The 56474-nt window shown below is 64.0% G+C and carries 53 protein-coding genes and 1 pseudogene (2 of these 54 running past the window's edge); 33 read left to right on the top strand and 21 right to left on the bottom strand.

All coding sequences use genetic code 11. From position 1 onward, the window contains the following. Positions 1-1064: the 5' portion of an ABC transporter substrate-binding protein gene (locus B5V03_RS09665; protein ID WP_129269499.1), read on the bottom strand. Its footprint begins 196 nt before the window's first position; 1064 of the gene's 1260 nt are visible here — the first part of the coding sequence; its start codon is at positions 1062-1064; its stop codon lies beyond the left edge, outside the window. A gap of 169 nt (positions 1065-1233) precedes the next feature. Between B5V03_RS09665 and B5V03_RS09660 the strand changes: the two genes are divergently transcribed. The 4 genes from B5V03_RS09660 to B5V03_RS09645 are packed head-to-tail and all read left to right on the top strand — an operon-like array spanning position 1234 to position 5925. Beyond that, positions 1234-2727: an AMP-binding protein gene (locus B5V03_RS09660; protein WP_129269497.1), complete on the top strand. Its 1494-nt coding sequence runs from the start codon at positions 1234-1236 to the stop codon at positions 2725-2727. After that, positions 2724-3365, top strand: a complete 642-nt coding sequence (locus B5V03_RS09655) for a TetR/AcrR family transcriptional regulator (RefSeq protein WP_129269495.1) — start codon at positions 2724-2726, stop codon at positions 3363-3365. The genes B5V03_RS09660 and B5V03_RS09655 overlap by 4 nt, the downstream gene beginning before the upstream one ends. Then, a complete protein-coding gene (locus tag B5V03_RS09650; protein WP_129269493.1) occupies positions 3362-5278 on the top strand; it encodes a flavin-containing monooxygenase in 1917 nt (638 codons plus the stop codon). Before B5V03_RS09655 ends, B5V03_RS09650 begins: the two co-directional genes overlap by 4 nt. Before the next feature lie 11 nt (positions 5279-5289). Next, positions 5290-5925, top strand: a complete 636-nt coding sequence (locus tag B5V03_RS09645; protein WP_129269491.1) for a 2-hydroxychromene-2-carboxylate isomerase — start codon at positions 5290-5292, stop codon at positions 5923-5925. A gap of 3 nt (positions 5926-5928) precedes the next feature. Here B5V03_RS09645 and ald read toward each other — a convergent pair whose 3' ends face one another. After that, positions 5929-7044, bottom strand: a complete 1116-nt coding sequence (gene ald, locus B5V03_RS09640; RefSeq protein WP_129269716.1) for an alanine dehydrogenase — start codon at positions 7042-7044, stop codon at positions 5929-5931. A 143-nt stretch (positions 7045-7187) separates the two neighbouring features. Here ald and B5V03_RS09635 point away from each other — a divergent pair, with 143 nt between their 5' ends. The 6 genes from B5V03_RS09635 to B5V03_RS09610 all read left to right on the top strand — a co-directional run bounded on the left by B5V03_RS09635 (position 7188) and on the right by B5V03_RS09610 (position 14559). Then, positions 7188-7667, top strand: a complete 480-nt coding sequence (locus tag B5V03_RS09635; protein ID WP_164987897.1) for an Lrp/AsnC family transcriptional regulator — start codon at positions 7188-7190, stop codon at positions 7665-7667. A 138-nt stretch (positions 7668-7805) separates the two neighbouring features. Next, the gene (locus tag B5V03_RS09630) at positions 7806-8297 is read left to right on the top strand and encodes a (2Fe-2S)-binding protein (RefSeq protein ID WP_129269714.1); all 492 of its coding nucleotides are present in this window, start codon (positions 7806-7808) and stop codon (positions 8295-8297) included. After that, positions 8294-9310 carry an FAD binding domain-containing protein gene (locus B5V03_RS09625; protein WP_129269487.1) on the top strand — a complete coding sequence of 339 codons (1017 nt, stop codon included), beginning with the start codon at positions 8294-8296 and terminating at the stop codon, positions 9308-9310. The genes B5V03_RS09630 and B5V03_RS09625 overlap by 4 nt, the downstream gene beginning before the upstream one ends. Before the next feature lie 7 nt (positions 9311-9317). Next, positions 9318-11519: a xanthine dehydrogenase family protein molybdopterin-binding subunit gene (locus tag B5V03_RS09620; protein WP_129269485.1), complete on the top strand. Its 2202-nt coding sequence runs from the start codon at positions 9318-9320 to the stop codon at positions 11517-11519. Positions 11520-11616: 97 nt separating this feature from the next. Beyond that, a complete protein-coding gene (locus B5V03_RS09615; RefSeq protein ID WP_129269483.1) occupies positions 11617-13974 on the top strand; it encodes an Orn/Lys/Arg decarboxylase N-terminal domain-containing protein in 2358 nt (785 codons plus the stop codon). Between the two features lie 6 nt (positions 13975-13980). Continuing rightward, the gene (locus B5V03_RS09610; RefSeq protein WP_129269481.1) at positions 13981-14559 is read left to right on the top strand and encodes a GNAT family N-acetyltransferase; all 579 of its coding nucleotides are present in this window, start codon (positions 13981-13983) and stop codon (positions 14557-14559) included. A gap of 3 nt (positions 14560-14562) precedes the next feature. Here B5V03_RS09610 and B5V03_RS09605 read toward each other — a convergent pair whose 3' ends face one another. Then, on the bottom strand, positions 14563-14775 hold the full coding sequence (locus B5V03_RS09605; protein ID WP_129269479.1) for a hypothetical protein: 213 nt from the start codon (positions 14773-14775) through the stop codon (positions 14563-14565). Between the two features lie 163 nt (positions 14776-14938). On the opposite strand from B5V03_RS09605, the gene B5V03_RS09600 reads away from it, so the two are divergent. Continuing rightward, the gene (locus B5V03_RS09600; RefSeq protein ID WP_129269477.1) at positions 14939-15880 is read left to right on the top strand and encodes an ornithine cyclodeaminase family protein; all 942 of its coding nucleotides are present in this window, start codon (positions 14939-14941) and stop codon (positions 15878-15880) included. 33 nt (positions 15881-15913) lie between these two features. On the opposite strand, the gene B5V03_RS09595 is transcribed toward B5V03_RS09600, so the two are convergent. Together B5V03_RS09595 and B5V03_RS09590 are read right to left on the bottom strand one after the other, a co-directional pair. After that, positions 15914-16360: a flagellar basal body rod protein FlgC gene (locus B5V03_RS09595; RefSeq protein WP_129269475.1), complete on the bottom strand. Its 447-nt coding sequence runs from the start codon at positions 16358-16360 to the stop codon at positions 15914-15916. A 117-nt stretch (positions 16361-16477) separates the two neighbouring features. Then, complete coding sequence (locus B5V03_RS09590) at positions 16478-17527, bottom strand: hydroxyacid dehydrogenase (RefSeq protein WP_129269473.1); 1050 nt, start codon at positions 17525-17527, stop codon at positions 16478-16480. A gap of 245 nt (positions 17528-17772) precedes the next feature. On the opposite strand from B5V03_RS09590, the gene B5V03_RS09585 reads away from it, so the two are divergent. The 3 genes from B5V03_RS09585 to B5V03_RS09575 all read left to right on the top strand — a co-directional run bounded on the left by B5V03_RS09585 (position 17773) and on the right by B5V03_RS09575 (position 19393). After that, positions 17773-18333 (top strand): thiamine pyrophosphate-binding protein, encoded by a 561-nt coding sequence (locus B5V03_RS09585; protein ID WP_129269471.1) that lies wholly within the window; start codon positions 17773-17775, stop codon positions 18331-18333. A gap of 8 nt (positions 18334-18341) precedes the next feature. After that, positions 18342-18938, top strand: coding sequence for a thiamine pyrophosphate-dependent enzyme (locus B5V03_RS09580; protein ID WP_206736132.1), 597 nt, complete (start codon positions 18342-18344; stop codon positions 18936-18938). Positions 18939-19015: 77 nt separating this feature from the next. Further along, positions 19016-19393 carry a VanZ family protein gene (locus tag B5V03_RS09575; protein ID WP_129269467.1) on the top strand — a complete coding sequence of 126 codons (378 nt, stop codon included), beginning with the start codon at positions 19016-19018 and terminating at the stop codon, positions 19391-19393. 42 nt (positions 19394-19435) lie between these two features. Here B5V03_RS09575 and B5V03_RS09570 read toward each other — a convergent pair whose 3' ends face one another. From B5V03_RS09570 to B5V03_RS09520, 11 genes and pseudogenes are all read right to left on the bottom strand, one after another. After that, the gene (locus tag B5V03_RS09570) at positions 19436-19819 is read right to left on the bottom strand and encodes a DUF1236 domain-containing protein (RefSeq protein ID WP_129269465.1); all 384 of its coding nucleotides are present in this window, start codon (positions 19817-19819) and stop codon (positions 19436-19438) included. Between the two features lie 114 nt (positions 19820-19933). Continuing rightward, a complete protein-coding gene (locus B5V03_RS09565; RefSeq protein WP_129269463.1) occupies positions 19934-20821 on the bottom strand; it encodes a 2-hydroxy-3-oxopropionate reductase in 888 nt (295 codons plus the stop codon). Positions 20822-20832: 11 nt separating this feature from the next. Continuing rightward, entirely contained in the window at positions 20833-21618 is a 786-nt protein-coding gene (gene hyi, locus B5V03_RS09560) for a hydroxypyruvate isomerase (protein WP_129269461.1), read from the bottom strand. 11 nt (positions 21619-21629) lie between these two features. After that, positions 21630-23414: a glyoxylate carboligase gene (gene gcl / locus B5V03_RS09555; RefSeq protein ID WP_129269459.1), complete on the bottom strand. Its 1785-nt coding sequence runs from the start codon at positions 23412-23414 to the stop codon at positions 21630-21632. A gap of 151 nt (positions 23415-23565) precedes the next feature. After that, positions 23566-25368 carry an adenine deaminase C-terminal domain-containing protein gene (locus B5V03_RS09550; protein WP_129269457.1) on the bottom strand — a complete coding sequence of 601 codons (1803 nt, stop codon included), beginning with the start codon at positions 25366-25368 and terminating at the stop codon, positions 23566-23568. A gap of 85 nt (positions 25369-25453) precedes the next feature. Continuing rightward, positions 25454-26249, bottom strand: a pseudogene (locus tag B5V03_RS09545) (NYN domain-containing protein). Between the two features lie 44 nt (positions 26250-26293). After that, complete coding sequence (locus B5V03_RS09540) at positions 26294-27793, bottom strand: tripartite tricarboxylate transporter permease (RefSeq protein ID WP_129269455.1); 1500 nt, start codon at positions 27791-27793, stop codon at positions 26294-26296. After that, the gene (locus B5V03_RS09535) at positions 27793-28278 is read right to left on the bottom strand and encodes a tripartite tricarboxylate transporter TctB family protein (protein ID WP_129269453.1); all 486 of its coding nucleotides are present in this window, start codon (positions 28276-28278) and stop codon (positions 27793-27795) included. The genes B5V03_RS09540 and B5V03_RS09535 overlap by 1 nt, the downstream gene beginning before the upstream one ends. Then, complete coding sequence (locus tag B5V03_RS09530; RefSeq protein ID WP_164987896.1) at positions 28275-29243, bottom strand: Bug family tripartite tricarboxylate transporter substrate binding protein; 969 nt, start codon at positions 29241-29243, stop codon at positions 28275-28277. Before B5V03_RS09530 ends, B5V03_RS09535 begins: the two co-directional genes overlap by 4 nt. A 113-nt stretch (positions 29244-29356) precedes the next feature. Beyond that, the gene (locus tag B5V03_RS09525; RefSeq protein ID WP_129269712.1) at positions 29357-30199 is read right to left on the bottom strand and encodes an IclR family transcriptional regulator; all 843 of its coding nucleotides are present in this window, start codon (positions 30197-30199) and stop codon (positions 29357-29359) included. A 207-nt stretch (positions 30200-30406) separates the two neighbouring features. Beyond that, the gene (locus tag B5V03_RS09520; protein ID WP_129269449.1) at positions 30407-32536 is read right to left on the bottom strand and encodes an acetate--CoA ligase family protein; all 2130 of its coding nucleotides are present in this window, start codon (positions 32534-32536) and stop codon (positions 30407-30409) included. Between the two features lie 312 nt (positions 32537-32848). Between B5V03_RS09520 and B5V03_RS09515 the strand changes: the two genes are divergently transcribed. The 4 genes from B5V03_RS09515 to B5V03_RS09500 all read left to right on the top strand — a co-directional run bounded on the left by B5V03_RS09515 (position 32849) and on the right by B5V03_RS09500 (position 37351). Further along, on the top strand, positions 32849-33580 hold the full coding sequence (locus B5V03_RS09515; RefSeq protein ID WP_164987895.1) for a GntR family transcriptional regulator: 732 nt from the start codon (positions 32849-32851) through the stop codon (positions 33578-33580). A 62-nt stretch (positions 33581-33642) separates the two neighbouring features. After that, positions 33643-35376 (top strand): oxalyl-CoA decarboxylase, encoded by a 1734-nt coding sequence (oxc, locus tag B5V03_RS09510; protein WP_129269445.1) that lies wholly within the window; start codon positions 33643-33645, stop codon positions 35374-35376. Positions 35377-35439: 63 nt separating this feature from the next. Continuing rightward, on the top strand, positions 35440-36717 hold the full coding sequence (gene frc / locus B5V03_RS09505; RefSeq protein WP_129269443.1) for a formyl-CoA transferase: 1278 nt from the start codon (positions 35440-35442) through the stop codon (positions 36715-36717). Positions 36718-37168: 451 nt separating this feature from the next. Next, entirely contained in the window at positions 37169-37351 is a 183-nt protein-coding gene (locus tag B5V03_RS09500; RefSeq protein WP_129269441.1) for a hypothetical protein, read from the top strand. A gap of 14 nt (positions 37352-37365) precedes the next feature. On the opposite strand, the gene B5V03_RS09495 is transcribed toward B5V03_RS09500, so the two are convergent. The 4 genes from B5V03_RS09495 to B5V03_RS09480 all read right to left on the bottom strand — a co-directional run bounded on the left by B5V03_RS09495 (position 37366) and on the right by B5V03_RS09480 (position 39264). Further along, positions 37366-37590: a hypothetical protein gene (locus B5V03_RS09495; protein ID WP_129269439.1), complete on the bottom strand. Its 225-nt coding sequence runs from the start codon at positions 37588-37590 to the stop codon at positions 37366-37368. Positions 37591-37645: 55 nt separating this feature from the next. Further along, positions 37646-37888: a transcriptional regulator gene (locus tag B5V03_RS09490; protein ID WP_129269437.1), complete on the bottom strand. Its 243-nt coding sequence runs from the start codon at positions 37886-37888 to the stop codon at positions 37646-37648. Between the two features lie 98 nt (positions 37889-37986). Beyond that, on the bottom strand, positions 37987-38196 hold the full coding sequence (locus tag B5V03_RS09485; RefSeq protein ID WP_129269435.1) for a cold-shock protein: 210 nt from the start codon (positions 38194-38196) through the stop codon (positions 37987-37989). Between the two features lie 297 nt (positions 38197-38493). After that, complete coding sequence (locus tag B5V03_RS09480; protein ID WP_245502186.1) at positions 38494-39264, bottom strand: alpha/beta hydrolase family protein; 771 nt, start codon at positions 39262-39264, stop codon at positions 38494-38496. Between the two features lie 414 nt (positions 39265-39678). Here B5V03_RS09480 and B5V03_RS09475 point away from each other — a divergent pair, with 414 nt between their 5' ends. Beyond that, positions 39679-40122 carry an SRPBCC family protein gene (locus tag B5V03_RS09475; protein WP_129269433.1) on the top strand — a complete coding sequence of 148 codons (444 nt, stop codon included), beginning with the start codon at positions 39679-39681 and terminating at the stop codon, positions 40120-40122. Between the two features lie 275 nt (positions 40123-40397). Here B5V03_RS09475 and B5V03_RS09465 read toward each other — a convergent pair whose 3' ends face one another. Further along, a complete protein-coding gene (locus B5V03_RS09465) occupies positions 40398-41726 on the bottom strand; it encodes an Hsp70 family protein (RefSeq protein ID WP_129269431.1) in 1329 nt (442 codons plus the stop codon). Positions 41727-42006: 280 nt separating this feature from the next. Here B5V03_RS09465 and B5V03_RS41400 point away from each other — a divergent pair, with 280 nt between their 5' ends. From B5V03_RS41400 to B5V03_RS09395, 14 genes are all read left to right on the top strand, one after another. Beyond that, positions 42007-42144, top strand: a complete 138-nt coding sequence (locus B5V03_RS41400) for a hypothetical protein (protein ID WP_164987894.1) — start codon at positions 42007-42009, stop codon at positions 42142-42144. Between the two features lie 294 nt (positions 42145-42438). Further along, on the top strand, positions 42439-43725 hold the full coding sequence (oxlT, locus tag B5V03_RS09455) for an oxalate/formate MFS antiporter (protein WP_129269429.1): 1287 nt from the start codon (positions 42439-42441) through the stop codon (positions 43723-43725). A gap of 263 nt (positions 43726-43988) precedes the next feature. Then, positions 43989-45311 (top strand): oxalate/formate MFS antiporter, encoded by a 1323-nt coding sequence (gene oxlT / locus B5V03_RS09450; protein ID WP_129269427.1) that lies wholly within the window; start codon positions 43989-43991, stop codon positions 45309-45311. A 187-nt stretch (positions 45312-45498) separates the two neighbouring features. Then, entirely contained in the window at positions 45499-45927 is a 429-nt protein-coding gene (locus B5V03_RS09445; protein WP_129269425.1) for a CBS domain-containing protein, read from the top strand. 150 nt (positions 45928-46077) lie between these two features. Then, the gene (locus B5V03_RS09440) at positions 46078-47097 is read left to right on the top strand and encodes a 2-dehydropantoate 2-reductase (protein WP_129269422.1); all 1020 of its coding nucleotides are present in this window, start codon (positions 46078-46080) and stop codon (positions 47095-47097) included. An 11-nt stretch (positions 47098-47108) separates the two neighbouring features. Then, positions 47109-47882 carry a fumarylacetoacetate hydrolase family protein gene (locus B5V03_RS09435; protein ID WP_164987893.1) on the top strand — a complete coding sequence of 258 codons (774 nt, stop codon included), beginning with the start codon at positions 47109-47111 and terminating at the stop codon, positions 47880-47882. Positions 47883-48130: 248 nt separating this feature from the next. Continuing rightward, on the top strand, positions 48131-49537 hold the full coding sequence (locus B5V03_RS09430; RefSeq protein ID WP_164987892.1) for a hypothetical protein: 1407 nt from the start codon (positions 48131-48133) through the stop codon (positions 49535-49537). A gap of 133 nt (positions 49538-49670) precedes the next feature. Continuing rightward, positions 49671-50384, top strand: coding sequence for a hypothetical protein (locus B5V03_RS09425; protein ID WP_129269419.1), 714 nt, complete (start codon positions 49671-49673; stop codon positions 50382-50384). 171 nt (positions 50385-50555) lie between these two features. Next, positions 50556-50756, top strand: a complete 201-nt coding sequence (locus B5V03_RS09420) for a hypothetical protein (RefSeq protein WP_129269417.1) — start codon at positions 50556-50558, stop codon at positions 50754-50756. A 45-nt stretch (positions 50757-50801) separates the two neighbouring features. Next, a complete protein-coding gene (locus B5V03_RS09415) occupies positions 50802-51449 on the top strand; it encodes a hypothetical protein (protein ID WP_129269415.1) in 648 nt (215 codons plus the stop codon). 326 nt (positions 51450-51775) lie between these two features. Further along, on the top strand, positions 51776-52771 hold the full coding sequence (locus B5V03_RS09410) for an NAD(P)H-dependent flavin oxidoreductase (RefSeq protein ID WP_129269413.1): 996 nt from the start codon (positions 51776-51778) through the stop codon (positions 52769-52771). Between the two features lie 232 nt (positions 52772-53003). Next, on the top strand, positions 53004-53972 hold the full coding sequence (locus B5V03_RS09405) for a zinc-binding dehydrogenase (RefSeq protein WP_129269411.1): 969 nt from the start codon (positions 53004-53006) through the stop codon (positions 53970-53972). Positions 53973-54218: 246 nt separating this feature from the next. After that, entirely contained in the window at positions 54219-55592 is a 1374-nt protein-coding gene (locus B5V03_RS09400) for a cation-efflux pump (protein ID WP_129269409.1), read from the top strand. 224 nt (positions 55593-55816) lie between these two features. Continuing rightward, positions 55817-56474 carry the start of a PAS domain-containing sensor histidine kinase gene (locus B5V03_RS09395; RefSeq protein WP_129269407.1) on the top strand. It continues 1673 nt past the right edge of the window, so only the first 658 of its 2331 coding nucleotides appear in the window; it begins with the start codon at positions 55817-55819; its stop codon lies off the right edge, out of view.

The following is a 56474-nucleotide window of genomic DNA, read 5'->3' as shown; positions in this document are numbered from 1 at the left end:
CCCTTCAACACTTCCGCGAGCTTCTTGCCGTCGGTCGAGTTCGCCTTCTTGGCGGCTTCGGCCAGGAACATCACCGCGGTCGCGTTCTGCCACGACCAGTTGGTCGGGTATTCGTTGTACTTGGCCTTGTACGCATCGCCCCACGCTGCATTTTCTGGCGTCGTCGGGAAGCTCTTGATGTAGCGGTTGCCGGAGTGGATGCCCTTGGGCAGGTTCTTCACCACCGTGAGCGCGGTGTAGTCGGCCATGTTGACCGCGAACACCTCCATCTGGGTGAACATCGCGTAGATGTTGGCCTGGTCGATGTAGGAGGTGAGATCGCCGCCCCACAGGCAGGAGTACAGCGCCTGCGGCTTGGCCTGCAAAATCTTCGTCACGACTTCGGTGTAGTCGGGCTGGAACAGCTTTGGCCAGGACTCGCTGATCACCTCGACGTCGGGCGCAAAGCGCTTCAGGTACAGCGTGAACTCGCCGGTGGTGTCGCGGCCATAGGCGTAATCCGGCGAGCACGTCGCCCATTTCTTCAGGCCCTTGGCTTTCGCGATGCCGGCTGCGTAGCTGCCGCCGACGATGGAATCGTGGATACCCTGCCGGACGCAACGGAACGAGTTCGGGATGTGCTGCTTCGGATCGGCGGTGAGCGACGACGCTTCCGAGCAGGTGTGGATGCAGAGCACGCCGAGATCGCGCGCGACCTCGTGCACCGCGAACGATCCGGACGACGCCTCGCCGTCGAGCAGCAGTTCGCAGCCGTCGGTATTGACGAGCTCGCGCGCGACGCGGGCGGCTTCCTGCGGCTGGCCCTTGGAATCGCGGACCACCATTTCGATCTGTCGGCCCGCAAGCCCGCCGGCGGCGTTGACCTTGTCGACCTCGAGCATCACCGCATTACGTGAGGATGTACCGAGCTGCGCGACGCGGCCCGACAAAATCGTCGGCATGCCGATCTTGACGGTCTTGGCTTGGGCGCGCGCCACCCACGGCGCGGCAACACTCATCGCACCGGCGCCCATCAGCGCCAATGTTGAACGGCGGCTGATGCCCGGCGTGCGGGTTCTCGTCATTTTCCCCTCCCTCTGTCGGGTCGGCGTTCCAGTCCCTTGCCGGAGATCGTCGCGTCTCCGTGCGCTCAACAATTTCAGAGGGAGGGGGTGACGTCAAGACAATCATGAACTATGAGTCATTATTCACAACGGGAGGAAACGAGGCCCGCAACCGGCCCGTCATCGCACAATGATCAATCTTTCGAGCTTCATCGCCTTCCATGCCCGGCGGACGCCGGAGCGGCCCGCGCTGAAATACCGCGGCGAGCAGATCTCCTACGCGGCGTTCGATGCGCGCGTCCGGCACGTCGCAGGCTGGCTCGCCGCGCAGGACATCGGCGCCGGCGATGTCGTGGCCGTGCTGATGAAGAACAGCGCGGCCTTCCTGGAACTCGTCTTCGCCACCAGCCATCTCGGCGCGGTCTTCCTGCCGATCAATTTCCGCCTCTCCCGCGACGAGGTCGGCTACATCGCCAGCAATGCCGGCGCCCGACTGTTGATCGCCGATGAGGAACTGGCGGCGAACGCGGCAGGCGCGACGATCGTCGTTCTGAACGAAGCCGCGCAGCAAAGCGTCACGTGTCTCGCGGGCGGCGCTGGAGCGGCCCCGATGCACGTCCGCCAGCCATCCGACCTGATGCGGCTGATGTACACCTCGGGCACGACCGACCGTCCCAAGGGCGTGATGCTCACCTACGATAATTTCTACTGGAAGTCGGCTGACCAGACGATCGCACTCGGCCTCAGTGCCGACACGCGGCTGCTCGTCGTCGGCCCGCTCTACCACGTCGGCGCGCTCGATCTGCCCGGCATCGCCGTGCTCTGGCATGGCGGCTTCATTCGCGTCGAGCGCAATTTTGAGCCGGAGTCGACGCTTAGCGCCATCGCCGAGGACAGGCTCAACGCAGCCTGGTTCGCGCCTGTGATGACCACCGGGATGCTCACCTGCCCGACGCGTGACCGCTACGACGTGTCGAGCCTGACATGGGCGATCGGCGGCGGCGAGAAGACGCCGGAGCTGCGTATCCGCGCCTTCTCGGAATATTTTCGCAATGCGCGCTACATCGACGCCTATGGCCTCACCGAAACCGTCGGCGGCGACACGTTTATGGAGACAGGCCGCGAGACCGAGAAGATTGGCTCGACCGGCCGCGCCATCGCCCATGTCGAGATCGAGATCCGCGACGAGGACGGTAAGGCGCTGCCGCCGCACGTCAATGGCGAGATCTGCCTGCGTGGACCCAAAATCACGCGCGGCTATTGGAAGGATCCGGAGAAGACCAAAGCTGCCTTCTTCGGCGACTGGTTCCGCAGCGGCGACGTCGGCTATCTCGACGACGAGGGCTTTCTGTATCTGACCGACCGCAAGAAGGACATGATCATCTCCGGCGGCGAGAACATCGCCTCCTCCGAGGTCGAGCGCGTCATCTACGATCTGCCTGAGGTGCGCGAGGTCGCCGTGATCGGCCTGCGCGACGCGCGTTGGGGCGAGCGTCCCGTCGCCATCGTCGTGCTGGCTGAAGGCGCGACGCTGGATCTCCCTGCCCTCACCGACCATTGCCGCGCGCGGCTGGCGAGCTTCAAGGTACCGAAACAGCTTGTCATCCGTGACAGCCTGCCGCGCAACCCGAGCGGAAAAATCCTCAAGCGCGTGCTGCGCGCCGAGCTGGAGACGTCTGAATGACGCAAGCCAACGCCAAGGTCACAAAGCTCAACCGCGTCGAGCGCAACGCCTGGACCAAGCAGAAGATTTTTGAGGCCGCAACTAAGGTCGTCGGCAAGCACGGCTATGCCGAAGCCTCCGTCGCCCGCATCACCGAGGAGGCCGGCGTCGCGCAGGGCACCTTCTACAATCATTTCGAAAACCGGCAGGAGCTTCTGGACCAGCTGCTGCCGAAGATCGGCCTCGACATGGTCGAGTTCATCCGCGCCCGCACCGGCACGGCGGATGCGGCGCGGCAGGAGATCGCACGCTTCGCCGCCTTCTTCGATTTCATCCGCGAAGTGCCGGAATTCTTGCGCATCCTCAACGAGGCCGAGTTCTTCGCACCGATCGGCTATCAGAAGCATCTCGACAACATCTCGGTCGCCTATGTCCGCATCTTGCGGCGCGCGCGAGGGGCCGGCGCGATTCACGATTACAGCGACGAGGAATTCGAGGCCATCGTCCACATGCTGATGGGCTCGCGCGGCTATCTCAGCCGCCGCTACTCCTATTCGGCCGACGGCGTCACCGCCGTGCCCGACCACGTCATCTCCGCCTATCGCAAGCTGATGACGCGCGGCCTCTTCAGTTCATCCGGAGATCAGGACACGCCATGAACATCGCATCTCCACACAAGCCGTTCGACATCGCTTCCGCAATCGCCGAAGGCGACATCCGCTGTCTCCTGATGGTGCTCGTGCACATGACCGGCGACGAAAAATGGCTCGAGCCGCCCTACCTGCCCAAGCGCGACATCCGCCTCATTCCCGATCCCGAGGCCGGCGTGCCCCGGGAGATCCAGGACGAGATCCGCGCTGCGGTCGTCAAGCTGTTTGCCGACGGCACGCCGAAACCCGCGATCAGCGACCCCGGCGAAGAGCTGTTGCTGAAGATGATGCGCGCCTGCCTCGGCGAGAACGTCGCCCCGGAATACGCGCCGCTGATGCGCGAGGAGATGGGTTTTGTGCCGCGCGAGGCGCGCTGGACCAAGCGTCCTTCAGACGAAAAGCTCGCCGGCCAGCACGTGCTGATCGTCGGCGCCGGCGTCTGTGCCATCGCGCTCGGCGTCGCGCTCGGCCATCTCGGCATCCCCTACACCATCGTCGAGAAGAACGCCGAGCTCGGCGGCACCTGGTGGATCAACCGCTATCCCGGCTGCGGCGTCGATACGCCGAACCATTCCTATTCCTATTCGTTCGGCTCGGGCAATGCGTGGACGCGCTATTTCTGTCAGCGCGAGGAGCTGCTCGGATACCTGCTAAAGGTCGCCGACGAATACGGCATCCGCAAGCATCTGCGCGTCAACACCGAGCTGACCGCGTCGCGCTGGGACGAGGGCAAGCGGCGCTGGATCTCGACGCTCAAGACCGGGAATGGCGAAGAGATTTTCGAATCCACCGCGCTGGTCTCGGCCATCGGCCAGCTCAACGATCCCTCGCGCGCGCACTTCAAGGGCGAAGAAAGCTTCGAGGGCACAATCCTGCACTCCGCAATGTGGTCCGGCTATATCGATATCGACGGCAAGCATGTCGCTGTGATCGGCACCGGCGCGACGTCGATGCAACTCGTGCCAGCGATCGCCGGCCGCGTCGCCTCCATCACGGTCTATCAGCGCAGCGCGCAATGGGCGCGACCGGTGAAGGGCTATGCCGACCCGATCAGCGAGGGCGCACGCTGGCTGCTGGCACATCTGCCGTTCTATGTGCAGTGGTACCGCTTCAACATGTTCTGGCGCTATGGCGATGGCCTGCTGCCGTTCCTGCGCAAGGATCCGGCCTGGCCGCATCCGGAGCGCGCGGTCAACAAGGGCAATGACCGGCATCGCCAGGAACTGACCGACTTCATCCACACCGAACTGAAAGACCGGCCGGACTTGATCGAAAAATGCGTTCCGACCTATCCGCCCTACGGCAAGCGCATCCTGCTCGACAACAACTGGTTCAAGACATTGACGCGGGACAATGTCGGGCTCGTCACCGACGCGATCGACCATTTCGACCGAAACGGCATCGTCAGCGCCGACGGCGAGCACCGCCCCGCCGACATCATCGTCGTCGCCACTGGCTTCAAGGTCGCGGAGATGGCGGCACGCCTCAACATCAGCGGCCGCGGCGGCAAGGATTTGCGCGAGGCCTGGGCCAACGATAACCCGACGGCGTTCCTCGGCCTCACCGTGCCTGACTTTCCCAACTTCTTCTGCATGCTCGGCCCGAACTCGGGTCCCGCGCATGGGGGCAGCGTCATTTTCCAGTCGGAATGCCAGAGCCGCTACATCTCGGCCTGCCTCGCCAGCATGATCGAGCACGACGTCGCCGCGATCGACGTCCGTCAGGACGTACTCGACGACTACGTCCGCAAGGTCGATGCCGAGCACGAGGGGATGATCTGGACCCATCCGGGCATGAGCACCTACTACCGTAACTCCAGCGGCCGTGTGTTCTCGGCGATGCCGTGGCGTTTCGTGGACTATTGGCGCATGACGCATGACCCGGATCTGGGGCAATACAGGCTGACGAAGGCGCAAGCTTAGAGGAGCCGCCAATGCCAAAGCCAATCGTCCGCATCTACACCGACTACAAGAGCCCCTACGCGTTCGTCGCCAACAGGCGCCTGTTCGCGCTGGAGGAGACGCACGACGTCGAGCTGGAATGGCTGCCCTACACGCTGCGCATCGCCGAATTCATGGGGAAGGTCGAGGAGCGTACGCCGCATTTCTGGCGCAAGGTGCGCTACGCCTACATGGACGCGCGGCGCTATGCCAATGCGCAAGGGCTCGTCATGAAGGGGCCGCGGCGGATCTACGACGCGTTTTATGCCAGCGCCGGGATGCTGTTCGCGCAAGCCCACGGCTTCTTCCGCCCTTACCACGACACGGTGTTCCGAAAATTCTGGAGTCACGAGCTGGAGATCGACGATCTCGCCGCAATCACCGACGTGATCACGTCATGTGGTGGCTCCGCCAGCGAGTTCGAAGCCTATGTCAACGGCCCTGCCCGCACCGAGCATGACCGCATCATCGATGAGGCCGAAACGCTCGGCGTGTTCGGCGTGCCGACCATGGTGTTCAACGGCGAGCTGTTCTGGGGTGGCGACCGCATCGACATGCTGATCGAGCGCATCGAGCGCCCGGAGACGATCGAAGCCGCGCTCGGCAGCCGTCATCGCAAGCCCACCTAAACGCTACGCCGCCAGCCCGCTCTCGACCGGAGCGAATTCCAGCCCGAGGCTCTCCGCCACCGCCTTGTTGGTGATGCGGCCGCGATGCACGTTCAGGCCGTCACGCAAGTGAGGATTTTCCAGCACCGCGGCAAAGCCCTTGCTCGCGAGCATCAATCCGAACGGCAGTGTCGCATTGTTCAGCGCCTGGCTCGACGTCACCGGCACCGCCCCCGGCATGTTGGCGACGCAATAGTGCACGATGCCGTCGACCACGTAGGTCGGATCGGTGTGCGTGGTCGGATGCGAGGTCTCGAAGCAGCCACCCTGATCGATGGCGACGTCGACCAGCACGGCGCCGGGCCGCATCGATTTGAGCATCGCGCGCGTGACCAGCTTTGGCGCGCTGGCGCCCGGCACCAAGACCGCACCGATCACGACGTCGGCGCCAAACACTTCCTCCTCGACCGACTCGATGGTCGAGAAGCGCGTGCGCACGCGGCCGACAAAGAGATCGTCCAATTCACGCAGCCTGGGAAGAGAGCGGTCGATCACGGTGACTTCCGCGCCGAGCCCTGCGGCCATGCGCGCCGCCTGCGTTCCCACCACGCCGCCGCCGAGCACGACGACCCGCGCCGGCTGCACGCCGGGTACGCCACCCAGCAGCAGACCTCGACCGCCGGCCGATCGCTTGAGCGCCGCGCCGGCGGCCTCGATGGCGAGGCGGCCGGCGACTTCGCTCATCGGCGCAAGCAGGGGGAGGTGACCGGCCGCGTCAGTGACGGTTTCATAGGCGATCGCCGTACAGCCGGAAGCGAGCAGGCCCTTGGCCTGTTCAGGATCCGGCGCGAGATGGAGGTAAGTGAACAGGATCTGGCTTTCGCGGAGCTGGGTCCATTCGCCCTTCTGCGGCTCCTTCACCTTCACGATCATGTCGGACTTCGCAAAGATGTCGCGCGCACTTTCGGCAATCGCGGCCCCTGCCCGCCGATACGCATCATCGGACGCGCCGATGCCGCCGCCGGCGCCGGCCTCGACCGTCACCTGGTGCCCGGCCACGACATATTCGCGGACGGCGCCCGGGGTGAGCCCGACGCGATATTCCTGCACCTTGATCTCCCTGGGCACACCGACACGCATCTTCAGCTCCTCTGCCAACGCATTGATTCCGTTGTTCATGGTAGCGACGTCGCCGGTTTGGTTTCGCGCAAATATCCGCTAGCCTTGGCCTCCCCGCGCCGGTTTCCGGCGCGCAAACGCCCTTTCACGCTGGAAACGCAACATTGGCCCTCGACCGGAAAGATCTCGCCATTCTCGCGGAACTCACCACCAATGCGCGGGCCAGCCACACCGAGCTCGCCAACAAGGTCGGGCTATCAAGCACCGCGCTGGCGCGGCGGCAGAAGGCGCTGGAGGACGACGGCTACATCCAGGCCTACCAGGCCGCGCTCGATCTGACACAGTTCGGCCTCACCACGACCGTGCTGGTGCGCATCGCGCTCGAGAGCCAGAGCGACGAGGCGCTCAAGGCCTTCGAGGCGGAGGTCGTGAAATGCCCCTCCGTCGTGCGCTGCTTCCTGATGTCGGGGACCGACGACTACATCCTGATTGTACTGGCGCGCGACATCCAGGATTTCGAGCGCATCCACCGCACCGAGCTATCGCGCCTGCCGCGCGTCGCCAGGGTGCAATCAAGTTTCGCGCTGCGCGAGATCGTCAATCGCACGGTCCCAACCGTGGTGTTCGGCGAGGCCAAGCGGTAGCCATTCAACCCACCGGCCTCGTTGGGAACAAAGCGGCCCACTGCCCGTTGGGCGCTATTGCCTGGCGGAACCTGCATGCGCGCGCCCGAGCAGCGCTGGAGGAAGCCCGGCTTTCGACAAAGCGCAGGGTTTTCCGACATGGCTCAACCTTCACACCAGGTGCCGGAGCGCATTCCGGTCACACTCGTCGTCAACGGCACCAAGCGCGACCTCGACCTCGCACCGTGGACGACACTGCTTGACGCACTACGCGATCATCTGAACATGACCGGCACCAAGAAAGGCTGCGATCACGGTCAGTGCGGCGCGTGCACCGTGCTGGTCAACGGCCGGCGGGTCAATTCCTGCCTTACGCTTGCGGTCATAAAGGATGGCGCCGAAATCACCACCATCGAAGGCCTGGCCAAGGATGACGCGCTGCACCCGCTGCAACAGGCTTTCATCGACCACGACGCCTTCCAGTGCGGCTATTGCACGCCGGGACAGATTTGCTCGGCGGCAGGCCTCTTGGCCGAAGGGCGCGCCAAGAACGCCGACGAGATCCGGGAACTGATGAGCGGAAATCTTTGCCGCTGCGGTGCTTACCCGAACATCGTCGCGGCGATCCAGCAAGCCATGGGCCGACCATGAACAACTTCCAATATTCGCGCGCCACCGACGTCGCCGATGCCATCCGCCTGTTGAACAGCGATCCAGACGCCAAGCTGATCGCAGGCGGCACCAATCTGATCGACTTGATGAAGGAGAATGTCGAACGCCCCTCCCGCCTGATCGACATTTCCCGCCTGCCGCTCGGCAAGATCGAGGAGACCGCCCAAGGAGGTCTGCGCATCGGCGCCTTGGTGCCGAACTCGGATCTCGCCTACCATCCGCAAGTCGAGCAGCGTTATCCTCTGCTCGCCAGCGCCATCCTCGCCGGCGCCTCCGCGCAGCTGCGCAACATGGCCTCGGTCGCAGGCAATCTGATGCAAAGGACACGATGCGCTTACTTTTACGACACGGCCACACCCTGTAACAAGCGGAGCCCTGGCAGTGGCTGCTCGGCCGTGGGCGGACACAACCGCAACCACGCGATCCTCGGCGCGAGCCCTTCTTGCATCGCGACCTACCCGTCCGACATGTGCGTTGCGCTCGCCGCTCTGGGTGCACTCGTGCACATTGCGGGACCCACGGGCGAGCGCCGCATCGCGCTCGAAGACTTCCATCGGCTACCGGGCGACACGCCTCACATCGACACCAATCTCGGCGCGAGCGAGATGATCATCGCGATCGAACTCCCGCCTGGCGGCTTTTCCCGCAACTACAGTTACCTGAAGGTGCGCGACCGCCTGTCCTATGCTTTCGCTTTGATCTCGGTTGCGGCTGCGCTCAACCTGGAAGGCAACGCCATCAGCGAGGCCCGCCTGGCACTCGGCGGCGTGGCGCACAAGCCTTGGCGCAGCCTTGAAGCGGAACAGTCGCTACGAGGCCGCGCAGCAACGGCGGATCATTTCGCGCACGCCGCCGATCTCCTGCTCCAGGGAGCCAGCGCCGCTTCGCATAACCGATTCAAGATTGAGCTGGCGCGCCGCGCCATCGTGCGGACGATGATGCAGGCTGCAAGCGCCGCACCGCAATCGCAAGCTCACAAGAAGATCGCGTGAGGGACAGATGAACGCCTATGTCGGAACACCTACGTCCCGCGTCGACGGTCGGGCCAAAGTCACCGGGTCCGCAAAATATGCCGGCGAGTTCACTGCCGCTGGTCTTCTGCAGGGTTTCGTGGTCGAGGCCACCATTCCGCGCGGTCGCATCGCGCGCCTCGACACCGGAGAGGCGCTGAAGGTGAAGGGCGTGATCGACGTGTTCACGCACGCCAATCGGCCGCAACTTGCTGACAGGGACGAGGCCTGGAAAGACGAAGTCGCGCCGGAGGGTTCGCCGTTCCGCCCGCTCTATGACGAGACGATCAAGTTCAACGGTCAGCCGATCGCCCTGGTCGTCGCGCAGGACTGGGAAACCGCAAAGTTCGCTGCAACCCTCGTTCGCGTCGACTACGAGCAGCAGCCGTTTGTTACCGATCTCGAAGCCGAACTTGGCAGCGCCGCCGAGCTGGACAAACCGCACGAGCCGCGCGGCGACGCCGCAAGCGCGTTGGCCAAGGCCGCCGTGCGCCACGAGGCGGACTATGTGATTCCGACCGAACACCACAATCCCATGGAACTCTATGCGACCACGGCGGTCTGGGAAGGCGACGGCCGGCTCACGGTCTACGACAAGACGCAAGGCGTTCAGAACGTCCACAAGTTTTTGTGCGGCGTGTTCGACAAGAATCCTGACGACATCAGGGTGGTCTCGCCATATGTCGGCGGTGCCTTCGGCTCGGGGCTGCGGCCGCAATACCAGGTCGTGCTCGCAACGCTTGCTGCCCTCGCGCTGAAGCGTTCGGTTCGTGTCGTGCTGACGCGACAACAGATGTACGGACTCGGCTACCGGCCGATGACCATCGAGCATGTCGCGCTCGGCGCAGCGGCTGACGGCGCGCTGGACGCGGTCTCGCACGAGGCCATTGCCGTCAGCTCGCGCTACGAGGATTTTGCGCGCAACGACGCCGGCTGGGCCGAACAGCTCTACAGGAGCTCGAATAGCCGCTCCTCCCACAAACTGGTGCACCTCGACGTCTCCACTCCCTGTGACATGCGCGCGCCCGGCGCCGCTTCCGGGGTCTGCGCGCTTGAATGCGCCATGGACGAACTGGCCGTCGCGCTCAAGCTGGATCCCGTCGAGCTGCGGCTGAAGTGCTACTCGGACCGTGACCAGAGTGAAGACCTGCCCTACAGCAGCAAGCAGCTGCGCGAATGCTATGCCCGGGGCGCCGACGCCTTTGGCTGGAGCAAGCGCAATCCCGAGCCGCGCTCGATGCGTGACGGCAAGGAACTGGTCGGCTGGGGGATGGCAACAGGCGTCTGGGAAGCGCTCCAGATGCCGGTTGCGGCCCGCATCGTGCTGACGTCGAATGGCCACGCGGAGGTGTCCTGCGCTGCATCCGACATCGGAACCGGCACCTACACCATCGTCGCCCAGGTGGCAGCCGACGCACTCGGCCTGCCCATCGAGAACATCAGCGTCAGGCTGGCCGACTCGACCCTGCCGCAAGCCCCGGTTGAAGGAGGCTCCTGGATGGCGGCTTCGAGCGCACACGCGGTCCTCGCAGCAGCAGAGGACATTCGCAGGGAACTCGCAGCCCTCGCCAAGTCGATGCCCGGCTCGCCGCTCGGCGGCGTTGATGCGACCGATGTGACCCTCGTCGATGGCACGATCGCCCACAACGGCGAGCATAGCCACTCGGTCTCGATTGCCGATGCGATGCGCCACGGCGGGCTGGAACGAATCGAGAAGGAAAAGCTCAACCGGTTCGACGAGGACAAGTCACACGCCCGCAACACCCATTCGGCTGTCTTCGCCGAGGTCAAGGTCGACGAGGAGCTGGGCGTCGTGCGCGTTACGCGCGTGGTCAGCGCGGTCGCGGCCGGGCGAATCCTCAATACCAAGACAGGCCGCAGCCAGATCATGGGCAGCGTAGTGTGGGGGATCGGAATGGCCCTGCACGAGGAAACCGTGATGGATCACCGCTTCGGCCGGATCATGAACGCAAATATCGCGGAGTACCACATCCCGGTAAACGCCGACGTTTACGACATCGACGTCATCTTCGTCGACGAACGAGACGATCTCATCAACCGGCTCGGGGTCAAGGGGATCGGCGAAATCGGCATCGTAGGCGTGCCCGCCGCAATCGCGAACGCCGTGTATCATGCCACTGGCAAACGCATCCGCCGCTTTCCGATCACGCTGGATAAGCTGCTCGACTGACAGCGCAAGCTGACCGCTTCGTCGCGCGAGAATCGCTGTCATCCAACTGTCATCAAATGTGCAGAGACCTGTAGTCTCAGCTCATTCGGGACTCGTCATGGACTATTTCAAGCGCTTCAACTTCCTGTTCGCCGCCCCCGTGTTCGATGCCGACGACCTCGAGGGCATCCGCTTCAGCCAGATCATCGAGGAGATCCAGCGCTCCGGCTTCGAGGTGGTCCGGGCCCGCAAGCTGGAAGATGCCGAGATCGCGGTGCAGACCGATGCCGCGATCGGCTGCATGGTGGTGGACTGGGGCAAGAAGGGCCTCGAGGGCAAGACCTCGGCGCTGATCAACCTGATGCGGCGCCGCGGCCTCGATTTCCCGATCATCCTGCTGATCCGGCGCAAGCGCTTCGAGGATTTGCCGGTCGAGGTGCTCGACTTCATCGACGGCTATGTCTTCCTGTCGGAGGAGACGCCGACCTTCATCGCCAAGAATTTGATCAGCCGGCTCAAGCAATATGCCGAGACGCTGAAGACACCGTTCTTCGGTGCGCTGGTCGACTATGCCGAGGAAGGCAACCAGCTCTGGACCTGTCCGGGCCATAATGGCGGCGTGTTCTACAACCGCAGCCCGATCGGCCGGGTCTTCGTCGAGCATCTCGGCGAGTCCGTGTTCCGCGACGACCTCGACAATTCCGTGCTCGACCTCGGCGATCTCCTCACCCACGAAGGCCCGGCGCTGAAGGCGCAGAAGGAAGCCGCGCAGATTTTTGGCGCGGAAAAAACCTATTTCGTGCTCAACGGCACCTCGACCTCGAACAAGGTCGCGCTCGGCGCGCTTGTCACCGACGGCGATCTCGTGCTGTTCGACCGCAACAACCACAAGGCCGCCCATCACGGCGCGCTGATGATCAATGGCGGCATCCCGGTCTATGTGCCGACCATCCGCAACGCCTGGGGCCTGATCGGTCCGATGCGCTGGGACGTGCTCGACGAAAAGGCCCTCCGCGAGGCGATCCGCAATCACCCCCTGGTGACCGACAAGGATGCCTGGCGCAAGGAGCGGCCGTTCCGCGTCGCCGTGGTCGAGCAATGCACCTATGACGGCTCGATCCACAGCGCCGAGATGATCCTGAAGCGCATCGGCCATCTCTGCGAGTACATCCTGTTCGACGAGGCCTGGGCCGGCTTCATGAAATTCCACCCGCTCTATGCCGGCCGCTTCGCGATGGGCCTCTCCAACCTTCCGCCGGAGGCGCCCGGCATCATCGCGACGCAGTCGACCCACAAGCAGCTCGCGAGCTTCTCGCAAGCCTCGCAAATCCACATCAAGGATCGCCACATCCGCGGCCAGAAGCGCCGCGTCGAGCACCGCCGCTTCAACGAAAGCTTTATGCAGCACGCCTCGACGTCTCCCTTCTACCCGCTCTTTGCCTCCCTCGATGTCGGTGCGCAGATGATGAAGGGCCGCTCCGGCGAAGTGCTGTGGGACGACACTATTCGCCTCGGCATCGAGCTGCGCAAAAAGATCCGCGCGATGCGCCGGGAGTTCGAGGAGAAGGAGCAGAACGCGGACCGGCGCTGGTTCTTCGAGCCGTTCGTACCCGATCGTGTCGCGATCCCCGACGTCAGCCGCCCCGGTGGTGCGCATAACGTCGCCTGGGAAACGCTGTCCACCGACGAGCTCGCCACCAATCCCGCTTTGTGGCAACTCTCTCCGGACACCAACTGGCACGGCTTTCCCGATCTCGCGGAAGGCTTTGCCATGACCGATCCGAACAAGCTGACGCTACTCACGCCCGGCTTCGATCGCGCCACCGGCGCCTATGCCGAGCACGGCATCCCCGCACCGGTGGTCGCGCAATATCTGCGCGAAAATCGCATCGTCCCCGAGAAGAACGACCTCAACTCGCTGCTGTTCCTGCTCACCCCCGGCGTCGAGGCGAGCAAGGCCGGCACGCTGATCTCCGGCCTCGTCGCGTTCAAGAGGCTGCACGACGACAATGCGCTGCTGGCGGACGCGATTCCGGAGTTCTATCAGCGGCGGCAGGCGCGGTATGCCGGCGTGCGGTTGCGCGATCTCTGCGGCGAGATGCATCGCTTCTTCCGCGCCGCCGACGTCAGCGCGCTCCAGGCCCGGCAGTTCATGCCGGAGCACATGCCCGAGATCGCGATGTCGCCCCGCGATGCCGCGCGCTATCTGTTCAAGAACGACGTCGACTATCTGCCGATCGAGGCGATCGCGGGCCGCATCGCCACCACGCCCTTCGTGGTCTACCCGCCCGGCATCGCCACCATCGTGCCCGGCGAGCGGCTGACGGAACGCGCCAAGCCCATGGTGGATTATCTCAAGATGTTCGAAACCTGCTTCAACACATTTCCGGGCTTCGAGGTGGAGATCCAGGGCATCTACAAGGAGATCGATGCGCAGGGCCGCATCGGGCTCTATACCTACGTCGTTGCCGAGTAGGCGCCGATGAACGAAACTGCGATTGCCCGTCCCGATGACGAACAGGTTTTGGTCCGCCCCTCACGCGAGAGCGACGTCGAGGCGATGCTGGCGATCTACCGCCATCACGTCCGCAATGGTGTGCCGCGCGATGTCGAGGGAACCGGCGCGCCGGAGCCGGACGATTTGCGCGACCGGCGCAAGAATTTGAAGCAGACCCGCCTGCCCCATCTGGTCGCGACCTATCGCGGCGAGGTCATCGGCTATGCCTATGCGGTGCTGTTCCGCAAGCGTCCGGCCTATCGCTACACCGCCAAGCATTCGATCTACGTCCATCATGAGCATCTCGGCCGCGGCGTCGGACGGCTGCTGCTCCAGGGAATGATCGACGCTTGTGCTGCGGCCGGCTTCCGCCAGATGATCGGCTATATCGATGCCGATAACGCTCCCTCGCTGGCTCTGCACGAGAAGTTCGGCTTCGCGCGCGCCGGCCTGCTGTGCGGCGTCGCCTATCGCCACGGCCGCTGGTCGGACACCGTCATGGTGCAGCGTTCGCTCGGCGCCGGCGTCACCGCGCCGCCATCGCTCACGACACCCGGCCGTTGAACCCTAAGACGGAAAGTCAGCCGCCCTGACCTGGATGCGGTCGGCATGCAGCGACCAATGATGCAAGGCCTGGTCCTTGCAGAATTTTGCCTTCGCCCGCTCCGTGGCTTCGTTCTCGTCGGTGGCATCGATCTCGAGCATGCCCTGGCAAACCTCGATCTGCCGGCCGTACTCGCCAAGCACGTCCTTCATGAACCTGACGACATAAGTTGACATGGGACCTCCCTGCTGCCCCGGCGGCACTCTAATCCCATTCTGCCGGAATCGGGGAAGGAGATTTTGACGCGGATCAAGGGCAATGAGACTTCGCGGAAGATTCGTTGCGGAACCTCCCGTGCCGGTTTATGGGCAAATGCCAGTCGCCCATGAGGATTTAGCCTTGCACTTTGTCTCCGACACCGAAGTCACCAAAGCCCTGACGTTTCCGATCCTCATTGCGGCGCTGGAAGAGGCGCACTGCCGGCCGAAGATGGAGGTGCTGGACGCATTCCTCGGCGGCGAAGGGGCGCAATACGTCATCCGCAGCGCCGTCGATCCCGGCCGGTACATGGCGAGCAAGATGTTCACCAGCTTTCCGGCCAATCTGGCCGAAGGCAAGATGCCGGCCGTGCAGGCCGTCTGCGTGCTGTTCGACGGCTCCAATGGCAAGCCGCTGGCGGCGATGGACGGCACCGAGATCACGCACTGGCGCACTGCCGCCGATTCCGCGTTGGGCACGAAACTGCTCGCCCCGCCCAATCCCAAGACGCTGCTTTGCGTCGGGGCCGGTGAGATGTCCGAATGGCTGATCCGGGGGCATCGCACGGTGCGGCCGTCGCTGCAACGCGTGATGATCTGGAATCGAAACCCGGATCGCGCCGCGAATCTCGCTCGGCGTTTGGCGAAGGATGGCGTCAAGGCGGAGACGATCACAGATCTCGACGCGGCGACGCGCGAGGCGGACCTGATCACCACCTGCACCCGCGCGCATCAGCCGCTGATCAAGGGCCGCAATTTGCGGCCGGGCACGCATCTGGACCTCGTCGGCGGCTACACGCCGCAAACCCGCGAGGCTGATGACGACGCAGCAAAGATGTCGCGTGTCTTCGTGGACCGGCGGGAATCCGCCTTCCACGGCGTCGGTGACATCCTGCAACCGATCGCGAGCGGCGCGATCAGCGACGCCGATGTTCTCGGCGATCTCTACGATCTCGCCGGCGGCCGCGTGCAGGGCCGCACCTCACCGTCGGACATCACCTTCTTCAAGAACGCGGGCGGCGGCCATCTCGACCTCATGACCTGCGAGGCGGTGTTCAATCAACTGGGAACCAAGCTGGGGTAGACGCCCTACCCGAGCCAGGGCCGGCGTCAGCGATCACGCCTTGATGTCGAGGAGTGTGTCTTCCGTCTCGGCGTAGGCTTGAATGACCTTCGCATTGGCAATGAAGCTGTACTTTGCGGTCGCCAGCTCAACGAATTCGCTGGCGAGATCAACGTTCGGCGCGGCGACCAGGCCGTCCTGGTTCGCGAAGGGAGCGCTCGGGTCCGATTGCGCGGTATAGCTCGGCGAAACCGTCGACACGGTCGCGATCGTACCACCCGGCGTCGAGCCGCTCGATTGGGAGACCTGATCGACTCGCAGCGGCACATAGGCCGCAGGAAACGTCGGAGCAATGCCCGGGCTGCCCGCACCGGCCGATGTGCTTGAGCCTGACGCTGGCAGCGGGCCGGTCGTCTGAACATTGGCGATGTTGCTCGCGGCCACGCTCACGCGCAAACTCGCGGCAGAAAGTCCGGATGTCGCAATCGAGAATATGCTCATGGACTTTCAATTACAGGACAAGTCATACGCGTTCACTCACGCCATCGGTAAAATCCGCTGCTTTCTGTTTGCATCCTCATAACCAACGATCGGAGCGCGATCAGACGTCGCGCGCCCCTACCCCGGCATCACGCCAAAAGCTTGCTTGAAGCGCTCGGCATAGCGCGGCCACACTTCGGGATTGATGATGCGCGGCGGGCGCTTGCCGTCGAGCGTATCAAGCACCTGCTCGGCAGCGATGCGGCCCATGTTCTGGCGCGCCTCGATCGTCACGCCTGCGGTATGCGGGCTCGCCAGCACATTGTCGAACTGGAGCAGCGGATGCTCCGGTGGCGGCGGCTCCTTGGACCAGACGTCGAGGCCGGCACCGGCAATGCGCTTGTCGCGCAAGGCCTGGAGCAGCGCATCCTCGTCATGAATGAAGCCGCGCGCCGTGGTGATGAAATACGCATGCGGCTGCATCAGCGCAAACTCGCGCACGCTGATCATGTTGCGGCTGCGCTTGTCGAGCGGGCAGGAAATCGAGACGAAATCGGCGCGGCGCAACAGCTCGTCGAGCTCGACCTTCTCCCCGCCCCGCTCGGCCATCACCTCGGCGGTGAGGTACGGATCGTAGGCCAGCACCGTCATGCCGAACAGGCCCCTGCAGAGCGCGGCGATGCGGCGGCCGACATTGCCGAGGCCGATGATGCCGACGGTCTTGTGCTCGATCTCGTTGCCGACGAGCTCGTTGCGGTTGACGTTGGCCTCCCTGCGCAGCTTGCGGTCGGACTGAATGATGCGCTTGGACAGCGTCAGCATCATCGCCAGCGCGTGCTCGGCGACGGAATGGGCGTTGCCGCCGGACTGGTTGACGACCAGCACGCCCGCGTCCGTGCAGGCCTCGACGTCGACGGGGTCAAACCCCGCGCCATTGCTGGAGACGAGCAACAGGTTCGGCGTGCGCTTCAGGAGGGCGGCGTCGACATGGAAATGCGGCGCAAGTTCGTCGCGGGCGGCGCCGATCTGGTAGACATGGGCGGCGCTGAGGATCGGCGCGTAAAACTCTTCGGGACTCGCGTTCTCGATGCGATCGAGCCGGACATCGGGCCGCGCCTTCAGGATGTCGATATAGATGGGATTGGCCAGATAATTGGAGTAGAAGACGCGCTTGCTGTTGACGGACATCAAAACCCTTCCGGCTCTCTCGAGGGAGGCCCGCAAGGTCAGCGCGATGCGCGCCCGTCCATGCCTTCCTCCCGTGTTTCCTTATCGCCACCTTATGACACGGCGATGCCGGCCACGGCAGGCCGTCTGGCGCAGATCACGGTGCCGGCCCGGACATGTTGACAATCCAGCTGCCTGCGTCAAGTTCGACACACCGCCGCGACGGCCAAAGACCAAGAAGCATGCGCGGCTCAAGGGAGAACGCAATGGCGATTGCGGAGCAGCAGCCTCAGGCGGGACAGGGGTCCGGTGACAGAAGCTGGCACGGCATCGTTCTGCAAACCCTGAAGCGGAACGAGATCAGCCTCATCCCCTACGTGCCCGATCGCGTATTGACGCCGCTGATCAAGAACCTCCACGCCGATCCCTTCTTCACCACCTTTGCCACCGCCCGCGAGGAAGAGGCCGTCGGCATCGTCTCGGGCGCCTGGATGGGCGGACGGCGCGGCGCAGTGCTGATGCAGACCTCGGGTTTTGCCACGCTGGCCAACACGCTGGCCTCACTCGCGGTGCCCTACCAGATCCCGCTGATCATGTTCGTCTCCGAGCGCGGTACGCTTGGCGAGTTCAACTACGGCCAGTCGCTGGTCTGCCGCACCATGCGCCCGGTGCTGGATTCGCTGGCGCTGGAGCACCACACCATCACCCGGCTCGACGAGCTCGAATTCATCGCCGACCGCTCGATCAAGCAGGCCGTGACGACCCAGGCGCCGGTGGCGCTGATCCTCAATCCGCTGCTCACCGGCGGCAAGACCTTCGACAAGTGAGCCTGGTCATGGACAATCGCAACACCAAGGTGATGAACCGCTTCGATGTCACCTCGCGCCTGATCGCAAAGCTCAAGCACGAGGAAGCCGTGATCGGCGGCATCGGCAACACCAATTTCGACCTCTGGGCCGCCGGCCACCGCCCGCAGAACTTTTATATGCTCGGTAGCATGGGGCTCGCCTTCCCGATCGCTCTTGGCGTGGCGCTGGCGCAACCCGATCGCCGCGTTTTTGCACTCGAAGGTGACGGCTCGCTGCTGATGCAGCTCGGCGCGCTCTCGACGATCGCAATGCTGAAGCCGAAGAACCTGATCATGATCGTGATGGACAACGGCATCTACCAGATCACCGGAGCGCAGCCGACACCGGCCGCGAACGTGGCCGACATCGTCGCCATCGCCACCGGCTCCGGGCTCGCCAAGAGTTCCTGGGCCGCGGACGAAGAGGATTTCGAGCGGCTGGTCGATGAGGCCATGTCGGCTGGCGAGCCCAGCCTGATCGCCGTCCGCATCGACGACAAGCCGGGCGTCGGCGCCACCCGCCGGGATCCCGTGCAGATCCGGGAGCGGTTCATGCACGGCCTCGGCGTACGCGAGCCACTTTAACGTTTGGTCATTAACTACACGGCGATCTGATCCTCCCGCCGCAACAGGCTGTCGCGATTCCGTGCTATCGGCACCGGATGTCCATTTTTGTTCGGCTTTTTGCCTGGCTGCTGGCAGCCGCCGTCACTTTCGCAACCCTCGGGCCCCCAAGCCTGCGGCCCCATTCCGACCTCGGCCAGGACGGCGAGCATGCGCTGGCCTTCATTCTGATCGGGCTCGCCTTCGGCCTCGCCTACCGGAATCGCCGCTGGACCGTCGCCGCCGTCGCAGTGGTCGTGATCGGCGTGCTCGAGCTGATGCAATTCTGGGCGCCCGGACGGCATGCACGGCTGGAGGATTTTCTGGTCGATGCCGGCACGGCCTGCATCGGCTTTGCGCTCGCGGCCATCGCCGATTGGGTCATGACGCGGCTTCGTGCCAGCTCCACCGTTACAAGCGAAGGCCCCGCGGAGTAACGCTCCGCAGGGCCCTTGCTCTCAAGCCGATGCTAACGCCGGTCAGTCGATGATCTTGACGACGCGGCGCGTGCGCGGCTCGACGATCACGCGGCGATCGTTGACGACCGCATAACGGTATTCGGTGTAGTTCGGCACCGGCCGCAGCACCACAGTCGGCGGCAGCGGCTCGCCGACGACGACGCGCTCGTGAATCACTACTGAATCATCGCGCGGGATTCCGCCGAGAATGGCATTCGGGATTTCCAAACCGGCGCCCACGGCCGCACCGACGGTGCCGCCGACCATCGCGCCTACCGGACCGCCGATGTCGCCGCCCGCACGCGCGCCATCCCTGGCGCCCTGTTCGGTCGTCGACTGGGCAAAGGCTGCGCTCGACACCAGCAGCGACGCGGCAGCCAACGAAATCGCAAGACGGGTTTTCATGTCCACACTCTCCAGTGTTTGTTGATGCGCCTTCAACCGCGGGACCGGGCCATTGTTCCGGTTCCCCCGTGGCGAAAGACGCGTCAAATCCGGAGAGTGTTACCGCGTAACAGTTCAAGTTGCGGCGATCTCGTGGCCCGCCATCAGTTCCAGCGCCCGCACCATCGCCGAATGATCCCAGGTCTTGCCGCCATGCGCGGTGCAGGATGAGAACAATTGCTGCGCCACCGCCGTGCTCGGCAGCGACAGGCCGAGTGTACGCGCGCCTTCGAGCGCGAGGTTGAGATCCTTCTGGTGCAGCTCGATGCGGAAACCGGGCTCGAAATTACGCTTCACCATGCGCTCGCCATGCACTTCGAGAATCCGCGACGCGGCAAACCCGCCCATCAGCGCCTTGCGCACCAGCGCGGGGTTCGCGCCGGCCTTGGACGCGAACAGCAGTGCTTCGCTCACCGCCTCGATCGTCAGCGCGACAATGATCTGGTTGGCAACCTTCGTCGTCTGGCCATCGCCATTGGCGCCGACATGCGTGACGTTCTTGCCCATTTTGTCGAAGATCGGCTTCATGGTGCCAAAAGCACGCTCGGGCCCGCCGACCATGATGGTGAGGCTCGCCGCTTTCGCCCCAACCTCCCCGCCCGACACCGGCGCGTCGAGATAATCGGCACCGAGTGCCTCGATCTTCTTCGCAAACTCCTTCGTGGCGAGCGGCGAGATCGAGCTCATGTCGACGACGATCTTGCCCTTGGAGATGCCGTTCGCGACGCCGTCCTTGCCGAACAGCACCGCCTCCACATGCGGGGTGTCAGGCACCATGATGATGACGGCATCCGCCTCCTGCGCGACCGCCTTGGCCGATTTGCAGGCGATGCCGCCGGCCGTGATCAGCTCGGGGGCAACAGGCGCAACGTCATGCAGGAGAACGCGATGGCCCGCAGCCAGAAGATGGCCGGCCATCGGCCGTCCCATGGTGCCAAGTCCGATGAAGCCGATGTCGATCATGTCTCGTTTCCTCAGGTCTCGAAAGTCTGCGCGGCGTGCCACGAAAGGCCTTCCAGCGTCGTGGTGCGCGGCTTGTATTCGCAGCCGATCCAGCCGCGATAGCCGATCGCGTCGAGATGGCGGAACAGGAAGGGATAGTTGATCTCGCCGGTGCCAGGCTCGTTGCGGCCGGGATTGTCGGCGAGCTGGATGTGGGCAATCTGCGGGAGATATTCCTGCATGGTGCGGGCGAGATCGCCCTCCATGATCTGCATGTGATAGATGTCGTACTGGATGAACAGATTGTTCGACCGCACCTCCGAGATCAATTGCACCGCCTGCTCGGTGCCGTTGAGGTAGAAGCCGGGAATGTCGAGCGTGTTGATCGGCTCGACCAGCAGCTTGATGTTCTCCCGCGCCAGCGTCGAAGCCGCAAAGCGCAAATTGCCGACCAGCGTCTCGTTCAGCTCGCGCGGGTCGGCCTCAACAGGCGCGACGCCGACGAGGCAGTTGAGCTGCTCGCAATCGAGCGCCTTGGCGTAGTCGATGGCGCGAAACACGCCATCGCGGAATTCGGCGGTGCGATCGGGTAGGATCGCGATGCCGCGCTCGCCGGCGGCCCAATTGCCGGCCGGCAGATTGTGCAACACCTGCGTCAGCCCGTGGGCCTCGAGTTGCTCGCGCAAAAGCGCCTTTTCGAAATCATAGGGGAAGAGATACTCGACCCCGGCAAAGCCAGCCGCCTTCGCCGCGGCAAAGCGGTCGATAAACGGCATCTCGTTGAAGAGCATGGTGAGATTGGCGGCGAATTTCGGCATGATACTGTCCCCTATTCCGCCGGCTGAAGTACGCGTGTGCTTCCGACCTCGTCGAGGGCTACGTCCAGCACCTCCTCGAACTCGACGATGTTGTCGATCTCGGTCCCCATCGCGATGTTGGTGACGCGTTCGAGGATGAACTCGACCACCACGGGCACGCGATGCTTGGCCATCAATTCGCGTGCGGCCGTGAATGCGGCCTGAGTATCCTTCGGGTCGGTGACGCGGATCGCCTTGCAGCCGAGGCCTTCGGCCACCGCGACGTGGTCGACGCCGTAGCCATTGAGCTCCGGCGCGTTGACATTCTCGAACGAGAGCTGGACGTGATAGTCCATGTCGAAACCGCGCTGGGCCTGGCGGATCAGGCCGAGATAGGAATTGTTCACGACGACGTGGATGTAGGGCAGATTGAATTGCGCCCCGACCGCGAGCTCCTCGATCAGGAACTGGAAGTCGTAGTCCCCCGAGAGTGCGACGATCTCGCGATCCGGACACGCCGCACGCACGCCGAGCGCTGCCGGCAGCGTCCAGCCGAGCGGTCCCGCCTGCCCCGCATTGATCCAGTTGCGCGGCTTGTAGACGCCGAGGAACTGCGCGCCTGCGATCTGCGACAGGCCGATCACTGTGACATAGGTGGTGTCGCGGCCAAAGGCCTTGTTCATCTCCTCGTAGACGCGCTGCGGCTTGATCGGCACGTTGTCGAAATGGCTCTTGCGGAGCATCGTCTTCTTGCGATCGCGGCAGGACGCGGGCCACGCCTGGCGCTCGCGAAGCCTGCCTGACCGGCGCCACTCCCTGGCGACGGCAACGAAGAGCTCAAGCGCGGCCTTCGCATCCGAGACGATGCCGAGATCCGGATTGAACACGCGCCCGATCTGGGTCGGCTCGATGTCGACATGCACGAAGGTGCGGCCCTTGGTGTAGGTCTCGACAGAACCGGTGTGGCGGTTGGCCCAGCGATTGCCGATGCCGAGCACGAAGTCCGATTCGAGCATCGTGGCATTGCCGTAGCGGTGACTGGTCTGAAGGCCGACCATGCCGGCCATCAGCACGTGATCGTCGGGGATCGCGCCCCATCCCATCAGCGTCGGCACGACGGGCACGTTGGCGATCTCGGCGAATTCGACCAGCAAGTCGGAAGCGTCTGCATTGATGATGCCGCCGCCCGCGACGATCAGCGGCCGTTCCGCAGCGTTGAGCATCTCCAGCGCCTTCTCGACCTGTTTTCGCGAGGCAGTCGGCTTGTAGACCGGCAACGGCTCATAGGTCTCGTCGTCGAACTCGATCTCGGCGAGCTGAACGTCAAGCGGTATGTCGATCAGCACCGGACCCGGCCGGCCCGAGCGCATCACGTGGAAGGCCTGGCTGAACACGCGCGGCACCAGCGCCGGCTCGCGCACGGTCACCGCCCATTTGGTCACGGGCTTTGCGATCGACTCGATGTCGACGGCCTGGAAGTCTTCCTTGTAGAGCCGCGCGCGCGGCGCCTGGCCGGTGATGCAGAGGATCGGGATGGAATCGGCGATCGCCGAATAGAGCCCGGTGATCATGTCGGTCCCGGCCGGCCCCGAGGTGCCGATGCAGACGCCGATATTGCCGGCTTTGGCCCGCGTATAGCCCTCGGCCATGTGCGAGGCGCCCTCGACGTGGCGGGCAAGGATGTGGCGGATCGAGCCGCGCTTCTTCAGTGCCGAGTAAAGCGGATTGATCGCTGCCCCGGGAACTCCGAAGGCCGTCGAGATGCCTTCCTTCTCCAGAATTCGCACGGCAGCATCGATAGCTCGCATCTTCGCCATATCGGACCTCGCTTAGGTTGCGTCAGCGAGCGAGATCATCAGGCGGGCGTGATGCGATCTCAACGAGATCGATTTTATTTTCCACGATGCGGCAGCCGCGGAAAAATCGTGGGTGTCTCAATCGGTTAGAGCGAGATGTCCGTGAAAGCGATCACTCAAACAGCGGCGCCAGCTCCATTTGCGGCACCAGCACGAGGCCCTTGTCGGTGATGCGAATTTCCGGAATGACCGATAGCGGAATCAGATTGAAGCCCATGTAGGGGATGGTGCAGCCGGCTTCCGCCCATTCCTTCTTCAGCACCTTCACCTGTTCGGCGACCTCGGTGACGCGCTTATCGGACAAGAGGCCCGCGATCGGCAGCGGGACCAGTGCCCTCACCTTGCCGTCGGCGACGACACTGACACCGCCCTGCTTCTCCTTGATCGCGGCGATAGCGACCTGCATGTCGCCCTCGTTGGTGCCGGCGACGATGATGTTGTGGCTGTCGTGCCCGACGCTGGAGGCGACCGCGCCGCGCTTGAGGCCAAAGTCCTTCAGCAGGCCATAGGCGACATTGCCGGCCGACTTGCCGTGGCGCTCGACTACCGTGACGAAGCACAGGCCGTAGCGTGCGAACAATTCCGGCCAATCCTTTGCCGGCTCGATCTTGACCTTCTCATGGATCAGCGTGATGCCCGGCAGCGCCGTCTTGATCGCGTTGACGGTGCAGGCCTTCGCCGGCAGCTCCGGCGTCAGCTTCAGCTTCTCCGGCAGCTTCACGGTCACATAGGCCGCGTCAGGATATTGATAGCGCTGCGACAGCGCCTGATCGAGCTTCGGCGTGATCTTGCGGTTTTCGACGACCAGCTCGCCGCCATACCAGGTACATTGCGGCCTGAGATTGTCGTCCATCAGCACGAGGTCGGCGCGACGGCCGCCGCCGAGCCCGCCCATATCGCCGTCCATGCCGAAGCGCGTCGCGCCGTGCAGCGAGCCCATCGACCAGGCCTGCTCCGGCGACATCCCCGCGTTCACGGCTTCGCGCACCACCCAGTCGAGGCCGAACAGCAGGAGATCGTCGGCGTCGCGGTCGTCGGTGCAAACGGCGGTGCGCTTGTGCGAGGCCCCGAGCTCGGTCACGGTGCGGATCGCCTGCGGCAACGAATGCCAGGGCGTGGTCGGCGGACCGCCACGCAGGAACACCCAGACGCCGGCATCGAGCAGATCGTCGGCGATGTCGCGGTCGATCGCCTCATGGGTATCGGTAACGCCACTCGCTGCGTAGGCCGCGACGAATTCGCGACCGTAGACATGGCCTGACACCGGACGGCCGCGCTTCAACGCTGCGGCCAGGATCGCATGGCTGCGTTCGTCGCCCATCGTCACAGGCACAAAATCCATCTTCTCGCCGAGCGCGACCGCTTCGGGCCAGCGGTCGAACAGGCCGGCGATCTTGTCGGGCGTGAGATCGCCGCCCGCCGTCTCCAGCGCGGCCGAGGTCGCAGGGACCGTTGAAGGCACCGTCAAAAAGATCGAGAGCGGCGCTTCGCGCGCGTCCTCCAGCATCGCCTCGACGCCGGCGACGTCCATGACGTTGCCGATTTCGTGGCTGTCGCAGAAGATCGTGGTGGTGCCGTTCAGCAGCGCCGCCTCGGCATAGGCGCAGGCGGTCACCATCGAGGATTCGATGTGGATATGCGGATCGACGAGGCCCGGTGCAATGATGCCGCCTGCGGCATCGTAGAGCGGCACGCCGCTCCAGACTTTCTTCGCCGCGCCGGCCGGCTTCACCGCCGCGACGCGCCCGCCGGTGATCCAGACCTCGCGGTTCGCCTGGATACGTTCCGAATAGGTCGAGAGCACCCGCGCGCCAGTGATGACGAGATCCGGCGCGGCGCGCGCCGAGGCGACATCGGCCAGACGCCGGGTCATCGCATGCAGCGGTGCGACGGCGAAGCGGGTAAGTTTGGTCATCGGAACCCTCGCGTGGCGTTACGGCCGCACGATGGTTACGCCCTGCGCCAGACCGGGCAAGCGCAAATATAGCGGCAGGCCGTGCTTACGCCTTAGGCGCCGAACCTGCCGCCGCCGACCCGGGTCTGCGCGGGTTCCGCCGTCTCGGCGATGGTGCGGCAGAGGGCTTGACCCGAATCCGCATCGAGCGGCCCTTTGGCTCATCGATCTCGAACGAATTCGTCTTGCGCACGAGGTCGCTCAGCTTGCGGAACCCGAAACGTTCTCGGATCGAAATCTGACGCCAGATTGGCGAGCTGCCGTCCGACTTCGCCGAGTGCGACCCAGCCATCCTCGCTCTCCATCTGGGTGATGACCTTCTTGATGATGGGCGTGGCGGCATCAAGCGGCTGAAGCGACGTCGATCTCGAGGTAGCGTCCTGGGTGGTCGCCGGGACGGCCAGCAGGTTCTCGGTGTAGACGAACCTTCGGCAGGCCTGCCGGAAGCTTTCCGGTGTCTTCTGCTCGCCGAACCCGAAGACATCGACGCCCTGCTCCCGGATGCGGGCGGCGAGACGGGTAAAGTCGCTGTCGGAAGACACCAGGCAGAAGCCATCGAACCGGCCGCTGTGGAGCAGGTCCATGGCGTCGATGACCAGGGTTATGTCGGACGCATTTTTTCCGGTCGTGTACGCAAACTGCTGCTGCGGGATGATGGCGTGTTTCGACAGGATGTCGGCCCAGCCCCTGGATCGCGCATTGGAGAAGTCGCCATAGATGCGGCGAACGCTGGCCTCGCCGATCTTGGCGATCTCCTCGAACAGTCCATCCGCGATCTTTGCGGAGGCATTGTCGGCATCGATCAGGACGGCGAGACGGGGCGAGCGAAGTTCCGACGGCATGGCGTTTCCTCGACCAGATGGACGCAACGCGCGCGTCGGGACGACTAGTCCTCGTTCGCCTTGAAGCGTCCCATCCCCTTCAGCACGAATGGGGCCAGCAGCGCAACCAGCGCGAGGCCGAGCAACGTGGCCGAGATCGGGCTCTGCAGCAGCGTCATGGGATCGCCGAGGCTGATCGCGAGGGCGCGGCGCAACTGGCTCTCGGCGATCGGGCCGAGGATCAGGCCGACGACGACGGGCGCGATCGGGAAATCGAACCGGCGCATCAGGAAGCCGAGCACGCCAAAGCCGGCCAGCATCGACAATTCGACCACCGACGGCTTTGCGGCGATGGTGCCCATGGTCGCGAACACGAGGATGCCGGCATAGAGCCAAGGCTGCGGGATCGCGAGCAGCCGCACCCACAGGCCAACCAGCGGCAAATTGAGCACCAGCAGCATGCAATTGGCGATGAAGAGACTGGCGATCAGGCCCCACACCAAGTCGGGCCGCTCGGCGAACAGCAGCGGCCCCGGGTTGAGGCCGTATTGCTGGAAGCCTGCCAGCATCATCGCGGCGGTCGCCGAGGTCGGCAATCCCAGCGTCAAGAGCGGCACCAGCGTGCCGGCGGCAGACGCATTGTTGGCGGCTTCCGGTCCGGCCACGCCTTCGATCGCGCCTTTGCCGAATTCCTCGGGGTGTTTTGTGAGACGCTTCTCGGTCGAGTAGGACAGGAAGGTCGGGATCTCCGCGCCGCCCGCGGGCAGCGCACCGATCGGAAAGCCGAACATCGTGCCGCGCAGCCACGGCTTCCAGGATCGCTTCCAGTCTTCCTTGGTCATCCACAGCGAGCCGCGCACCGGCTCGAGCTTCTCCTCGCTGTGGTGGCGGCGCGATGCGACGTAGAGCGCCTCGCCCACCGCGAACAGGCCGACCGCAAGCGTCGTCACCTCGACGCCGTCGAGCAGCTCGGGCACGCCGAACGCAAGTCGCGCCTGCCCCGTCAGCTTGTCGATGCCGACGAGGCCCAGCGTCAGGCCGATGAACAGGCTGGTCAGGCCGCGGACCGGGGAATCGCCGAAGGTCGCGGACACCGTGACGAAGGCGACGCACATCAGCGCGAAATAATCCTCGGGGCCGAAGCGCACGGCGAAATCGACCAGCCATGGCGCAAGGAAGGCGAGTCCGATGGTGGCGATGGTGCCGGCGACGAACGAGCCGATCGCGGAGGTCGCAAGCGCCGGACCGCCGCGGCCGGCCTTGGCCATCTTGTTGCCTTCGAGCGCGGTCGCCATCGAGGCGCTCTCGCCGGGCGTGTTGATCAGGATCGCGGTGGTCGAGCCGCCATACATGCCGCCATAATAGATGCCGGCGAACATGATCAGCGAGCCGCCGGGGTCTAGCTTGTAGGTCACCGGCAACAGCAGCGCGACCGTCAGCGCCGGGCCGATACCGGGCAGCACGCCGACGGCCGTGCCGAGAAACACGCCGATCAGCGCATACAGCAAATTCATCGGCTGGACGGCGACGGCCATGCCGTGGGCCAGCGCCGCAAAAGTGTCCATCACAGCAGTCGCTCCAGCGGGCCGGTCGGAAGGCTCAGCGTCAACAGCCGGTCGAACGCGAGATAAATGAGGGTCGACATCACGAGGGCGATGACGCTGTCGACAAGGATCGCACGGCGACCGAAGGCGGCCGAAGTCGTCACGAACAGCGCCGCGGTCGCCAGGATGAAGCCGCCACCGAAGCCGATAATGGCAATCAACAGCGCGAGGCCGATCAGGATCAGGACCACCGGCAGGGGATCGGCGCTCTCGCGCGCCGGCAAATTGCCGCGCAGCGCGTCAACAAAGTTGCCGATCGCGAGCAGCGCAAGGCCACAGGCAATCACGACCGGCATCGCCTCTGGCCCCATCCCGTACATCGACGTGGATTGCAGGCCGCGCGCGTCCCAGACCAGCACCGCGGCCGTTGCGGCGAGCAAAGCGGCGATGACGATGCCGGCGCGGTCGACGCGCCGTGGCGTCTGGGCGGGATCGCCTGAACTCATGACTTGACCAGGCCGACTGATCTCAGCACGTCAGTGACGCGCACTGTTTCCTTCTTCAGGAAGTCGGCGAAAGCGTCGCCGCCGAGATAGGCGTCCTCCCAGCCCTTCTGCTTGAGGATTTCCTTCCAGGCGTCAGACTTCACCATCTTCTCGACCGCATCGCTCAAGGTCTTGCGCTGCTCCGGCGTGATGCCGGGAGGCGCGACCACCGAGCGCCAGTTGGCGATCACGAGGTCGATGCCCTGCTCCTTGAAAGTCGGGATGTCGCTGCCCGCGATGCGCTTCTCCGAGGTCACGCCGATCGCGCGCAGCTTGCCTGACTTGATCTGCCCGTCATATTCGCTCAACCCCGAAATGCCCGCGGTGACCTTGCCGCCGAGGATTGCGGCGAGCGACTCGCCGCCGCCGGAGAACGGGATGTAGTTGATCTTCTTCGCATCGGCACCGACAGCGCCGGCGAACAATGCCGCCATCACATGGTCGACTCCACCGGCCGAGCCGCCGGCGAAGGTCACCTTGGCGATATCGGCCTTCACCGCGGCGGCCAGATCCTGCGCATTCTTGATCGGCGAATTCGCGGGCACCACGATCACCTGGATTTCCTCGGTGAGGCGCGCGATCGGCGTCACCTGCTCGAGGGTCACGGGCGACTTGTTCATGGCGAGCGCGCCCACCATGACGAAGCCGTTGACCATCAGCTGGTTGCCGTCGCCCTTGGCACCGTTGACGAATTGCGCAATGCCGACGCTGCCGCCTGCGCCGGGAACGTTGACGACCTGTACGCTGCGCGCGACGCCTGCAGCCACCAGCGCCTGCTGCATCGAGCGCGCGGTCTGGTCCCAGCCGCCGCCCGGGGCCGCTGGCGCCATCAGCTTGAGCTCGAGCTGCTGGGCGAAGGCAGGCGCGGCCGCCGCAAGGGTCAGCGCGACGGCTGCGCCGACAAGGCGCGCGGGGAATTGAAACATGGGGGCATTCTCCAGGCTCATGCGGGCTTTGCTGATCAGCTGCCGCATTGTGTCGTTTGGTCGCATATCAGCCAAAACGACCGATGCTGTCCAGCGACAGGGCCTGGTTCCTGTTAGCGGGACGCCGGCATCACGCCGCCGAGTGCGAGCGTCAACTCACCGGCGACATCGCGCACAATTTGCCCGATTTCCGGCAATCTCTCGTCGGTCAGACGGCTGGTCATGCCCGAGACGGAGATCGCCGCGAGCGGCTCGGCGCAGTCGTTGTAGACGACTGCGGCAATACAGCGCAGGCCCATGGAGGCCTCTTCGTCGTCGATCGCAAAGCCCTGTTTGCGGATCGTCGCGAGCTCCTTGAACAGATCGCCCGGCCGCACGATCGACTTCTCGGTCAAGCGGGGCATGCCGTGATGGCGAATGACGGCACCGACATCCTCGTCCGAATAGGTGGCGAGCACCGCCTTGCCGACGCCCGACGTCACCATGGCGACGCGGCCGCCGACCTGGGTCAGCGAGCGCATGATCTCGCGGCTCTCCATGCGGGTCAGCACGATGATGAACTCGTCATCGACCACGGCGAGGTTGGCGGTCTCGCGGGTGAGATCACGCAGCTTGCGCAAGTACGGAATCGCTTGCGTGGAGAAATTGCGCCGCCGCGCGAAGCTGGCGCCGACCGTAAAACTGCGCACGCCGACATGCCATTTCGATTCGGCGCGGTCGAACTGAACGAAGCGGCGGCTCTCCAGCGTTGCCAGCAGGCGGTGGACGGTGGAGGCCGACAGGCCGGTGCGGACCGCGAGATCGCTGAGGCGATAGCCCTCGTCGTCTTCGGCCAGCGTTTCGAGGATCGACAGAGCGCGGTCGACGGACTGCACGCCGCCGTCGCGCGCGTCATGGTCGGCCTCCGACGGCGATCGGGGCTCGAGCGGTTTGCGCCGGATCACGTTCTTGCTCATCGCGACCTGACCGTTCTCCCTCGCCCTATTCTTTTTTCCCTCTACCCGCTTGCGGGGCCGCGACGAGCTTCGCTCGCGCTGAGAGGGTTAGGGTGAGGGGGAGTCTCCGCAAGGACGGTGACAGTTAGACTCGTGGAGAGTCCCCCTCACCCGAATTGCTTCGCAATTCGACCTCTCCCCGCGCGCGGGGAGAGGTGAAGTCACAGCTCAGAGCAGCCCTGCCCCGCGCGCCCACTTGTACTTGGCGCCGAGCACCTCGACCGGCAGTTCGGTCGAATAGGCGTAGGCCGGGATACCGTTCTGGTAGAGATATTCGGCAGCTTCCTCGACCTCGACGTCGCCGGCGAGCGAGGCCACGATGGGCTTCACAAAACCCTTGGCCTCCATCTCCTTCTTCACCTCGACCATGTTGCGGGCGAACACCATCGGCGGCGTGACGATGGTGTGCCAATAGCCGAGGATCAGAGAATGGATGCGCTCGTCCGTCAGACCGAGCTTCACCGTGTTGACGTAGGTGATCGGCGGCTCGCCGCCGGTGATATCCACAGGATTTCCGGCCGCTCCAAACGGCGGGATGAACTTGCGGAAGGCCGCATCGAGATCCGGCGGCATCGCCATCAGCGACAGGCCGTTGTCGACGCAGGAGTCCGACAGCAGCACGCCCGAACCGCCTGCACCGGTGATGATCAGCACGTTCTCGCCCTTCGGCGTCGGCAGCACCGGCACGCCGCGGGCGAATTCGAGCAGCTGACGCAAGCTGCGGGCGCGGATCACGCCCGATTGCGCCAGCACATCCTCGTAGATCTTGTCGTTACCGGCGAGCGCGCCCGTGTGCGACGAAGCCGCCTTGGCGCCGGCCGAGGTACGGCCGGCCTTGAGCACGATGACGGGCTTTTTCTTGGAGACGCGCTTGGCGGCTTCCGCGAAGGCACGGCCGTCCTTGAGATCTTCGCAGTGCTGCGCGATCAAATTGGTGTTCGGATCCTGCTCGAAGAAGGCGAGCAGATCGTCCTCGTCGATATCGGACTTGTTGCCGAGGCCGACGATCGCGGAGACGCCCATCTTGGCCGAGCGCGAAAAACCGATGATGGCCATGCCGATGCCGCCCGACTGCGACGACAGCGCTGCGTGGCCCTTGACGTCATAGGCGGTGCAGAAGGTCGCGCAGAGATTGGCCGGGGTATAGTAGAAACCGTAGATGTTCGGCCCCATCAGGCGGATGTCGTACTTCTTGCCGACCTCGACGATCTCGGCCTGAAGCTCCGGTGCGCCGGCCTCCGCAAAGCCGGACGGGATCAGCACCGCGCCCGGGATTTTTTTCTCGCCGCACTCGGTGAGCGCCGCGGCCACGAACTTCGCGGGGATCGCGAACACCGCGGTGTCGATCACGCCGGGCACGTCCTTGACGCTCTTGTAGGCCTTGTAGCCGAGGATCTCGGCAGCCTTGGGGTGGATCGGATAGATGTCGCCCTTGTAACCGCCATTGATGAGGTTCTTCATCACGGAGTTGCCGATCTTGCCGTCCTCGGCGGAGGCGCCGACCACGGCGACCGCCTTCGGCTGCATGATGCGGCTCATCGCCGCGACGATCTCTTCGGTCGGGCGCGGCTTGGGCTTCGGCACATAGGCGAAGTCGACGACGATGCGCACGTCGGCGGCGATCGCGTCCTTGGCCGTCGCAAACACCGGGTTGAGGTCGAGTTCGATGATCTCTGGGAAATCGGTGACGAGCTGCGAGACCTTGACGATGACGTCGGCGAGCGCCGTGCGGTTGACCGGCTCGCCGCCGCGCACGCCCTTCAAAATCTCATGCGCCTGAATGCCGTCGAGCATCGAGAGCGCGTCTTGCTTGGTGGCGGGCGCGAGGCGGAAGGTAATGTCCTTCAAGACTTCGACCAGCACGCCGCCGAGGCCGAAGGCGACCAGCTTGCCGAACGAGCCGTCGGTGATCGAGCCGACGATGACCTCGGTGCCCCCGGCCAGCATCTGCTGCACCTGGACGCCCTCGATCTTGGCATCAGCCTTGTACTTCCTGGCATTGCCGAGAATGGTCTCGTAGGCCTTCTCGGCATCCTCGGCAGTCTTGAGGCCGACGATGACGCCGCCGGCTTCGGTCTTGTGGAGAATATCCGGCGAGACGATCTTCATCACGACAGGGAAGCCCATGGAGGAGGCCATCTTGCCGGCTTCGCCTGCCGACTTGGCCACGCCCTCCTTCGGCACCGGAATGCCGTAGGCGTCGCAGACCAGCTTGCCTTCCGGCGCCGTCAGGCTGGTGCGGTTGTCTGCCTTGACTTGGTCGAGCACCTTGCGGACGGCATCTTTGGAATTGGACATGTGGCTTCTCCCTTGACCTAGTTCGTTCTTTGCAAAGCGCGCGCGTGTTGCGGCTGCCCGTGATGCTTGCCATTCGCCGCGCTCTGTTCCATGTCGCGGAACGGAGTGGCATAAAGCCTGAGATACCTCCGCCGCCTTGGATCAAAAATGGCTAGCGATGGCATTTGGTATGCCAGGAGCCAATTTGTCAAGCTGATGCACTGCCTAGAATGCCGCAAAAAATAGGCAGCTTGACATTCTGGCATGTGGTATGCCAAAAACTTTCCCGTTAATAATCCTGTAAAAGACGACTCCCACTGGAGGAGATTCGTCGTGTCACTGCGGAAAACAACCAAGGCGTTGCCGAACATGGCCGAGGCAGATATCGCAATCGTTCGTATTGCCCCGGAGAGCAGCTTCAAGAACAAGGCGTATGACGCCTTGAAGGAAGCCATCCTCAAGATGGACATCTATTCGACGCCCGAGCCGGTGATGCTCGACGAGCGCGCGTTGTCCGAACGTCTTGGTGTGAGCCGAACCCCGATCCGCGAAGCCATCGCGATGCTGGAGCAGGACGGTTTCGTGAAGACGGTTCCGCGCCGCGGCATCATGGTGGTGCGAAGGACCAAGAGCGAGATCGTCGACATGATCCGCGCCTGGGCGGCGCTGGAGAGCATGGCGGCGCGCCTCATCACCACCACCGCACGCAAGAAAGACATCACGGCGCTGCGCGACTACTTCAAGGACTTCAGCAAGGACCGCCTGCCCGAAGATCACGTCGAGGAATATTCTCGCGCCAACATCGCCTTCCACCAGGCGCTGATCTCGCTGTCGGAATCGCCGGTGCTGGTCGATCTCACCAACGACCTGCTGCTGCACGTGCGCGGCTATCGCCAGCTGACCATCGGACGCAAGGACCGCACCGCGACCTCGCTGCCCGAGCATCTCGGCATGATCGAAGCACTGGAAGCACGCGACACCGAGCTCGCGGAGAAGCGCGCCCGCGACCACACCCTTGGCCTTGCCGCTTACGTCGAAGCGCACGGTCAGGAACTGTTCAACTAGCAACGTTCACCAGAAGGGCGAAAAACTCGCCCCGTTATCTTGAGACCAGGGAGACAAGGCCCATGCTGAACACCGCGACCAAGTCCGAAGCACCGGGCACCGAGCAGGAATTGACGGATGGTTTTCATCTCGTCATCGACGCGCTCAAGCTGAACGGCATCAACACCATCTATAATGTGCCGGGCATCCCGATCACGGATCTGGGCCGCATGGCGCAGGCCGAAGGCATTCGCATGATCTCGTTCCGCCACGAGCAGAACGCAGGTTATGCGGCAGGCATCGCCGGCTACCTCACCAAGAAGCCCGGCATCTGCCTCACGGTGTCCGCGCCCGGCTTCCTCAACGGTCTCACCGCGCTCGCGCACGCCACCACCAACTGCTACCCGATGATCCTGATCTCGGGCTCCTCCGAGCGCGAGATCGTCGACCTCCAGCAGGGCGACTACGAAGAGATGGACCAGCTCGCGATCGCAAAGCCGCTGTGCAAGGCGGCCTATCGCGTGCTGCACGCCCAGGACATCGGCATCGGCCTTGCCCGCGCCATCCGTGCCGCGGTCTCGGGTCGTCCGGGCGGCGTCTATCTCGACCTGCCGGCAAAGCTGTTCGGCCAGGTGATGAACGCCGATGCCGGCCGGAAGTCGCTGGTCAAGGTGATTGATGCTGCGCCCGCGCAGATCCCCTCGCCCGCTTCGATCAAGCGCGCGCTTGATGTGCTCAAGAGTGCAAAACGTCCGCTCATCATCCTCGGCAAGGGCGCGGCCTACGCGCAGGCCGACGAGGAGATCAAGACCTTCGTCGAGAAGAGCGGCGTCCCCTTCCTGCCGATGAGCATGGCCAAGGGCCTCCTCTCCGACACCCATCCGCAATGCGCAGGTGCGGCCCGCTCGACGGTGCTGAAAGAGTCCGACGTCGTGCTGCTGATCGGCGCGCGGCTGAACTGGCTGCTCTCGCACGGCAAGGGCAAGAACTGGGGCGAGACCCCGAAGAAGTTCATCCAGGTCGACATCGAGCCGCGCGAGATGGACTCCAACGTCGAGATCGTCGCGCCCGTCGTCGGCGACATCGGCTCTGTGGTCTCGGCCTTCAACCAGGCGATCGCCACGGGTTGGACCGCGCCGCCGGCCGAATGGACCAAGGCCATCGCGTCCAAGCGCGACGAGAACGTCGCCAAGATGGCGCCGAAGCTCATGAACAACAAATCGCCGATGGATTATCACGGCGCGCTCGGCGTCTTGAAGAACGTCATTAAGGATCACCCCGAGGCGATCCTCGTCAACGAGGGCGCCAACACGCTCGACCTCGCCCGCGGCGTGATCGACATGTATCGCCCACGCAAGCGTCTCGACGTCGGCACCTGGGGCGTGATGGGCATCGGCATGGGCCAGGCGATCGCGGCTGCGCTCGAGACCGGTCACCCCGTGCTCGCGGTGGAAGGCGACAGCGCGTTCGGCTTCTCCGGCATGGAGGTCGAGACCATCTGCCGCTACAACCTGCCGATCTGCATCGTCATCTTCAACAATGACGGCATCTATCGCGGTACCGACGTCAACAGCGTCAACGCCGATCCCGCGACGACTGTGTTCGTCAAGGGCGCGCGCTACGACAAGATGATGGAAGCCTTTGGCGGCGTCGGCGTGAATGCCACCTCGCCGGATGAACTGAAGCGCGCCGTCAACGAGGCGATGGCCTCGGGCAAGCCGACGCTCATCAACGCGGTGATCGATCCGGCCGCAGGCTCGGAGAGCGGCCGCATCGGCAACCTCAATCCGCAGAGCGTTTTGCAGAAGAAAAAGTAAGTCCACCCCTCAACCCTTTAATCCCTGCGGTTGGCGGGGGCAGACAGAGTACGGAGCAACACCATGACCAAAGCGCTCGAGGGCGTTCGCATTCTCGACTTCACCCACGTTCAATCCGGTCCGACCTGCACGCAGCTGCTGGCCTGGTTCGGCGCCGACGTGATCAAGGTGGAACGCCCGGGCGTGGGTGACATCACCCGCGGCCAGCTGCAGGACATCCCGAACGTGGACAGCCTGTATTTCACCATGCTGAACCACAACAAGCGTTCGATCACGCTCGACACCAAGAACCCCAAGGGCAAGGAAGTCCTCACCGAGCTGATCAAGAAGTGCGACGTGCTGGTCGAGAATTTCGGCCCCGGCGTGCTCGACCGCATGGGCTTCCCCTGGGAGAAGATCCAGTCGATCAACCCGAAGATGATCGTCGCCTCGATCAAGGGCTTTGGTCCCGGACCGTACGAAGACTGCAAGGTCTATGAGAACGTCGCGCAGTGCACCGGCGGCGCCGCCTCCACCACCGGCTTCCGCGACGGCCTGCCGCTCGTCACCGGCGCGCAGATCGGCGACAGCGGCACCGGCCTGCATCTCGCGCTCGGCATCGTTACCGCGCTTTATCAGCGCACGCATTCGGGCAAGGGCCAGCGCGTCACCGCCGCGATGCAGGACGGCGTGCTCAACCTCGCGCGCGTCAAGCTGCGCGACCAGCAGCGCCTCGCCCACGGCCCGCTGAAAGAATACAGCCAGTTCGGCGAAGGCATTCCGTTCGGCGATGCCGTGCCGCGCGCCGGCAACGATTCCGGCGGTGGCCAGCCCGGCCGCATCCTGAAGTGCAAGGGCTGGGAGACCGATCCCAACGCCTACATCTACTTCATCACCCAGGCCCCGGTCTGGGAGAAGATCTGCGACGTGATCGGCGAGCCGACCTGGAAGACCGACCCGAACTATTCCAAGCCGGCCGTCCGCCTGCCGCGCCTGAACGAAATCTTCGGCCGCATCGAACAATGGACGATGACGAAGACGAAGTTCGAGGCGATGGAAATCCTCAACAAGGACGACATCCCCTGCGGCCCGATCCTGTCGATGAAGGAGATCGCCGAGGACCAGTCGCTGCGCGCCACCGGCACCGTCGTCGAGGTCGATCACCCCACCCGCGGCAAGTACATCTCGGTCGGCAACCCGATCAAGCTGTCGGATAGCCCGAGCGACGTGCAGCGGTCGCCGCTGCTCGGCGAGCACACTGACGAGATCCTGCGCTCGGTGCTCGGCTTCAGCGACCACCAGGTCGCCGACATCCACAAGTCCGGCGCGCTCGACCCGCCGCAGAAGCAGGCCGCCGAGTAGGCGGACCACTCAGAGAACGACGAAAGGGCCGCCCTTCGGGGCGGCCCTTTTTTGCATGGGCAAGGCCGCACGGTCGCAGGCTCAAACCAAAAAGCTAAAAAACAACCCCATGCACAGTAGCCAACGCGTTGGCCGTATAAGCAATTTCGATTTTTTAGAAATTTCTTTGACGCGTCGGGCAAAACAGGGGTATTATACCCATCATCGAGGAATTAAAGATTGTTCCCACGGAACAGATGTAGGGGCTGTTCGTTACGTCATTAACCGGCGTGCTTTCAGAAGCGAGCATGCCGCCTCCCCAGCGAGTGACTGAGCGCCTCGCAAGAGACCTGCCCAACGCTGAAGAATTGGCCGCCTTCTCATCCGGAGGGCGTCGATCCATATCTGTGCAGGAAAAGCGTCGCGTCCGGCAATCGTCGGGACCACGCCAGTTGATTAAATCGAGGTCGAAATGTTGAGAGATCATTCCCCTGATCGCGCCAAGCGTGAAGCCGACAAGGCGTTCAAGCCTGTCAAGACGCAGAAGCCGATGAATGACTACGCGAAGGACCAGCACTCCTTCAACGAAAACCGCGAGCGCCTAAAGACGGAACGATTGGCACGCGAGGCCAAGCCGGGAGATCGCAGCGAATAGCTATCGAGGCTCAGCTAGAGCATCGAGAGCATGACGATCCCGTCTTCGAGCTCCCCTGAAGCCAGCCGCGCTCGCGCGATGCGCTCCAGTTCAGTTCGGTTCTTGTGAAGATAGCTGAAGGCCTGCTTCTGCGTCAGAAACGTCGTCGCAAGCCGGCACATTTGTCGTCCCGCGCCAAGCGCGAGAAAGAACGTGATTGTGCCACCGCCGTCCGACTTGATTCTAGGCAAGACCCGCACTCTTTGGCATGTGACCGGCCCTCTCCAGATTTTCGTCTGACGCTGTCGACGTCGTTTATCGCGGCAGCTTCTTCTTGCGCTTCGCCGGGATGGTGGCCGGCGACGATGCCTGAAGCGTTGCGTCGGCCGCTTCCTTGGCTTCGCGCAGCTCTCGAAGCCGCGCCATGTTCTTGCGAATGTCGACGGATTGCTTTTCGGCATCCGCCATGGCCCGGACGCCTTCTTCAGCGGCTAAACGCTGACGATTGGAGCGGGCGATAGATTCAGGTGACTGTTCGGCCGGTTTCTTGGCGCTCATTATTCACCCTGCTGAGAAACGGACAAAACCCGCTCAATCCGGAGATCGAGCGGGCAGCGAGGCCGTTTCAGTACATCCGTGAAACGGCGCCAGGGCCTTTAGGCCAGCGAGAGATTCTCTGCGCTGACCTTGCCCCGCATCTTGTCGGTCTTGGCCTCGAAGTTGACCTTTTGGCCCTCGGCGAGACCCGCAAGACCAGCCCGCTCGACCGCGCTGATATGAACGAACACATCGGTGCCGCCGTCGTCGGGCTGAATGAATCCAAAGCCCTTCTGGCCGTTGAACCACTTCACTGTACCTGTCGTCATTTTCTTCTCCATAGCGCATACGCGCGGGTTCCGCGTGATCGTCACGCAGAACAAATTCAATTCGTCGATGTCTATGGAAAAGGAGCCCGCGGGCGCATTCAACAAGGCACAGCGGCTGAACGAACGGCTCCAACGTATACCTCATCAGCGTCATTTGCAAGGCTGGGCCAAATTCAATTGCCCCAGGAGCTCAGCGGGGATGATCGCAGGTATGCCGTTGGGGTGCGGGCCCATCATCCGAAAAGCCGATGCCTGCCCGGCAAATGGCATTTCGCGGCGCCTCACCGATCGCGAAGCTCATTGCTCTCCGAGCTGCTCACGAAAATACGTCACGACCGCCGCGTTGAACTCGCGGTGGAAGCCCACCCTGTCGAATCCTGCCGGCGTATCGGTGCAGATGCGGGGGATGGCTGCCGCAAGCTCCGGCGAGCAAGGCGCGAGGAAAGCAAAGTGGCCGGCGGGCACGACATGAATGTCGGGCTTGCCCGGCAATCCCTCCGCGACGCGCTCCGTGCCCGAACCGTCGCCGACGCCCGGGCCGCCGAACTGCGAGCGCCAGAACTGGAACGGCACCTTGACGACGGCCAGATTCTCCCGCGTCAGGGTGCCCGGCGCGGGATCGACGATCACCGCGGTGCGGATACGCGCATCGTGTATTGGCTCTGGCGGCGTCTCGCCGCTGTGCAACTCTGCGCAAGCGCCGATCGTCTCCTTGCAGAAGCTGGCGATGCGCGCGAAATCCGGCCTGGTCCCCATCAGCACAAAGCCGGTAGAGCCGCCAAGCGAGAAGCCGAAGAAGCCGACCTTGGCAGGATCGATCACCGCCCTGTCCTTCCAGTCCTTCAACAGAAAGTCGAGCAGGCGCACGATGTCTGCCGGACGCGATCCCCAGACCGACAATGTGTCGCGCCGCGAGGAGTCGCTATAAGTATCGCCGGGATGATTGATCGACGCGACGACAAATCCAGCGTCGGCCAGCGCTGCCGCGGTGTCGTGGTGCTGACCGAAGAACCGCCCCGGCCGTGCGAGAAGATGATGAGCGGCAGCTTTGCGCCCGTGACGTGGCAATCCTTCACGCCCTTCAGGTCGAAATCGGCACCGACGGAAAGACTGCCGAGCGACACATGTTCGGGCTCCTTCGCACACGGATACCAGATCGCGCCTGCGAGCGCGGGATCGGACTCGAGAAGCTGAATGCCCGCGGCCTCGGCAGGCGAGCCAAGACGGCAGAGCAGGATGGCGTAAGCCCAAAACGTCCTGCGCAACGGAAGTCCCCTGATCTCGCGCAGAAGTTGAACGAAGAACGATAGCGAAATTGTGGCCTCAATCCATCACCGGCAAACTCATCCTTTTCTGCCGGACCGGTAAGCCAGCAGAAAATCCAAGACGCCCTGTCGGATCGGCGACATCTCGTTCGTCCTCTGGACATGAATGGGCAGTAGACGACAACGTCGAGCCCATCAATTCACAGGGATAACCATCATGCCAAGCACCGTCCGCCTGCACCGCGTTCTGCCCACCAGCCCGGAAAAGATCTATCGCGCCTTCCTGGAGGCGGATGCGCTGGCGAAATGGCTGCCGCCGAACGGCTTCACCTGCACCGTGCACCACTTCGAGCCGAAGGTCGGCGGCACGTTCAAAATGTCGTTCCGGAACTTCACGACGGGCCACAGCCACGCTTTCGGCGGTGAGTATCTCGAGCTCGTTCCCGGCGAGCGGCTGCGCTACACCGACAAGTTCGACGATCCCAATCTGCCCGGGGTGATCGAGGTGACCGTGATCCTGAAGAAGGTCTCGGTCGGCACCGAGCTCGATATCACGCAGGCCGGCATCCCCGACGTCATCCCGCCGGAGGCCTGCTATCTCGGCTGGCAGGAATCGCTGCGGAACCTGTCAAGGCTCGTCGAGCCCGAGATCAACCAGTAGCGGCGACGTTGTTGTCGTAGGGTGGGCAAAGGCGCACTTGCGCCGTGCCCACGATCTTTCCGATACGGCGACAGATGCGTGGGCACGCTCCGCTTTGCCCACCCTACGGCACTTTTGATTGGACGCGCAGATCGCCCCAAGCCGTCATTGCGAGGAGCACTTGCGACGAAGCAATCCAGACTGTCTCCGCAGAAAGATTCTGGATTGCTTCGCTACGCTCGCAATGACGGAGGATGCCGAACCTTCCGAGAGAACAACCCTGATCGGAACGATCGTTACGCGCCCGCCTTTGCGATCCCGCCGCCTGCGGTCCAGCGATCGGGATCGGGACTGTGCCCGATCAGCGCGAGGCCGTAGGCGATCGACTCGAACTGGTCGCCCGACATCAGCCGCTCGTTGCCGAACCGGTCGGCGAACAGCTTCCTGACGGCCGGAACGAAGGACGTGCCGCCGGTCAAGAACACCTTCTCCACCTCGCGCGCGGTGATGCCGGCTTCGCCCAGCACCTTGTCGACGGTGGCCCCCAGCCGGGCGATGTCGTCGGCAATCCAGGATTCGAAATTCTTCCGGGTGATGGCCGCGCCGATGTCGACGCCGCCGCCCTTGAAGCGGAAGTCCACCTCGTCGTGGCCCGACAGCGCGACCTTGGCGTCGGACACCGCGCGGTACAGCGAGAAGCCGAGGTCGAGATCGACGATGGTGATGAAGTCCTCGAGCAGCTTCGGCTTCAGCGCGGAGCGCTGGAGCTCCCGGAGCTCGCGCAGATCGCCGTTGCTCTTCATCATCGCGAGCTGATGCCAGCGCGCGAGGTTGGTGTAGTGGCCGCTCGGGACCGGCAGCACCTTGTCGAACGAGCGGAAGCTGGAGCCCTTGCCGAGCCGCGGCGAGACGACATGGTCGACGATGCGGTAATCGAAGGTGTCGCCGGCAATGCCGATGCCGGCGTGGCCAAGCGGCTCGGCGCGAAGCGTGCCGCCCGCGCGCGAAAAGCGCATCACGGAGAAGTCGCTGGTGCCGCCGCCGAAATCCGCAACCAGCACGGTGGCATCACGCTCCAGCCGGCGGGCGAAGGAGAACGCCGCGCCCACGGGCTCGTAGACGTAGCGCGCATGGCCCGCGCCGAGGCTTTCGAACGCGGCCCGGTAGCGCTGCATTGCCAACGCCTCGTCGGGATTGCCGCCGGCGAAGCGCACGGGGCGTCCGACCGTGATGGACGATGTTGCGAAGCCGAATTTGTCGCCGCCATGGCGCGCCAGCGTCCGCAGGAACGCCGCCAGAATGTCCTCGAACTTGAAGCGCTGCCGGAACACTTGCGTGGTGTTGAAGCTGGAGCTCGCCGCAAACGTCTTGAACGACTGGAGGAAGCGGTAGATGTGGCGTCCTTCGAGGAACGTCTCGATCGCCCACGGTCCACCCTCGGCCTGGGCGCCGGCGCCCGGCCGGTCCTCCCAGAAGCACAGGGCCGACACGAAAACGCTGTGGCGCTGGCCGCCATGGTCGAAGCGGATGGCCTCGACCCGGCGGTCGTCCGCGGCGATGGCCACGACCGTATTGCTGGTCCCAAAATCGATGCCGATCGAGACGGCGGGCGAGGCGCTCGACATGAACCACTCTGATAGATGATTGGAAAAGGGGGCAGACCACTAACGGCTTTGGACTGCCCTGCCAAGGCCAGATTGTGCACCGCGACAGCCAGACGGCGCGGATTCAACGACTCTGGGGCGTTTTATGCCCGGACCGGCTGCTTTAACGCATCATTATATTGCAATGCAGCAGAGGACATGCTGCTATGCAATGGCATGCATGGACACTGGCATCTGGTATACGTAGATTGCCTTTCGAAATGAGACAGCAATACTGACTGTCTTAAGAAAGGGATTTCCGATGTCCAAGACCGCTTCCGTCGCGCTCGCGCCCACCACCTCGCTGTTCGCTCGCTTCATGGCCGCGGTCGATCGCTTCCTGATGGCGAGCGCCGAGATCTCCAACCACAACGGCGACCTGCCCCGCTTCGGCCTGTAAGCGTTAAACCCTGCGCATGATCTTTTCGGAAAACCGCTTCACACTTTTCCGGATCATGCTTTAGCGCTGCCGGATCGGCACGCGGGTTTCAAAATCGCCGACGTACTACTTTTGATGAATGGCCCCGCACGACGGGGCCATTTCTATTTGCGCTGTCCGATTCACAAGCCCAGGCCGGCAAGGTCTGCGGCATTTGCGCACGGTGGCCGGACCAGCGCTTGAACCTTGGCATAATGAATACAAGAATGCCTCTCCAGCGCTCGCAAGAAAATTAGAGGCGCCACGGGAGGCTTTATGACGGACATGGTGCAGGCAACAGCTCCGACCGCCGCGCGCGTTAGCGACACGTATCGCTGGGCGCAATTGACGGTCGGTGTCGCGGCGATGGTGATGATCGCCAATTATCAATACGGCTGGACGTTCTTCGTCCCCGACATCCAGAAAAAATTCGGCTGGGATCGCGCATCGATCCAGTGGGCCTTTACGTTGTTCGTGCTGTTCGAGACCTGGCTGGTGCCGGTCGAAGGATGGTTCGTCGACAAATACGGCCCGCGCATCGTCGTGCTGGTCGGCGGCGTACTCTGCGCCGTCGGCTGGGCGATCAACGCGCAGGCGACCACGCTCAACGGCTACTATCTCGGCATGATCATCGCAGGCATCGGCGCCGGTGGCGTCTACGGCACCTGCGTCGGCAACGCGCTGAAATGGTTTCCCGACAAGCGCGGTCTTGCCGCGGGCATCACGGCCGCGGGCTTCGGTGCCGGCTCTGCCCTCACCGTCGCGCCGATCCAGGCCATGATCAAGGACAGCGGTTTCCAGACCACCTTCCTCTATTTCGGCCTCGGACAAGGCATCATCATCTGCATCCTCGCCTTCTTCCTGCTCGCGCCGAAAGCAGGCCAGGTGCCGGCCGTGGTGGCGAACGCCGCGCTGGTGCAGACGCGTCGCAACTACCAGCCGACCGAGGTGCTGCGCCAGCCGATCTTCTGGCTGATGTACTTCATGTTCGTGATCGTCGGCGCCGGCGGCCTGATGGTGACGGCGAATCTGAAGCCGATCGCGGTCGACTGGAAGGTCGACAGCGTTCCGGTGACGCTGATGGCGGTGACGATGACCGCGGTGACGTTCGCAGCGACGATCGATCGCGTGCTCAACGGCCTGACGCGTCCGTTCTTCGGCTGGATCTCGGACATGATCGGCCGCGAGAACACGATGTTCATCGCCTTCGGCATGGAAGGCGTCGGCATCTGGATGCTCTACCTCTGGGGCCACGATCCGATCTGGTTCGTCCTGCTCTCGGGCTTCGTGTTCTTCGCCTGGGGTGAGATCTACTCGCTGTTCCCCTCGACCTGCACCGACACGTTCGGCGCCAAGTTCGCGACCACCAATGCGGGCCTGCTCTACACCGCAAAGGGCACCGCCGCGCTGCTGGTCCCGATCGCCAACTACATGCAGCAATCGTCGGGCAATTGGGACAGCGTCTTCATCATCGCGGCCGGCGCCAACATCCTGGCCTCGGCGCTGGCGATCGTGGTGCTCAAACCCTGGCGCAAGGTGGTGGTCGCGAAATCGACCGTCTGACGCGCTGCGCCCAAGAGACTTCAAGCAACGACGCCCGGCCTCGCGGCCGGGCGTTTTCGTTTTTGGGCGGAACGCCCGGCTACCACTGAGGCTGGTGGAACCGCGGACTTTTCTTGCGCCGCGTTACAAGATAGGACTTGCATTCTGGAATATGGTATACCAAGCTCCGCGCCGCGCTTGCGACGATAAGCCACAATATTTGCGACACTGGGTCATCTTGCAATCCCAGGTCGCATTCAATCAGGCGCCTTGGGAGGTTGTTGATGATTTCCAGCACGGATGGCGCCGTCACGGCTGCGCCCCTTCGCACAGGTTTCCGTTGGCTCCAGCTTGCCATGGGCATCGTCTGCATGGCGATGATCGCCAATCTGCAATATGGCTGGACGCTGTTCGTCGATCCGATCGATCACGAGCACCATTGGGGTCGCGCCGCGATCCAGCTTGCCTTCACCATCTTCGTCGTCACCGAGACCTGGCTGGTGCCGATCGAGGCCTGGTTCGTCGACAAATACGGCCCGCGCATCGTCATCATGTTCGGCGGCGTGATGATCGCGCTGTCCTGGATTCTCAACTCCTACGCCGATAGCCTTGCCCTGCTCTATACCGCCGCCGTCATCGGCGGCATGGGCGCGGGCGCGGTCTACGGCACCTGCGTCGGCAACGCGCTGAAATGGTTCCCTGATCGCCGCGGCCTCGCCGCCGGCGCGACCGCTGCCGGCTTCGGCGCAGGCGCAGCCCTCACCATCGTACCGATCGCGACCATGATCGCAACGAGCGGCTATCAGCACGCCTTCCTCACCTTCGGCATCGGCCAGGGCGTGATCGTCTTCATCCTCGCCTTCTTCATCCAGCCGCCGCGGCTCTCGATTCCGCCGAAGAAGAAGCAGCTCAACCTGCCGCAGACCAAGATCGACTTCACCCCGCCGCAAGTGCTGCGCGCCCCTATTTTCTGGGTGATGTACCTCGTTTTCGTCATGGTCGCTTCCGGCGGCCTGATGACTGCGGCGCAGATCGCGCCCATCGCACACGACTTCAAGATCGCCGATACGCCGGTGACGCTTGCAGGCTTCCAGATGGCGGCATTGACCTTCGCGATCTCGCTCGACCGCATCTTCGATGGTTTTGGACGCCCGTTCTTCGGCTTCGTCTCCGACAATATCGGCCGCGAGAACACCATGTTCATCGCCTTCGGCACGGCGGCGCTGATGCTGCTGACGCTGTCGGCTTACGGTCACATCCCGGTGGTGTTCGTGCTCGCGACCGCGGTGTATTTCGGCGTGTTCGGCGAAATCTACTCGCTGTTCCCGGCGACCTGCGGCGACACCTTCGGCTCGAAGTTCGCAACCACCAACAACGGCATGCTCTACACCGCCAAGGGCACCGCGTCCCTGCTCGTCCCGCTCGCGAGCGTGATCTCGGCGACCTACGGCTGGAAGGCCGTGTTCGTGGTGGCAGTTGCCTTGAATGCAACCGCGGCGCTGATGGCGCTGTTCGTGATCAAGCCGATGCGCCGCTCCTTCATCCTCGGCAAGGAAGCCGAGAGCGCCAATGCCGCAACGGGCGCCGCCAAGACCGAGACGGCGTAACAACCACACACACCTTGCAAGATTGAGAAAGGGGCGCAACGATGCGCCCCTTTCTTTTTGTCGTTTTGGTACGCGTCAAACGTCAGCATTGCTGCCGCAAGAATTTTCGGATCAGCCAAATCGAATGCTTGACGATTGGCATTATGTATACCACACTTAACCCTGTCATTCACCTAGGGAGGTTGCAATGCTGGTCGGAGACATTCTGCGCAAGAAGACGCCGCGCGTTGTTACGGTGCGAATGAACGAAACGGTGGGTATCGCCGCCAAGCTGATGCGCGCCAACAACATCAGCGCGCTGGTGGTCAAGGACGTGGTCCGTTCCGAGGGCAACACCGCGGTCGGCATGTTCACCGAGCGCGACGTGGTGCGCGCGGTCGCCGAGCACGGCGCCAACGCCGTCAACATCAAGGTCTCTCAGCTCGTCTCGGTGCAGCAACTTATCTCCTGCACCTCGACCGACACGATCGAGCACGTCCGGCACCTGATGAACCGCAATCACATCCGGCACCTGCCCGTGATCGACGACTACAGCCTCGTCTCGGTCATCAGCATGCGCGACATCGCTGCTGCCATGGACGAAGCGATCAACGGCAAGCCGCAAGCGGCAGCCTAGAGCAATAACCTGAAGCGCGATGACGATTCCTCCAGATCTCATCGCGCTTTAGGGCGGCAACCCTTCCCCTGCGACTACCGGCCCCGGCTCGAACCTGTTCGCGCCGGACCGGATCTTTCGTCCCAAATTCCGGTCTCCCGCGAGGATTTCATGAAGATCTGCATCTACGGCGCCGGCGCGATCGGCGGATATCTCGGGGTTCAGCTCGCGCGCGCTGGCGCCGATGTCAGCCTGATCGCACGCGGCGCCCACCTCGCCGCGATGCGCGAGCACGGGCTGACGCTGCTCGCGGGTGAGGAGAAGCACATTGTACATCCGCGCTGCACCGACGATCCCGCCGAGCTCGGCGTGCAGGACTACATCATCATCACGCTGAAGGCGCATTCGATCACCGGCGTGATCGAGAAGATGCAGCCGCTGCTCGGGCCCCACACCCGCATCGTCACCGCCGTCAACGGCATCCCCTATTGGTACTTCCACAAGCACGGCGGCCAATACGAGAACTCGACGCTGGAGAGCATCGACCCCGGCGGGCGGCAGTGGCGCGAGATCGGCGCCGAGCGTGCCATCGGCTGCATCGTCTATCCCGCCACCGAGATCGAGGCGCCCGGCGTGATCCGCCACGTCTACGGCAACAATTTTCCGCTCGGCGAGCCCTCCGGCGAGATCACGTCCGACGTGCAGCGCCTCGCCGACCTGTTCGTCGCAGCCGGGCTGAAAGCGCCGGTGCTCGACCGCATCCGCGACGAGATCTGGCTCAAGCTGTGGGGCAATGTCTGCTTCAACCCGATCAGCGCGCTGACCCATGCCACGCTCGACGTGATCTGCACCGATCCGTCCACGCGGGCGCTGTCGCGCGCGATCATGATGGAGACGCAAGCGATCGCCGAAACCTTCGGCGTCAAATTCCGCGTCGACGTCGAACGCCGCATCGAGGGCGCCCGCAAGGTCGGCGCGCACAAGACCTCGATGCTCCAGGATCTCGAGCGCGGCCGCCCGATGGAGATCGACCCGCTCGTCACGGTGGTGCAGGAGATGGGCCGCCTGACCGGGATCGCGACGCCCGCGCTCGACTCGGTGCTGGCCATGGTGACCCAACGCGCCCGCATCGCCGGCCTCTATGACGGCGTCTCGGCGCCATCGGATCCCCGCGCACTGGCGGTGGCGTGATGGCGGGCGAGATGAAACAATGGCTGCGCTTCCGGAATAATGGCGCGACCGGCTTCGGCACCCTGACGCCATCAGGCATCAGCGTGCAGGAAGGCGAGATGTTCGGCCGCCATGCCGCTACCGGCAAGATGCTGGCGTTGTCGGAGGTCGAGCTGCTGGCGCCCTGCGCGCCCAGCAAGATCGTCGCGCTCTGGAATAATTTTCACGCGCTCGCGGCCAAACTCAACCAGCCGGAGCCGCCGGAGCCGCTCTATCTGCTCAAGGCCACCACCAGCATCACGACGCCGGGCGCCGTGATCCGCCGCCCCTCCTACTACGACGGCAAGACCACCTATGAGGGCGAGCTCGGCATCGTCATCGGCAAGACCTGCGCCCGCGTCACGCCTGCGGAAGCCGACAGCTTCATCTTCGGCTACACCTGCGTCAACGACATCACCGCCAACGACATCCTGACCAGCGATCCGACCTTCCCGCAATGGGCCCGCGCCAAGGGCATCGACGATTACGGCCCGTTCGGCCCTATCATCGCGACCGGCCTCGATCCGGCGAAGCTCGTGGTTCGCACCATCCTCAACGGCGCGGAGCGGCAGAACTATCCGATCTCGGACATGATCTTTTCCGCGCAAGAGCTGGTCAGCAGGATCTCTCACGACATGACCCTGCTCCCTGGCGACCTCATTGCCGTCGGCACCTCGGTCGGCGTCGGCGTGATGAAGGAGCCGGTGAATATTGTGACCGTCGCGATCGACGGCATCGGCGAGCTGACCAACGAGTTTCGGCTGTAGCTCTCTCCCCGTCATTCCGGGCTCGGCGCTTTGCGCCGCCCCGGAATGACGACCGAGGACTGGGCCAGCGCCGTCCCCTGCCTCGGGAAAACCCGGCACTCCACAAACCGCCCTCCACCAATCGGCTGACGCCGACGGCTGTGGATCGCGTTAGCTGGCACGTCCGCCGGCCCGCGCGCCTCTTGATCTCGGTTCCGCTCTCCAATAGCAACTATGGCGAGATTGTGTGCCGGCGTGAGGAAGTCACGATGTGGCTGTTTGTCCTGGTTGCCTGGTTCGTCTTGCTTGCCGCCGTCGCACTTCTCGCCCAGCAGGCGTTTGGGTACGACATCGCCCATTTGCCCGCTTTGTTCGCGGGCCTATCCATGCCGCAGCGGATCGCGACCGGCGTGCTTCTGGTCCTGGCGCTGGCGCTGATCGGCGCAACCGCCTGGCGGCTGTCGCGCCAGGACCGGCGCCTCGACAAGCTGCGCGACCGCCTCAAGAAGACCCGCGAGGACGTCGTCGTCGCCCATGCCCTGCAAAACCACCTCGATGCCACCGTCCAGCACCTGATCGAGAGCGATCCCAGAGAGGCCGTCTCCGCCCTCCACGACAAGCTGGGCGAGACCGAGCAGCGCGCGCTGCTCCAGCAGGGCCGCAACGAATCCACCGACATGCACGACCAGCTCGCCGACATCCGTCGCCGCCAGCAGGCGTTGCGCGACATGGTCGGCAAGGTCGCCGATCAGCGCCGCGCGGTCGAGCCGGTCTTCACCGAGATCCGCGACCGCCAGAACCAGCTCGAGCGCTCGCTGCACGACCTCGAGACCGACGACCGCAAGAACAACCTCGCCGACCGGCTGAAGGACATCGCGCGCGACGTATCGACGCTGCTGACGCGGGTCAACACGGTCCAGGAGACGTTTGCGACCCTCAACCAGTACAAGGAAGATCTGGGGAAATCCCATGCCGAACTGGTGCCGCTGCGCTCGACGGATGCCGGCATCAACGCCCTGATCGGCGAGCTTGGCCTCAGCCATGACCGGCTCGCAAAGGACATCGAGGAGCTCGAGACCGGCGGCGAAACGCCGCTCGGTAGCCGCGTCGAGACGCTGTCAAAGAACAAGGTCGAGATCGAGCAGCGCCTCGCCCGCATCGACGACAGCTTCAACATTCTCAAGGCTGTCAGGCTCGACTTCGAGGAGCTCGGCCAGCGCCAGGCCCAGCTCGAACGCTCGCTCGGCGAAGTCGAGACCGATTCCGACGGCAAGACGCTCACTGAGCGCCAGAACGCGCTGAACGATTTCGTGCTCCAGTCGCGCCAGCGCCTCGGCGCGCTGCAGGAGACGCTGACGACGCTGCATGCCTTCAAGGCGGAATTGTCGAAGTCGCAGGCCGATCTCGTTCCGCTGAAGGCCCCGGTATTCGGCATCGAGGCGATGATCGCCGACGTCAGCACCACTCGCGATCTCCTGGCCAAAACCGTCGGCGAGATCGAGGCGAACGCGGGCGTAACGCTGGCCTCGCGCGTCGAAACGCTCACCAAGAGCAAGCGCGAGGTCGAAGACCGCCTCACCCGCATCTTCGACAATTTCAACATGCTCGATGCCCTGCGCAAGGACATCGGCGGCATCTTCTCGACGATCCGGAACAGCCTGAACCGGATCGGGTGATCCTCTTGTAGGATGGGTAGAGTGCAGCGAAACCCATCATCCCTCCTCGGTGAAACGATCGATGGGTTTCGCTTCCGCTCTACCCATCCTACGGGCCTCGAACCGGAGTTGGCGCCAGCGCGACCAATCCGCCATGCGCATCATCCTCGGCCTCATGTCTGGTCTCGTCGGCATGCTGGCCGGCTGGTTCGGACTTGCGATCCTGGTGGCGACGCTCGCGGGGCCGGACCGGGATGGCGGCACCGCCATGGGGGCTTTCTTCCAGATCGGGCCGATCGGCGGTGTCATCGGCTTTGTTGTCGGGGTGTGGCTGTTCAGCAGGATCGGCATCGTCAGAGCGAGCGTCTCTCTGCCCGATGTGGAGGTGCCCGGCACCGCAGCGGCCTCGCGCAGCCGCATCTCGTTCCCCTTTGCCGTCACGCTTGTGCTGCTGGTTGCGGGGCTCGGCTGGTGGGCGTGGTACGAGCTCATCCGCTCGCCCTATCTCAGTCACGGCTTCATGACGCTCGACCTCCAGTTCAAGCTGCCACCCGGAATGACCTTGCCGGCGAGGGAGGACGTGCGGATCGAGGTGCAGGAACGACAGGGATACACCGTGGCCGAGTTGACCAACCGCTGGCACGGCCACGACGGCGACCGCCAGGTGATCGTCACTTCCGCCTCGCTGATGTACAAGACAGGCCACCGCCTCGTCACCCTCACCCTGCCCAACCAGCCCGCACAATCGTGGCGGCTCGATCTCTCCTCCGATCCCGATCCGACACCGGGCTATTCGGACTGGCACGTTGCGAACGGCACGCCGTCGGCAAGGATCGAGATGAATTTTCGCCTGAGCGCCGACCGCTGACGAACGCGCGGCGTAGCGTCGAAACATTCCGACACATCACATCTCCGCGCGCTCGAGAGATGCCGCCAACATGTCGCGAGGATGCCGCACTGTGGTCGCATTCCGCCGCCCTTCTGTGAGGCGTGTCTGGGGGCACGGCTGTGCCGTGTTTGGACTAAACCTTCTAGGGGTATGACTGTGAAGAAGATTGTATTTGTTCTGGGTGCCACGCTTGCTCTGGTGACGGTTGCGAACGCTGCAGATCTGCCGCGCCGCCAGCCGGTGCCGGTCTACGGGGAGCAGGCTCCGATCGGCAAGATGCCGATTGGCAAGAGCCCGATTGGAAAGGCCCCGATCGGCAAGGCGCCCGGCCCAGTCGCAGCGCGCTACTGATACGCGCAAAATCTGCGTAAGCGGCTGACAGTCGAGGGGCAAAGCGTGACGAACAAACCTGATCGATCGGGATCCTGCATCCTTGCGGGATTTGCCCTGGCGGCCATGATCGCATGCACAACACCCTCGGCCTCGGCCCATGAAGCGAACAAGCGCGCTGCCGATGCCAACGCGCTTGCCACGACCGACACCGCATCACGATCGGCACCGCAATCGCGGCGCCCGATCGCGCGTGCGGAGAAAGGTCCGTACTACGTGGATTTCCGCGCCCGCACGGCGGCGAGCTGGGGCCACGCTTTCGTCTGGTACGGCAAGACCAGCGAGCGCGCCGTCGAGGTCGCAGGCCTTACCCCGTCCGGGGACACCTGGGCCTATGTGCTCGGTCACCTCACCTGGGTGCCATCCGAGACCGGCGCGAGCTATGGCGATCTCGATCCGGACTATCTGACCGCGAGCTACCGCGTGTACCTCAACGAAGCCGACGCCAAACGCGTGTTCGCCTACATCAAGAAATTGCAGGCGAGCTCTCCGGTCTGGAACGCCGAAACCACCAATTGCACCGGCTTCATCGGCGACATCGCCGAATTCATGGGCCTGCAGGTGCCCTATCGCTGGCAGCGCCCGGAAAACTTCGTCAACCGCCTCAAGGAAATGAACGGCGGCCGCCAGATGGTGCGGCTGTCGGCGGAGTAGTTTCCCGTCATTGCGAGCAATTTGGCTCGAAAGCCGAGGTCTCGTGCCCCGGACGCCGCGCAGCACGAAGTGATGCGCTGCAGAGCCGGGGCCCATGCATCAGCACGCTGCGTGGCCTTCTGGGTCCCGGCTCTGCGCAGCAGCGTTGCACGCTGCAGCGCGTCCGGGACACGAGCCCCCAATTATCCGCCCCGCGGAATCACGCCCATTCTCCGCATGAGGCCCCGCCTCCGCCGCACGACCCCGCAATAGACATTTCTCACCCCCGGCGGCATCCTCGCGCCATCAACCGATAACAGAGCCCGCGGGCCGCCCAGGGGGAAACAATGTTGCAGACACGGTTCACAAAGCTCGTCGGCGTCGAGCACCCAATCGTCCAGGGCGGCATGCAATGGGTCGGGCGCGCCGAGCTGGTCGCGGCCGTCGCCAATGCCGGGGCGCTCGGCTTCATCACGGCGCTGACCCAGCCGACACCTGAGGACTTGACCAAGGAGATCGCGCGCTGCCGCGACCTCACCGACAAGCCGTTTGGCGTCAATCTCACCATCTTGCCTGCGATCAAGCCGCCGCCCTATGCCGAATACCGCGCCGCCATCATCGAGAGCGGCATCACGGTGGTCGAGACCGCCGGCAACAAGCCGCAGGAGCATGTCGACGAGTTCAAAAAGCACGGCGTCAAGGTCGTGCACAAATGCACCAGCGTCCGCCACGGGCTTTCGGCCGAACGGATGGGCGTCGACGCCATCTCGATCGACGGGTTCGAATGCGCCGGCCACCCCGGCGAGGACGACACCCCGGGCCTGATCCTGATCCCGGCCGCCGCCAACAAGATCAAGATCCCGATGATCGCCTCCGGCGGCTTTGCCGATGCCCGCGGCCTCGTGGCGGCGCTGGCGCTGGGTGCCGAGGGCATCAACATGGGCACCCGCTTCATGGCCACCAAGGAAAGCCCGATCCACCAGCTGATCAAGGAGAAGATCGTCGCCAATGACGAGCGCGAGACCGAGCTGATCTTCCGCACCATGCGCAACACCTCGCGTGTCGCCAGGAACGAGATCTCGACCAAGGTCGTCGCCATGGAGAGGGAGGGCGCCAAGTTCGAGGACATCCGCGAGCTCGTCGCGGGCGCCCGCGGCAAGATGGTCTACGCAACAGGCAATTCCGACGAAGGCATCTGGTCGGCCGGCCAGGTGCAGGGTCTGATCCAGGACATCCCAACTTGCGGGGAGCTCATCTCCCGCATCGTGCGCGAAGCCGAAGCCATCATTCGCAGCCGGCTCGAAGGCATGATCGCTAGCCCGGCGGCGCAGGCTGCCGAATGATCACTGATGTGATTTGAACAAGGCGCTCGCGGCGCCGAAGGTCTACTCCCTCGCCCCGCTTGCGGGGAGAGGGTCGGGGTGAGGGGGAGTCTCCGCGAGGACGGTAGCGGTTGGCGGAGACTCCCCTCACCCGGAATTTGCTCCGCAAATTCCGGCCTCTCCCCGCACGCGGGGAGAGGCGAAGAACGGCATCGCTCTTCATCTACAAACTCAATTGAGTTCGAGGTAACGCATGAAAGCTTACGTCTACAGCCCTGAGGGCGCTCGGATTTCCGACGTCGCTCAACCAAAACCTAAAGGCACGCAGGTGCTGGTTCGCGTGCGCGCCTGCGGCCTCAATCGCGCCGACACCGGCATGCGCAAAGGTCACGCTCATGGCGCGGCCGGCGGCGTCGGCACCGTGCTCGGCATGGAATGGGCCGGCGAAGTCGCCGAGCTCGGACCGGATGCCAAGGGCGTGAAGGTCGGCGACCGCATCATGGGATCGGGCGGCGCGGCGTTCGCCGAGTACACACTCGCCGATCACGGCCGGCTGTTCCGCGCGCCCTCGAACATGAATTTTGAGGAGGCCGCCACCCTCCCCGTCGCGCTCGCGACCATGTACAACGCCGTCGTCATGGTCGGTGGCGTGCAGGCTGGCCAAGCCGTGCTGATCCAGGGCGCGAGCTCCGGCGTCGGCCTGATGGCGATGCAAATTGCAAAACTCAAGGGCGCCAGGCTGGTGATCGGCTCGTCGACCGATGCCTATCGCCGCGGCCGGCTTGGGGAATACGGCGCCGACCTCGCGGTGGACTCCTCGGATCCCAAATGGGTCGACGAGGTGCTGAAGGCGACCAACCGCGAAGGCGTCGACCTCATCGTCGACCAGGTCTCGGGCCAAGTCGCCAACCAGAACCTTGCTGCGACCAAGGTCAAGGGCCGCATCGTCAATGTCGGCCGGCTCGGCGGCACCCATGCCGACTTCAACTTCGACCTGCATGCCGCGCGCCGGATCAGCTATATCGGCGTTACCTTCCGCACCCGCACCGTCGAGGAGGTCCGCGAGATCTTTGACGAGGTCAAGAAGGACATCTGGGGCGCGGTGGAGTCGCGCAAGCTGCAGCTGCCGATCGACAAGGTCTATGCGTTCGACGACATCGACAAGGCGTTCGAGCACATGGAAGCGAACAAGCATCTGGGGAAGATTGTTGTGACGCTTTAACAGCAGCCGGACGAGAGCCGCAATCTCTCCACTCGTCATGGCCGGGCTTGTCCCGGCCATCCACGTCTTTGCCACGCGGAACGAAGAACGTGGATGCCCGGGACAAGCCCGGGCATGACGGAGAGAGCGGCATAGACCAGCCTTCAATTCGGAAGCATTCGCAACACCTTCGCTCCTGCAACTCACTCGCGACTACAGCTGTGGATCGTCGCTTGATGTTCAGCCCTGGGCTGCTAAATCCCCGCCATGAGCGCACAACACAGCAAGACCTCGGTCGCGGCTATCTCGGTCTTCGCCAGCGGCGGCATGGCGGCGGCCAAGTTCGCGGTCGGCATCGCGATCGGCTCGCTCGCGCTGATCTCGGAGGCCCTGCATTCCTCGGTCGACCTGATTGCGACCATCATCACCTGGGCGGTGGTGCGGGTGTCCGACAAGCCGGCGGATGACCAGCACCATTACGGCCACGGCAAGCTGGAGAGCATCTCCGCGCTCGGCGTCACCGCCCTGCTTTACGTGCTCGCCGGCGGCATCCTGGTCGAGTCCTACAGCCGCCTGCGCGAGGGAACCTCGCCGCCGACCATCTCGGCGGTGCCGTTCGTGGTGCTGGTGATCGACATCGTCGTCAATTTCTGGCGTGCCCGCGCGCTGCACAAGGCCGCGCGGGAAACGCGGAGCCAGGCGCTGGCAGCCGATGCGCTGCATTTCGCCTCCGACGTGATGGGCTCGTTTGCCGTAATCATCGGCCTGATCCTGGCCGCCCTCGGCTTCTGGTGGGGCGACGCGGCGGCGGCTGCCGCCGTCGCCGTGATGATCGCCCTGCTCGGCCTGCGCATGGCGGGCTCGACGGTGCAGACCCTGGTCGACCGCGCGCCGGAAGGCGCACAGGAGAAAGCCACGGCCGCGATCCGCAGCGTGGCCGGCGTGATCGACGTCGAGCGGCTGCGCGTGCGCATGGTCGGGGCGACCACGTTCATCGACACTATCGCGAAGGTACCGCGGACCTATCCGATCGACCGCGTCGAAAGCATCAAGCGCAACGCGGAAGCCGCCGTCAGCAAGGCATTCGGCGATGCCGACCTCACCTTCACCGCCGTTCCCGTCGCGCGCGACAACGAGACGGTGCGCGACCGCATCATGGTGATCGCGCGCAATTCTGGTCTCGCCATCCACCACGTCACGGTGCACGATCTCGGCGCCAAGCTGATCGTCGGCATCGACCTCGAGGTCGACGCGGGCATGCAGCTCGAGGCCGCCCACGACGTCGCCAACACGCTGGAGCGGAACATCCAGGAGGATTTCGGCGAGGACGTCGAGGTCGACGTTCATATCGAGCCGCTGGAACCGGAACTGCCGTTCGGCGTCGATGCTGCGCCGGAACGGGTCCAGACCATTGCCGCCGCACTGACCGAATATGCCGCCGGCAGCGAGATCCACGACATCCATAATGTGCGCGTCCGCAACACCGACGCCGGCGAGATCGTCAACTTCCACTGCCGTGCCATGCCGTCGATGAGCGTGATCAAGGTGCACGAGCATGTCGATGCGATCGAGCGCAGGCTGCGCCGCGCGTTCCCGAGCGTGAAGCGCGTCATCAGTCACGCCGAGCCGCCGCGCGCGTGATCTGGAATGTACGAGGAGTCACGCGTTCCCGTTTCGGACTCATCGCTCACATCGATTTGCGGATGCGAGAGGCGCGAACTCTCCATTGGATAAGAATTATTCGGCATTAACGATTCATTGACTCTCGACAGCCTGCGCAAAGTGGATTCAAATCGCTGTGATTCGAAAGCGACGTGGGGCTGCTTTCGAAATTCGTCGTACAGGTTTTCCAGGGGGCCGAAGGCATGTCGCGTGCAGACGCCGCGAACGCGTGCGTCCAATCCGATTCGATCAAGGGATTGGCGCAATCGATCGCGAAACCTGCCTATCATCGGCTCCTGATCGCGGAGCCGGCGCTTCGCCGCGCCGTGCCGACGCTGATCATCGCGTTCCTGATCACGATCTGCCTCGGTGCGTTCGTGCAGGTCGTCGACCAGACGCGCCAGAAGCGGCAGGTCGTCCGGCACGACATCTCGGCGCTCGCCGACCTGCTCGCAGAGCGTATCGACCGCCTGACCTCGACGCGGCAGGAGCGGCTCAAGAACATCGAGAACCTGCCGACGCTGCTGCCCGACCTGATCCCGTCCTGGGGCATGGCCACCGGCCGCCACGTCGTCGTCACCTCGGCCGGCGTCGACCGCCGCATCCTCGCCCGCATTCCCATCGACAGCGATCCCTCCGGTAACGACCGCCTGCTGGATGCCATCACCACGGCGCAACTGCTCGCGGCGCCGCCGCGCGACGGCGACATCTCCGACATGACGCTGCCGAACGGCAATCCCGCGATGGCGACCTCGCGGCAGATCAAGTCGCTGCCCGGCTACGTCACCGTGATCCAGGAGCGCAACGAGCCGATCTGGGGCTCGGACGCCGCGCTCTCGGTGACGCTGTCGGCGACAACAG

This window comes from Bradyrhizobium betae (assembly GCF_004123905.1).
Taxonomy (GTDB): domain Bacteria; phylum Pseudomonadota; class Alphaproteobacteria; order Rhizobiales; family Xanthobacteraceae; genus Bradyrhizobium; species Bradyrhizobium betae_A.
This window is presented reverse-complemented; position numbering and strand designations above follow the sequence as displayed.

What these genes read in the sequence shown, in the direction of transcription:
- gcl (WP_129269459.1), bottom strand. Translation starts at nt 23,414, where the DNA reads ATGGCGAAGATGCGAGCTATCGATGCTGCCGTGCGAATTCTGGAGAAG.
- B5V03_RS09520 (WP_129269449.1), bottom strand. Translation starts at nt 32,536, where the DNA reads ATGTCCAATTCCAAAGATGCCGTCCGCAAGGTGCTCGACCAAGTCAAG.
- B5V03_RS41400 (WP_164987894.1), top strand. Translation starts at nt 42,007, where the DNA reads ATGTCCAAGACCGCTTCCGTCGCGCTCGCGCCCACCACCTCGCTGTTC.
- oxlT (WP_129269429.1), top strand. Translation starts at nt 42,439, where the DNA reads ATGACGGACATGGTGCAGGCAACAGCTCCGACCGCCGCGCGCGTTAGC.
- hyi (WP_129269461.1), bottom strand. Translation starts at nt 21,618, where the DNA reads ATGCCGAAATTCGCCGCCAATCTCACCATGCTCTTCAACGAGATGCCG.
- ald (WP_129269716.1), bottom strand. Translation starts at nt 7,044, where the DNA reads ATGCGTGTCGGTGTGCCCAGGGAGATCAAGGTGCAGGAATATCGCGTC.
- B5V03_RS09525 (WP_129269712.1), bottom strand. Translation starts at nt 30,199, where the DNA reads ATGAGCAAGAACGTGATCCGGCGCAAACCGCTCGAGCCCCGATCGCCG.
- B5V03_RS09645 (WP_129269491.1), top strand. Translation starts at nt 5,290, where the DNA reads ATGCCAAAGCCAATCGTCCGCATCTACACCGACTACAAGAGCCCCTAC.
- B5V03_RS09605 (WP_129269479.1), bottom strand. Translation starts at nt 14,775, where the DNA reads ATGTCAACTTATGTCGTCAGGTTCATGAAGGACGTGCTTGGCGAGTAC.
- B5V03_RS09475 (WP_129269433.1), top strand. Translation starts at nt 39,679, where the DNA reads ATGCCAAGCACCGTCCGCCTGCACCGCGTTCTGCCCACCAGCCCGGAA.
- B5V03_RS09490 (WP_129269437.1), bottom strand. Translation starts at nt 37,888, where the DNA reads ATGAGCGCCAAGAAACCGGCCGAACAGTCACCTGAATCTATCGCCCGC.
- oxc (WP_129269445.1), top strand. Translation starts at nt 33,643, where the DNA reads ATGCTGAACACCGCGACCAAGTCCGAAGCACCGGGCACCGAGCAGGAA.
- B5V03_RS09500 (WP_129269441.1), top strand. Translation starts at nt 37,169, where the DNA reads ATGTTGAGAGATCATTCCCCTGATCGCGCCAAGCGTGAAGCCGACAAG.
- B5V03_RS09625 (WP_129269487.1), top strand. Translation starts at nt 8,294, where the DNA reads ATGAACAACTTCCAATATTCGCGCGCCACCGACGTCGCCGATGCCATC.
- B5V03_RS09530 (WP_164987896.1), bottom strand. Translation starts at nt 29,243, where the DNA reads ATGTTTCAATTCCCCGCGCGCCTTGTCGGCGCAGCCGTCGCGCTGACC.
- B5V03_RS09445 (WP_129269425.1), top strand. Translation starts at nt 45,499, where the DNA reads ATGCTGGTCGGAGACATTCTGCGCAAGAAGACGCCGCGCGTTGTTACG.
- B5V03_RS09615 (WP_129269483.1), top strand. Translation starts at nt 11,617, where the DNA reads ATGGACTATTTCAAGCGCTTCAACTTCCTGTTCGCCGCCCCCGTGTTC.
- B5V03_RS09550 (WP_129269457.1), bottom strand. Translation starts at nt 25,368, where the DNA reads ATGACCAAACTTACCCGCTTCGCCGTCGCACCGCTGCATGCGATGACC.
- B5V03_RS09595 (WP_129269475.1), bottom strand. Translation starts at nt 16,360, where the DNA reads ATGAGCATATTCTCGATTGCGACATCCGGACTTTCTGCCGCGAGTTTG.
- B5V03_RS09655 (WP_129269495.1), top strand. Translation starts at nt 2,724, where the DNA reads ATGACGCAAGCCAACGCCAAGGTCACAAAGCTCAACCGCGTCGAGCGC.
- B5V03_RS09620 (WP_129269485.1), top strand. Translation starts at nt 9,318, where the DNA reads ATGAACGCCTATGTCGGAACACCTACGTCCCGCGTCGACGGTCGGGCC.
- B5V03_RS09430 (WP_164987892.1), top strand. Translation starts at nt 48,131, where the DNA reads ATGTGGCTGTTTGTCCTGGTTGCCTGGTTCGTCTTGCTTGCCGCCGTC.
- B5V03_RS09565 (WP_129269463.1), bottom strand. Translation starts at nt 20,821, where the DNA reads ATGATCGACATCGGCTTCATCGGACTTGGCACCATGGGACGGCCGATG.
- B5V03_RS09650 (WP_129269493.1), top strand. Translation starts at nt 3,362, where the DNA reads ATGAACATCGCATCTCCACACAAGCCGTTCGACATCGCTTCCGCAATC.
- B5V03_RS09630 (WP_129269714.1), top strand. Translation starts at nt 7,806, where the DNA reads ATGGCTCAACCTTCACACCAGGTGCCGGAGCGCATTCCGGTCACACTC.
- B5V03_RS09580 (WP_206736132.1), top strand. Translation starts at nt 18,342, where the DNA reads ATGGACAATCGCAACACCAAGGTGATGAACCGCTTCGATGTCACCTCG.
- B5V03_RS09485 (WP_129269435.1), bottom strand. Translation starts at nt 38,196, where the DNA reads ATGACGACAGGTACAGTGAAGTGGTTCAACGGCCAGAAGGGCTTTGGA.
- B5V03_RS09435 (WP_164987893.1), top strand. Translation starts at nt 47,109, where the DNA reads ATGAAACAATGGCTGCGCTTCCGGAATAATGGCGCGACCGGCTTCGGC.
- B5V03_RS09425 (WP_129269419.1), top strand. Translation starts at nt 49,671, where the DNA reads ATGCGCATCATCCTCGGCCTCATGTCTGGTCTCGTCGGCATGCTGGCC.
- oxlT (WP_129269427.1), top strand. Translation starts at nt 43,989, where the DNA reads ATGATTTCCAGCACGGATGGCGCCGTCACGGCTGCGCCCCTTCGCACA.
- B5V03_RS09405 (WP_129269411.1), top strand. Translation starts at nt 53,004, where the DNA reads ATGAAAGCTTACGTCTACAGCCCTGAGGGCGCTCGGATTTCCGACGTC.
- B5V03_RS09535 (WP_129269453.1), bottom strand. Translation starts at nt 28,278, where the DNA reads ATGAGTTCAGGCGATCCCGCCCAGACGCCACGGCGCGTCGACCGCGCC.
- frc (WP_129269443.1), top strand. Translation starts at nt 35,440, where the DNA reads ATGACCAAAGCGCTCGAGGGCGTTCGCATTCTCGACTTCACCCACGTT.
- B5V03_RS09465 (WP_129269431.1), bottom strand. Translation starts at nt 41,726, where the DNA reads ATGTCGAGCGCCTCGCCCGCCGTCTCGATCGGCATCGATTTTGGGACC.
- B5V03_RS09440 (WP_129269422.1), top strand. Translation starts at nt 46,078, where the DNA reads ATGAAGATCTGCATCTACGGCGCCGGCGCGATCGGCGGATATCTCGGG.
- B5V03_RS09410 (WP_129269413.1), top strand. Translation starts at nt 51,776, where the DNA reads ATGTTGCAGACACGGTTCACAAAGCTCGTCGGCGTCGAGCACCCAATC.
- B5V03_RS09420 (WP_129269417.1), top strand. Translation starts at nt 50,556, where the DNA reads ATGACTGTGAAGAAGATTGTATTTGTTCTGGGTGCCACGCTTGCTCTG.
- B5V03_RS09400 (WP_129269409.1), top strand. Translation starts at nt 54,219, where the DNA reads ATGAGCGCACAACACAGCAAGACCTCGGTCGCGGCTATCTCGGTCTTC.
- B5V03_RS09570 (WP_129269465.1), bottom strand. Translation starts at nt 19,819, where the DNA reads ATGAAAACCCGTCTTGCGATTTCGTTGGCTGCCGCGTCGCTGCTGGTG.
- B5V03_RS09575 (WP_129269467.1), top strand. Translation starts at nt 19,016, where the DNA reads ATGTCCATTTTTGTTCGGCTTTTTGCCTGGCTGCTGGCAGCCGCCGTC.
- B5V03_RS09540 (WP_129269455.1), bottom strand. Translation starts at nt 27,793, where the DNA reads ATGGACACTTTTGCGGCGCTGGCCCACGGCATGGCCGTCGCCGTCCAG.
- B5V03_RS09610 (WP_129269481.1), top strand. Translation starts at nt 13,981, where the DNA reads ATGAACGAAACTGCGATTGCCCGTCCCGATGACGAACAGGTTTTGGTC.
- B5V03_RS09590 (WP_129269473.1), bottom strand. Translation starts at nt 17,527, where the DNA reads ATGTCCGTCAACAGCAAGCGCGTCTTCTACTCCAATTATCTGGCCAAT.
- B5V03_RS09585 (WP_129269471.1), top strand. Translation starts at nt 17,773, where the DNA reads ATGGCGATTGCGGAGCAGCAGCCTCAGGCGGGACAGGGGTCCGGTGAC.
- B5V03_RS09660 (WP_129269497.1), top strand. Translation starts at nt 1,234, where the DNA reads ATGATCAATCTTTCGAGCTTCATCGCCTTCCATGCCCGGCGGACGCCG.